The organism is Myxococcus sp. AB036A (assembly GCF_006547355.1).
Taxonomy (GTDB): domain Bacteria; phylum Myxococcota; class Myxococcia; order Myxococcales; family Myxococcaceae; genus Myxococcus; species Myxococcus virescens.
On sequence record NZ_VHLC01000018.1, the window covers coordinates 56,278 to 113,948 of the forward strand.

The 57,671-nt window shown below is 69.2% G+C and carries 21 protein-coding genes and 1 pseudogene (2 of these 22 only partly in view); 8 read left to right on the plus strand and 14 right to left on the minus strand.

Annotated features, from left to right (window positions below; all coding sequences use genetic code 11):
* The 3 genes in view from FL344_RS10240 to FL344_RS10250 are tightly spaced (at most 30 nt apart) and all read left to right on the plus strand, a layout consistent with a single transcriptional unit that may run on beyond the window.
* Positions 1 to 1,212 carry the 3' portion of a hypothetical protein gene (locus FL344_RS10240; RefSeq protein ID WP_228564927.1) on the plus strand. It extends 189 nt beyond the left edge of the window, so 1,212 of the gene's 1,401 nt are visible here — the last part of the coding sequence; its start codon lies beyond the left edge, outside the window; the stop codon is at positions 1,210 to 1,212.
* Positions 1,213 to 1,242: 30 nt separating this feature from the next.
* Positions 1,243 to 2,031, plus strand: coding sequence for a thioesterase II family protein (locus tag FL344_RS10245; RefSeq protein WP_141618384.1), 789 nt, complete (start codon positions 1,243 to 1,245; stop codon positions 2,029 to 2,031).
* Entirely contained in the window at positions 2,028 to 2,288 is a 261-nt protein-coding gene (locus FL344_RS10250) for an acyl carrier protein (RefSeq protein ID WP_090490716.1), read from the plus strand. Before FL344_RS10245 ends, FL344_RS10250 begins: the two co-directional genes overlap by 4 nt.
* A 4-nt stretch (positions 2,289 to 2,292) precedes the next feature.
* Here the strand turns inward: FL344_RS10250 and FL344_RS10255 are convergent, their stop codons facing one another.
* The 12 genes from FL344_RS10255 to FL344_RS10310 form a co-directional block, all read right to left on the minus strand.
* Positions 2,293 to 7,851, minus strand: a complete 5,559-nt coding sequence (locus FL344_RS10255; protein WP_194863067.1) for a type I polyketide synthase — start codon at positions 7,849 to 7,851, stop codon at positions 2,293 to 2,295.
* Between the two features lie 48 nt (positions 7,852 to 7,899).
* Positions 7,900 to 8,370 carry a hypothetical protein gene (locus FL344_RS10260; protein WP_228557866.1) on the minus strand — a complete coding sequence of 157 codons (471 nt, stop codon included), beginning with the start codon at positions 8,368 to 8,370 and terminating at the stop codon, positions 7,900 to 7,902.
* Positions 8,370 to 9,533 (minus strand): ArsA family ATPase, encoded by a 1,164-nt coding sequence (locus FL344_RS10265; protein ID WP_141618385.1) that lies wholly within the window; start codon positions 9,531 to 9,533, stop codon positions 8,370 to 8,372. The genes FL344_RS10260 and FL344_RS10265 overlap by 1 nt, the downstream gene beginning before the upstream one ends.
* A gap of 18 nt (positions 9,534 to 9,551) precedes the next feature.
* A complete protein-coding gene (locus tag FL344_RS10270) occupies positions 9,552 to 10,631 on the minus strand; it encodes a patatin-like phospholipase family protein (RefSeq protein ID WP_141618386.1) in 1,080 nt (359 codons plus the stop codon).
* Positions 10,631 to 14,938, minus strand: coding sequence for a non-ribosomal peptide synthetase (locus FL344_RS10275; RefSeq protein ID WP_141618387.1), 4,308 nt, complete (start codon positions 14,936 to 14,938; stop codon positions 10,631 to 10,633). Before FL344_RS10275 ends, FL344_RS10270 begins: the two co-directional genes overlap by 1 nt.
* Positions 14,935 to 20,424 (minus strand): type I polyketide synthase, encoded by a 5,490-nt coding sequence (locus tag FL344_RS10280; protein WP_141618388.1) that lies wholly within the window; start codon positions 20,422 to 20,424, stop codon positions 14,935 to 14,937. The genes FL344_RS10275 and FL344_RS10280 overlap by 4 nt, the downstream gene beginning before the upstream one ends.
* 7 nt (positions 20,425 to 20,431) lie before the next feature.
* Complete coding sequence (locus FL344_RS10285; protein ID WP_141618389.1) at positions 20,432 to 25,990, minus strand: type I polyketide synthase; 5,559 nt, start codon at positions 25,988 to 25,990, stop codon at positions 20,432 to 20,434.
* Between the two features lie 10 nt (positions 25,991 to 26,000).
* Entirely contained in the window at positions 26,001 to 34,922 is an 8,922-nt protein-coding gene (locus FL344_RS10290; RefSeq protein ID WP_141618390.1) for a non-ribosomal peptide synthetase/type I polyketide synthase, read from the minus strand.
* A complete protein-coding gene (locus FL344_RS10295; RefSeq protein ID WP_194863068.1) occupies positions 34,919 to 39,187 on the minus strand; it encodes an SDR family NAD(P)-dependent oxidoreductase in 4,269 nt (1,422 codons plus the stop codon). The genes FL344_RS10290 and FL344_RS10295 overlap by 4 nt, the downstream gene beginning before the upstream one ends.
* Positions 39,187 to 41,397: a beta-ketoacyl synthase N-terminal-like domain-containing protein gene (locus FL344_RS10300; protein WP_141618392.1), complete on the minus strand. Its 2,211-nt coding sequence runs from the start codon at positions 41,395 to 41,397 to the stop codon at positions 39,187 to 39,189. Before FL344_RS10300 ends, FL344_RS10295 begins: the two co-directional genes overlap by 1 nt.
* A gap of 78 nt (positions 41,398 to 41,475) precedes the next feature.
* Positions 41,476 to 44,019 carry an NAD(P)/FAD-dependent oxidoreductase gene (locus FL344_RS10305; RefSeq protein ID WP_141618393.1) on the minus strand — a complete coding sequence of 848 codons (2,544 nt, stop codon included), beginning with the start codon at positions 44,017 to 44,019 and terminating at the stop codon, positions 41,476 to 41,478.
* 52 nt (positions 44,020 to 44,071) lie between these two features.
* Positions 44,072 to 45,457, minus strand: a complete 1,386-nt coding sequence (locus tag FL344_RS10310; protein ID WP_141618394.1) for an alkaline phosphatase family protein — start codon at positions 45,455 to 45,457, stop codon at positions 44,072 to 44,074.
* Between the two features lie 599 nt (positions 45,458 to 46,056).
* On the opposite strand from FL344_RS10310, the gene FL344_RS10315 reads away from it, so the two are divergent.
* From FL344_RS10315 to FL344_RS10335, 5 genes are all read left to right on the plus strand, one after another.
* Entirely contained in the window at positions 46,057 to 47,196 is a 1,140-nt protein-coding gene (locus FL344_RS10315) for an acyl-CoA dehydrogenase family protein (protein ID WP_141618395.1), read from the plus strand.
* The gene (locus FL344_RS10320) at positions 47,193 to 48,707 is read left to right on the plus strand and encodes an amino acid adenylation domain-containing protein (protein WP_141618396.1); all 1,515 of its coding nucleotides are present in this window, start codon (positions 47,193 to 47,195) and stop codon (positions 48,705 to 48,707) included. Before FL344_RS10315 ends, FL344_RS10320 begins: the two co-directional genes overlap by 4 nt.
* A gap of 144 nt (positions 48,708 to 48,851) precedes the next feature.
* Positions 48,852 to 52,541 (plus strand): AsmA family protein, encoded by a 3,690-nt coding sequence (locus FL344_RS10325; RefSeq protein WP_141618397.1) that lies wholly within the window; start codon positions 48,852 to 48,854, stop codon positions 52,539 to 52,541.
* A complete protein-coding gene (locus FL344_RS10330; protein ID WP_141618398.1) occupies positions 52,538 to 53,077 on the plus strand; it encodes a DUF1318 domain-containing protein in 540 nt (179 codons plus the stop codon). The genes FL344_RS10325 and FL344_RS10330 overlap by 4 nt, the downstream gene beginning before the upstream one ends.
* Positions 53,071 to 56,517, plus strand: coding sequence for a hypothetical protein (locus tag FL344_RS10335; RefSeq protein WP_228564928.1), 3,447 nt, complete (start codon positions 53,071 to 53,073; stop codon positions 56,515 to 56,517). Before FL344_RS10330 ends, FL344_RS10335 begins: the two co-directional genes overlap by 7 nt.
* 40 nt (positions 56,518 to 56,557) lie before the next feature.
* Here the strand turns inward: FL344_RS10335 and FL344_RS10340 are convergent, their stop codons facing one another.
* Together FL344_RS10340 and FL344_RS10345 are read right to left on the minus strand one after the other, a co-directional pair.
* Positions 56,558 to 57,367 carry a sigma-70 family RNA polymerase sigma factor gene (locus tag FL344_RS10340; RefSeq protein ID WP_141589837.1) on the minus strand — a complete coding sequence of 270 codons (810 nt, stop codon included), beginning with the start codon at positions 57,365 to 57,367 and terminating at the stop codon, positions 56,558 to 56,560.
* A gap of 84 nt (positions 57,368 to 57,451) precedes the next feature.
* A pseudogene (locus FL344_RS10345) lies at positions 57,452 to 57,671 on the minus strand (hypothetical protein); its annotated part runs 358 nt beyond the window's last position; the annotation flags it as partial.

Sequence of the window (57,671 nt, forward strand, 5' to 3'; positions counted from 1 at the left end):
GGGTACGCGGCCCTCGACGACGCCACCCTCCTCACCGATGACCTGGACGCCATCGTGGCGCTGCGGGAGTTCATGGCCGCCGCGCCCCCGCTCATGGACGGCCGCCGGAGGCTCGTGGAGCAGCTTCGCGCCTTCGCCGCGGAACGGGACGCGCTGAACCAGGGCCGTCCGCTCACCGCGCACGAGCTGTTCTCCCTCTGGTACCTGAAGGCCGTGCCGGGCGCCTACATGGCGCAGCGGCTCCAGCTCGCGGACGTGGACGAAGCCACGGTGCGGCGCATCGCGAAGCTCTCCGCCGTGGGACTGCAGATGTTCGATGACGCCGTGGACCTCCAGGCGGATCTCGACCGGGGACGCTTGTGGCTGAGCGCGGAGGAGCTCGAGCTGCTGGGGCTGTCCACGACGCCGCCCGCGACGCTGGCCACCACCGCGGGGGAGCGCATCATCCGGCTGCGCAAGGCCATCTGCCTCGAGTACTTCCTCGCGGTGTATGACGAAGCCTCTCGCATCGCCTCGCCGGAGAGCCGCAAGCGCGCCCAGGCCTTCGCGGAGGGCTGGCTGAGCTTCCTCCAGCAGGGCTACCTCAAGCTCTACACGCCCGGAGGCCCCAAGCCCTGGGACTCCGTGCAGCGCGTCCTCAAGGCGCTGCCGGGCTCGGAAACCGTGAAGCTGCCCGTGCTGCACTCGCTGTTCTCCCTCATCTCCGCCCTGCCGCTTCCGCCCGTGGACGTGGAGGCCTGCCGGCGGGAGCTGCAACAGCTCGGGGGCTGCCCTCGGGCGCTGGCGCCAGAAGTGGCCCTGGACGCCATGGGTGTCTGCGAGGCGGAGGGAGACGCGGCGAACTTCGACGCGCCCGGGCCGGAGGCCTCCGCGCTGGAGCGCGTGCTGCTGGCCTCGCCCTCCAAGCACACCGCTGCGGACTTCGCGCGGCGCTGCCGCGAATCGACCGAGGGCTCTCCGTCCAACCTGCGCGACCCCAACCTGTCGGAGGTGCTCGCCAGCGGGATCAAGCTCGCGGAGCGCTCCGCGCGGAACTCCGTCACCGCCCGGGAGAACTTCCTCCAGCAGCTTCGCCCTGGCTCAAAGCGGGCCCCGGTGGTGGACGCAGAGCTGGCCGAGCGGTTCTCGCGCGACGGCGCGGACTGGCTCGCGTTGGGAATCGAGGCCCTCGCGGCGACGGCCCGCGGGGTCCGCGACGGCTGCCGGAAATAGAACCTCTGTCCATCACCTCATCCATCGTCAATGAATCCTGAATCCAGCATCGCGGCGGCCGAGTCCCCCTGGCTCGTCCGCCGCAAACCCCAGGCGTCGCCTCGTCTCCGGCTGTTCTGCTTCCCCTACGCGGGAGCAGGCAGCCTCCCCTACTTCCGTTGGGCGGACCTGCTCCCCGAGGCGGACATCGAGGTGTGCGCGGTGCAGCCTCCCGGCCGGGAGAATCGCCTGCATGAGCCGTCCGTGGAGGAACTCCCACAACTGCTGGACGCGCTCGTGCGGGAGCTGTCGCCCCTCTTCGATGGCCCCTTTGCCTTCTTCGGCCACAGCCTGGGCGCGCTCATCGCCTTCGAGCTGACGCGCGAGCTCCGCCGCCGGGGCCTTCCGCTGCCGGGCACCCTGCTCGTCTCCGGCTCCGAGGCGCCCTCCCGGCGGAGTGGACTTCCCCCACTGAGCGGCCTGCGGCGAGACGACTTCATCCGCGAGCTGTCCGCTCGCTACGACGGCATTCCGCAGCAGGTCCTGGCGCAGCCGGAGATCCTGGACCTCATCCTCCCCATCCTGCGCGCCGACCTGAAGATTTCAGAGCGCTACACCTACCAGGAGGAGCCTCCACTTCCGGTGCGGCTATGTGCCTTCGGTGGCACTCGCGACCCTCGCGTCTCGGAAGCCGCGCTCGACTCGTGGCGGCTGCAAACACAGCAGTCCTTCTCGATGAAGATGTTTCCCGGTGGCCACTTCTTTCTCAACGAGCTGACGGTCCAGGTGGTTCAGGCCGTCCATGCCGAACTCGCAGTCGGAGCAACCCCAGCACCATGAACAGAGACGACCTGCTCGATGTCCTGACCCGCTATGTCGCGGATGAGCTCCTGGACGGGGACGCGGAGGACCTCGACTCCTCCACGCCCCTCCTGGAGCTCGGCGTGCTGAACTCGCTGGAGACCGCCCGGATGATGGGCTTCGTCCAGAAGAAGTACGGCATCACCATCCCCTCGGAGTCGCTGAAGGTCGAAAACCTCCAGACGATCTCCGCCATCGCCGACCTCGTCTACGACGCGAGGCCCCGGCAGCCGTAGCCGCTCAGCGGCCTCTACGCAGCATGGCCTGGACGGTGTCATCGTCCAGGCTGTCCACGTCCGCCAGGAGCGACTCCAGCTCCGCGTCCTCGGGAGCCTCCTCCACGGGCGCGGGGGCCTCTTCCTTCAGGCCCAGGACCTCGGCCGCCAGGTAGTCCACCAGCCCGTTGACGGTGGGGTTGTCGAAGGCCACCGTCGCGGGCAGCGAGGTGCCCAGGCTCCGCTGCAGGACGTTGCGCAGCTCCACGGACATCAGCGAGTCCATGCCGAACTCGAAGAAGCCCTGGTTCGGGTCCAGTGGCTCCGTGGTGGGACGCCCCAGCACGCCGTTGACCAGCTCGCCCACGTGCGCACGCAAGGCACCGCGCCGCTCCTTGGGCTCGAGCCGCTCCAGCCGCTGACGAATCCCCTCGCTCGCCGCGGGGCTGGCCTTCTCGATGAAGGCCTCGAACAGCGGCGAACGTCCGCGCCGCCCGAGCACCGCCCAATCCACGGGAAGAACACCGAGCTGACCGCTCAGCCCCAGGGACTGCTCGAACACCTGAAGGCCCTCTTCCGGAGGAATCACGCCGAAGCCCAGCTGCTCCATGCGGCGGCGGATCTGCTCCTCCGCCGCCGCGCCCACCTCGGCCCAGGCGCCCCAGTTGAGGCTCAGGGCGGGCAGCCCGTCGGCCTGGCGGGAGCGGGCCAGCGCATCCAGGAAGGCATTCGCGGCCACATAGTTGGCCTGTCCCGCCGATCCGATGAGCGACGCCGCCGAGGAGAACACGACGAAGAAGTCCAGCGCCGTGCCTTGCAACGCACGGTGGAGGTTCCACCCACCGGAGACCTTGGGCGCGAAGGCCTTGGCCAGCCGCTCCGGCGTCATCTGCACGAAGAGGCCGTCATCGATGACGCCCGCGGAGTGGATGACGCCACGCAGGGGCGGCACGCGTCCCGAGAGCCCGGCGAGGACGCGCTCCACGTCAGCGGCCACGGCCACGTCACCCTGCACGCAGTGGATGGTGACGCCGCGCTGCTCCAGCGCATCCAGTCGAGTGCGCGCCTCGGGCCCCGGCTCACGCCGCCCCATCAGGACCAGGTGGCGCGCTCCGCGTTCCACCAGCCGCTCCGCCACGATGAGCCCCAGTCCACCAAGGCCACCCGTGACGAGATAGCTCGCGTCCGCCTTCAGTGCGGCCTCGCCGCTCGCCCCACGGAGCTTCCGGCTGCGCACCAGCCGGGGCACGCGGCGCGTCGTTCCTCTCAGCGCGAGTTCGTCCTCGCCGCTGCCACCGAGCAACTCCGCATGAAGCTGGGCGACTTCGTGCTCGGACGCGCTGGCATCCAGGTCCACACGCCGGCAATGGAGGTCCGGATGCTCGCGGGTGATGGACTTGCCCAGGCCCCAGAGGACCGAGCTCCCCAGGTGGGTGATGCGCTCCTTCTCCGAGGTCGCCTGGGCACCGCGAGTCACCAACCAGAGCGAGGTGCTCTTTCCCTTGGCCTCGACGAGCGCCTGGGCGAGCACGAGCACCCGCGTGCCGTGTCCAAGGGCCTGCGCGGGGACGTCGTCCCCACCACCGTCCAGGCTCCACAGGTCGATGACATGCAGGGGCCCTTGCAGCGCCTCCGGGCGCAACTGGCCCAGGAGCGCGAGCGCCGAATCGCGGTCATCGACCGTGGCTCGCGCTCCAGCAGGGACCGTCACCACGTGCCAGCCTTGCTTCGTCAGTCGCTCGGCCAGGCGCGCGCCCAGCCCCGCGGCGTCGGCGAGGATGAGGCACTGTGTCCCGGCGTGCGCCGCCTCCGCCCCTGCCGCTGGGGCTTCCAGCGGCCGGGCCTGCCACTCCAGCTCGTACAGCCAGTTCTGGTAGCGCTTGCTCTTCGCGCCCAGGAGTCCCTCCCGGGTGATGCGCCGAAGCAGCAGCTTCTCCACCGTGGCCACGCGCTCCCCATCCGCCGTGAGCAGTTGGATGTCGCACACATAGCCCGGGCCCTTCGGGTCATCGCTCCGCGCCAGGGTCGCATGGGCCCACACCTCACCCAGCCCGCCGCGCTGCACCTGCACCTTGCCGACCCCCACGGGGAGGTAGGCGGCATCCCCTTCCTCGTCGAGCACGGCGCCCACCATCTGGAAGCACGCATCCAGGAGCGCGGGCTGAAGCTGGTACTGCCCCGCGTCCGCCGCAGCGCTGCCTGAGAGGGCCAGGCGCCCCAGCACCGCGTTCTCACCCCGCCAGAGCGACTGGATGCCTCGGAAGCTGGGACCATACGCGAGCCCCGCCTGCCCCAGCTTCGCGTAGTAGCCCTCCACCGGCACCTCGCGAGTCAGCGAGGCCCGCAGACGCTCCACGTCGACGCGCTCGGCTGGCGCGGCCGTCGTCGCGGAGAGCTTTCCGTGGGCATGGAGGATCCACGCGGGCTCACCCTCTCCCGTGCGCTCCTCCTGGCTGTGGATTTCGAAGCGCCCGGCGCGCTCGCCTTCCGGCGAGTAGAGCAGGTGCACCCGGCGCGCCCCTTCCTCCGGAAGGAAGAGGGCCTGCGAGAAGGTGATTTCGTCCACCGTCCCGCCCGCCGCACCGAAGAGTGAGGCTCCCGCGGCGAGCCCCATCTCCACGTAGGCCGCTCCCGGCATCAGAATCTGTCCGTAGACGCCATGGTCCTTCAGGAAGGCAGGCTTCGCGGCGCCCACGGAGGACTCGAACTGCCGCACCTGTGAAGGCGACGCGTGCGGATGGCCCAAGAGGGGGTGCCCTCGCGTGGCCCCTGCCTCCTGCGCGGCGCTCACGCCCGGGATGTCCCAGGTGGAGCCGTTGAGGTCCATCCAGTGATTGCGCCGCTGGAAGGGATAGACGGGCAACGCGACCTTGTGGCGCTCGCGCCCCTGGTCCACTCCGCGCCAGTCCACCGGCACGCCCGCGACGTGAAGGGCCGCGAGCCCCTCCAGCATCTGCTGCCAGTCCGAGCGCTCCGGCCTCAAGCTGCCCACCCAGAGCGTGTCTTCCTGCGTGATGCAGGACTGGCCCATGGTCACCAGCGTGGGCTTCGGGCCGACCTCCAGGAAGGCCTTCACGCCGGCCTGCTCCAGCGTCTGCATGCCCCGGGCGAACATCACCGGCTCACGAAGATGCTGCACCCAGTACCGAGGCGTCAGGATTTCCTTCCCCGCCTCATGCCCGCTCAGGTTCGAAATCAGCGGGATGGATGGAGGCTGGAGCTTCACCTTCGCCACGGCCTTGGAGAACGCGTCGAGGATGGGGTCCATCAACGCGGAGTGGAACGCGTGCGAGACGCGCAGCATCGTGCCGCGCTTGCCCTTCCGCGTCAGCTCGGCCACGCATTCGTTGACGGCGGCCTCGCGCCCCGAAATCACCACGTTGCGGGGCCCGTTGAGGGCCGCGATGGACACCTGCCCGTCATACCGGGAGAGCAGCGCCTCCACCTCCGCGGCATCCGCGGACACGGCGGCCATCGTCCCGCCCGCAGGCAGGGACTGCATCAGCCGGGCACGCGTGGCGATGAGCTCCAATCCTTCTTCCAGGGTGAAGACGCCGGCCACGCAGGCCGCCACGAACTCACCCACGGAGTGCCCCATCACGAAGTCCGGGCGGAGGCCCCACTGCATCCACACCTGCGCCAGGGCGTACTCGAGCGCGAACAACGCGGGCTGGGTGAAGCCCGTCTCATCCAGCCGGGCTCGCGCCTGCGCGTCCCGCTCGGCGGGGTGCAGCAGGTCGATGAGCGACTGGCCCATCAACGGCTTCAGCACCGCGTCGCAACGCAGAAGCGTCTCGCGGAAGGTGGGCTCGGTGCGGAAGAGCTCCTCTCCCATGCCCAGCCATTGCGCGCCCTGCCCGGTGAACAGGAAGGCCAGCCGGGGCTCCCCGTCCGCCTTCCCGCGCAGCACCGACGATGACGTCTGCCCGGACAGGAAGGACGTCAGCTGCGCCTGCATGGCCTCCTGTGAGCTTCCCAGCACCGCGAGCCGGTGCCGGAAGGCGTCCCGCCCCGTGTTCGCAGTGAAGCAGATGTCCTCCAGCGACTGGGACGCGAGCCCCGGGCCGCCGAGCGCCTGCGCATGACGCTGCGCCAGCTCGTTCAGCGCCTGGGGGCTGCGCGCGGACAGCGTCAGGACGTGCACCGGCCGCGGCGTCGCATCCAGCGTCCGGGCAGGCGCGGGCGGAGCTTCCTCGATGAGGACATGCGCGTTGACGCCGCTGAGCCCGAAGCCGCTGACACCGGCCACGCGGGGCTTGTCGCCCTTGGGCCACGGCGTCACCTCCGTGGGGATGGCGATCTGCAACTGCTGCCAGTCCACGGCCGGGTTGGGCGTACGGAAATGCAGGTGCGGAGGAATCTCGTCCTGTCCCAGCGACAGCACGACCTTGATCATCCCCGCGGCACCAGCGGCGGACTCCAGGTGCCCGAGGTTCGTCTTCGCGGAGCCGACGAGCAACGGTGCGTCCGCGCCGCGCCCGTGCCGGAGCACCGCGTCCAGCGCCCGCAGCTCAATCGGGTCGCCCAGCGGCGTCCCCGTGCCATGGGCCTCGATGTAGTTCACGTCCGCAGGAGCCAGGCTCGCCGACTCCAGCGCCTTGCGTAGCAGCTTCTCCTGCGCGGGCCCGTTGGGGACCGTCAGGCCGCCGCTGAGCCCGTCATGATTCACCGCGGAGCCACGGATGACGGCGAGGATGCGGTCCTTGTCCCGCTGCGCATCCGAGAGCCGCTTGAGCACCAGGACCCCGCAGCCTTCGCCGCGCCCGTAGCCATTGGCGGACGCATCGAAGGTCTTCGAGCGCCCATCCGGCGCCAGCGCCCGCATCTTCGACAGGACGATGTTGTTGTCCGGCCGGAGAATCACGTTCACCCCGCCCGCGAGCGCCAGCGAACACTCCCCCTGCCGCAGCGCCTGGCAGGCCAGATGGGCGGAGACGAGCGCCGAGGAGCACGCGGTCGCGACCACCATGGACGGCCCCTGGAGGCCCAGCACGTAGGACACACGTCCCGCGGAGAAGCTCAGCTCGTTCCCGGTCCCCATGTACGGCAGGTCCCGTGTCTGCACCGCGTTGAAGGGAACGCGCCCGTAGTCACTGCTCAGGAAGCCGACATAGACGCCCGTGTCGCTGCCCACCAGGGAACCCGGGGCGATTCCGGCGTCCTCCAGGGCCTCCCACGACACCTCCAGCATCAAGCGCTGCTGCGGGTCGACGTAGTTCGCCTCGCGCGGCGACAGGCCGAAGAACTCACTGTCGAAGCCGGCGATGGGTTGGTTGAGGAACCCACCCTCACGGACCACCATCTTCCAGCCCGCATCCGGGTCCGCCGCGTAGTACGCGTCCACGTCCCAGCGGTCCGGTGGGACGGTGCTCACGGCATCGACGCCGCCGCGCAGCAGCTCCCAATAGGCGCGCGGGTCGTTCGCGCCGCCGGGGAACCTGCACCCCATGCCGATGACGGCGATGGGCTCCGAGCGCGCGCGCTCCAATCCATCCACGCGCGCCCGGAGGGTCTTGATGGCCAATGCCGCCCGTTGCAAGGGCGTCATCGACTCCATCGAGAGAGCATTCTCCTCGTTGGACATCCTCACTCGAATGGACTCATCCGACACTGCCCACCCCTTTCGCTTCGACTAGCTGATGGAGATCTTTTCCAGCGGTTCCGGTGCAGGGCTGGACGCAGCGGCCGAGCTGCTGGAATCCGGAGAAGTAGCGCTCTCCGGAGGCGCACGGCGGTCACTGGGCCGGGCGCCAGCCTCGGACCCCGTCGTCCCCTTCGGCCGCTTCGCGAGGATCAGGTCCCCCGCCTTCTGGAGCACGTCGCCAAACGACACGCCGGACCGGGGCGGCTGGCCCGCCGCCGGAGCCGTGTGCGCCTGCTTCGCCCGGTCCTCGATGGCCGCGTCGATGTGCTGCAGCTCGTGAATCTGCGCATCCAGGATGTGCGCGACGCCCTTGAGCGCCTCCTGCTTCGCGCGGAAGAGCTGCTGCACCAGGCCTCGCCCGCCCGGAATCAGGGCGTTGGTGAGCTCGGCGAACCGAGCGCCGTACTCCGGCGAAGCGCCAAAGGAACCCTGCGGATAACGATCATCTTGCGTGGACATCAAACACCTCTTTCTTTTTGGAAACTCACGATGAGCCGGTCACCCTCCATGCGGGCGCCCGACGTCGGGAGGAGTGCAATCATCCGAGGCAACACGACGTTGCGCCGGACGGCCCCGACCTGGATGACGAACTCCGCGCCGCGGCGGGAGAGCTCGACATCACTCTTCGCCACGAAGGGGAGCCGCACCTCCAGCGAGTACGCATCCACTGCGTCCTTGCGGATGCCCAGGGCAGGCTGCGGGGCCGTGAGACGGACGGGGTCCTCTCCCTGGTAGAGCTGCTCCGCGAAGACCTCCAGCGGCTTGTCCCCCACCACCTCGGTGGCCTGGTGCGGGACCTTCAACACGAGCAGCGACGAAAAGGCGCGCTGGAGCTTCTCGACGTGTGGCTGCTGCGTCCGCACCTGGTCGGAGCCGGCGTCGGCGGCTTCCGGTGCGAGTCGGTTGATGACGACGCAGTCCACCGCGAGGCCGAGCAGGCTGAAGTACGTGTACGCCCGCTGCGCCTCCTGTCCGGACACCGTGTCCGCGGTGGTCACCAGCCGGAGGGTCGTCACCTCCGGGTCGTGCAGCAGCGCGTCCACGGCGTTCAGCCGGTCGCGAACCTCCAGGCTCGCGTCCGCGCCGTGGAGGCTCGCCGCCAGCAGGCGTGCCCTGCGCCCCGGCTGCGTGGGGGTCTGCTGCTGGCGTGCGTACCAGCTCATCGCTGGCACGGTGTTGAGCAACTGCAGGGCCGTGCGGGTGGACGGGCAATCCACGATGACGAGGTCGTGCTGCTGCTCGCGGAGGTACTCGCCCAGCCGGAGGAGCATGACGACGTGGGCCGCCTCGGCCGTCATCGCCACCTCCTCCGCGTTCACGCGCTCCGGCCCGCCATCCACGAGCGCGGCCAGTCCGCCCTGGCCTCCGTTCCATCCCCGGCGGAGCTCCTCTCCAACGTCCACCTCGTGGAAGGACAGGTGGTCGTTGACGCCCACGGGAACGCCCCGGGGGCCAGCGAAGAGTGGACTCTCGACGCCCATGGCGGCGCTGAGGCCGCGAGACAGGTCGAATGAAAGCACGAGGGTCCGAAGCCCCCGGCGGGAAGCCGCGAGCCCCGTCGCGGCCGCCACCGTGGTCTTCCCGGAACCGCCGGTACCGGAGACAAGAATGATCCTGGCCATCTCAATCCACCTCTCGAGCTAGGCCGCCTTGGCCGCGTCAGACAGCCAGCCCGACTTCCCGAGCCACGTCTGCGCACGGTTGAGCTGCGAGACGGTGGACTGGGTGCTCAGCAGGCTCTGGACGGTGGACTCCACCTGCTTGAGGTTCGCCGCGGAGAGCGTCTGGTCCACCACGGGATTCAGCCGGAAGTACTTCTTCCGCAGAATCATGCGGCACTGGTAGTCCGCCGCGTCCGAGCCGGCCTCCAGCATCATCTTCACGAGCACCATGGGGTCGTGGAAGTCCAGCAGCCACTTGGAGAAGCCCCAGTTGGCCACGCCCTTGCAGAAGTGCGGCGTGAGGTAGGAAGACATGCAGCCGTTGCCCACCGACATCATCAGGATGTTCGTCAGGTCGGGCGGCTCCGTCTCCAGCGTCTCCACCTTCTCCGAGCGGCTCTTGCGGGTGATGTTGTTGATGATCTGCGCCAGCGCCACCAGCGACGGGTTGTTGGCGAAGATGCCGCCGTCGACGTAGCCGCTGCCCTGCTCCCGGATGCCCTGGTAGACGGGATAGGAGAGCGGAGGCGAACCGCTGCGCATCAGCACGTCCACCACCAGCTCGTTGTGGTCGGAGTCGTTGTCCGGACCGGTGTTGTGGAAGATCTTGGCCTTCCAGGTCCGCAGCGACTTGCGGTGACCGTCGAGCTGGAAGGACGGCAGCGCCACCTTCCGCTTCAGGTCTCCCAGGCGCAACGTGGCACCAAAGTAGCTGCAGAAGAAGTCGCGCATGTAGCTGGAGTCGAGCAGCGCGGCGTTGCCCGTCAGCGCCATGGCGGTCCGCCCCAGCGACACCGCCTTGCGGTTCATCTGGACGACCTCACCCCAGAAGTCGAGGATCTTGGGGAAGGCGTCATCGGGGTTCTCGTAGGTGGCGAAGAACGCGGCGTTGAAGGCCCCCGCGGACGTGCCGGAGAACAGCTCCACGTCGTTCAGCAGGCTCTGCCCGCCTCCGCGACTGGTCAGCGTCTCCTTCAACGACTTGAGCAAGCCCGCGGTGACATACCCCTCACCGCCGGAAATAGACGTACCATCCATTGCAAGGACTCGGTGCGGCATTACATGACCTCCATGGGGAGCTGCGCAGCCAGCCCCTTTGCTGGCATTTCCGCCCGAGACACTTCTGCGATTGGCGGGAGCGACAAAACCCTATCCAGACATTTCTGTATTTCAATTGCAAGCACGGCGACATTCCGTTCATCCATGATGAGCGTCATGTGATTGCCTGGAACCGGTATCACTTCCGTCCCCGCGAGCGCGAATCTGCGCACACTGTCGACGAGCGGATCGCCTCCAATCGTCACCGGACCCGTCCTGAAAAGTGTGGCGGAGCCTTTATACGAAGAGAACGTATAGAGTTGCTCCGAGCGGCGTGTTGCCAGGAAATTCCGGGCCGTCAGCGCGCTGTCTCGCAAGAAACGCCATAGGTATGAATACTGCCCATCTGTATCCCGACGAAGCAGGTCTGCCCATGCCTCGGGCAGGCTGATTCCCATCCATTCGCCTATCAATCTCAGGCTGGCGTAGTCCCGCGGCATCTGGGCCTCACCCAGCACCTTGATGAGCTGGGAGCCCGCGGGAATCTCCTGCGGGGTACCGTCGTGCGCGGACAGCCGGTCCAGCGCCGCGCCGTCAATCAGGCCGAGCAGCGCCACCTGTTCCCCGAGCGCTTCGAGCTGCCGCGCCATTTCACAGACGACGAGCCCTCCGTAGGACCAGCCGGCGATCCGGTACGGCCCGCTCGGCTGCACCTGCCGCAGGGCCGCCACATACAGCGCGGCGGTGTCCTCGATGGTCTCCGGTGGCAACTGGTCGTCCATGACGCCAGGCATCTGGAAGCCGAACACGGGCTGCTCCGCGTCCAGATGGCGGGCCAGGGCGACGTAGACGGCCGGGCTGCCAGCGGACGGCGGGGTGAGGAACAGCGGCGGTTTGTGTCCCAGGGGCTTCAGCGCCACCACACAGGCGGGCAGCTGGCGAATCAGCGCGGTGACCTTGCTGGAGTGTTCGTCAATCCAGTGCGCCAGGGCCTCCACGGAGGGCCGGTCGAACACCTCGTTGAGGGGCACCTCGATGTCCAGCTTCGCGGAGATGCGCGAGATGAGCGTGACGGCGAGGAGCGAGTGGCCTCCCAGTTCGAAGAAGCTGTCGGTGGGCGCCACGGAGCTCAGTCCCAGGAGTTCACCGAACAGCACCTGGAGTTGCCGCTCCGTCTCGGTCCGCGCTTCCGTGCGGGCCAGCGCGCTGGCGACGGGGGCCTCGGACTCCACGGGCGGGAGCGCCTTGCGGTCAATCTTCCCGCTGGGCGTCAGCGGCAGCTCCGGGAGGACCGCGATGGCCTCCGGCATCATGTACTCGGGCAACACCTCACGCAGGGATTTGCGCAGCTCGGCCCGCAGGTCACCGTTCTCCATCGACTGGGGCTGCACGTAGGCCACCAGGCGCGGCGCCCCGCTGGGGAGGCGCTGCAGGAGCACTGCGGCCTGGACGACGTCGGGATGGCGGCCCAGCGCGGCCTCCACCTCTCCCGCCTCGACGCGGTGACCGCGAATCTTGAGCTGGTCGTCCTGGCGGCCCAGGTATTCGATGCGGCCGTCGGAGAGGTACCGGGCGTGGTCCCCCGTGCGGTAGAGCCGCGAACCCTCGGGGCCCCCGTCGAAGGGGTTGGGGACGAAGCGCTCCGCCGTCAGGTCCGGCCGGCGCAGGTAGCCTCGGGCCAGTCCGACGCCGCCGATGTACAGCTCGCCGGGGACGCCCACGGGCACGGGCTGGAGGTACCGGTCCAGGATGTACAACCGCATGTGCGGGATGGGCCGGCCAATGGGAACCCGCTCCGGAGGGGGTGTTCCATCCGGCAGCAGCGTCTCGAAGCAGCACGCCACCGCGGCCTCGGTGGGGCCGTACTCGTTGATGACGCGCGTGGGGAGGCCCTGCTCCCGCCACGGGGCCAGGTCCACACCGTGCAGCCCTTCCCCGCCCAGCACCACCGCGTGGGTGCGGCCGAGCACCTCGCGCGTGCGCCCCAGGCCGTTGAAGGCCCGCAGGTGCGACGGCGTCATCTTGATGAAGCTGAAGCCCTGCTCGGGGTAGTCCCGGGACGTCAACTGGTCGATTTCGTGACCGCGTGGCACGAGGAACAGCGCGCGGCCCGCCAGGAGCGGCGCGAAGAGGCTCGTCAGCGTGCCGTCGAAGCTGACGGAGCCAATCACCGGGCTCCCCGTCCCTTCGCGGAGCCGGTAGGCGTCCACGCTCCAGCGCAGGTAGTTGACGATGCTCCGGTGCGTGATTTCCGTGCCCTTGGGCCGGCCCGTCGAGCCTGACGTGTAGAGGATGTAGGCCAGTTGGTCGGGGAGGACGTCACGGCGGAGCTGCTGGCCCGGCGCAGCGGGCACGCCCCGAAAGCCTTCGTCCACGTTGAGCGTGACGAAGCCCCCCATGCCCCAGAGGCGCTCGCACAGCTTCGTGGAAGAAATCACCACCCGGGGCCGCGCATCCGCGACGATGTGGCGGAGCCGGTCCACGGGCTCGTCTGCGTCGAGCGCGAGAAACGCGCCCCCTGCCTTCATCACCGCCAGCAGGCTCACGATGAGCTCCGCCGAACGGTCCAGGTAGACGCCGACCACCACCTCCGGTCCCACGTCCAAATCCTGGAGTGACGCTGCGACCCGGTCGCTGAGCTGGTCGAGCTCGCCGTAGGTCAGCTCCCAGTCGTCCACGACGACGGCCACCGCATCCGGCGTGCGCAGCGCCTGGGCTTCGATGAGCGCATGGAGGCACGCGCCTTCCGTCTCCTGCGTCCCCGTGTCGTTCCACTGCCGGAGCACGCGCTCGCGGACATCCGCGGGGAGCACGGGCAGCTCGCCTACCGGCCGCTGGGGCTCGGCCACGAGCCCTTCGAGCAGCACCTGGAAGCAGTCCACGTAGTGCTGGATGGTGCCCTGCTCGAAGAGGTCGCGGTTGAACACCATCCGCGCCGACAACCGGTCGCCGTGGTCATCCACGAAGAGGTTGAGGTCGAAGCGCGATGATTCCGCCTCGAACTCGATTGGCCGCATGCGGAGGCCCGTCTCGTCCTGGGCCTCGCCGGAAGCGCGGACCCAGGCGAACACGACCTGGAACAACGGGTTGAAGCCCAGGCTGCGCGCGGGCCTCAGCTCCTCCACGAGCAGGTCGAAGGGCAGGTCCTGATGAGCGAAGGCATCGAGCACCGTCTCACGCACGCGCTCCAGCACCGTGGCGAACCCCGGGCCGCCGCCAAGGTCCACCCGCATCACCAGGTTGTCCACGAAGAAGCCCACCAACGGCTCCAGCTCCGTGCGCGTCCGGTTGATGGAGTTCGCGCCCAGGACCAGGTCCTCACGCCCCGTGAGGCGGTGCAGGAGAACGAAGAATGCGCTCAGCATCCCCACGAAGGGCGTGGTGCGGGCCGTGTGGCTCTGCGCCTTCAGGGCGGCGGTGAGCTGGGGGCCCACTTCGAAGCGCACCTCGCCGCCGCGGTTCGACTGCACCTTGGGGCGCGGATGGTCCGTGGGAAGCTCGAGCAGCGGAGGCGCCCCCTCCAGCTTCCTGCGCCAGTAGTCCACCAGCTTCTGGCGAACCTCGCCCTGGAGGTACTCCCGCTGCCAGACAGCGAAGTCGGAGTACTGGAGCGTCAGGGGCGGCAACGGCGAAGGTTGGCCGCTGGCGAAGGCGCCATACAACGTCACGATTTCGCGGACGAGGATGGCCTGCGCCCACACGTCCGCCGCGATGTGGTGCAGGCAGAGCTGGAGGTACTGTCCCTGGGGCCCCCGCTCGATGATGAGCACGCGCATCACGGGGCCCGTGGACAGGTCGAAGGGCCGCTTGCCCTCACGCTGGAGGAAGGCCTCCACGCCCGCGGGCTCTGAGGCCAGCACCTCGCGCTCGTCGAGCACGCGGAAGTCGAACCGGGGCTCCGGGTCGACAATCTGGACTGGGACGCCCGCGTGCTCGGCATACCGCGTGCGCAGCACCTCGTGGCGACGGATGACCTCGGTGAAGCAGCGCTTCACGATGGCCACATCGAGGTGCCCTTCGACCTGCAACGCGAGCATCAGGTTGTAGGCGGTGCTCCCGGGCTCCAAACGGTCGAGGAACCACAGCCGCGTCTGCCCATAGGAGAGCGGCGCGGGCCCGGTGCGTTGAACCGGGACGATGGGCGCCTCCTCCTGCCCCCGGTCATGGGCACGCAGGAGTTCGAGCAGCTCGGGTTTGTGTTCCGCCAGTGACTGCCGAAGCTCCGGGGTGGCGGCGCCTTTCGGTCCGCGCAGCCTCAGCGCGTCGCCTTCCACCCGGACTTCCAGGCCCCGCCGATTCAGCTCGGCGAGCAGTTCCCCCAGGTTCATACCGTCAACTCCTCGATGTCGGCTGCGGCCTCCGCCGCGGGAGCACGCGCGAGCAGATCCTTGAGCTCGAGCTGGGTGCTCAGCGCATCCACAATCCCGTCGAGCGTGGTGCCGTCGATGAAACGCGCCATGAGCAGGTCGACTCCCAGCTCGCGGCCAATGCGGTTCTTCAGCTCGACCGCGCGCAGCGAGTCGAGCCCCATCTCGTTCAGGGAGATCTTCTTCTGGAGGACCTCGTGGTCCGGAGCGAAGCCCAGCAAGGGCCCCAGCCGGCTCTGCACGTACCGTGTCAGCAGCGCGCGCCGGCGCTCTCCGTCCGCCCGCTTCAGCTCTTCCATCAGCTCATGCATCCGCGAAGCCGCCGCGGACCGGGCCTGCTCACGGAGCATCAGCTCGGAGAACAAGGGACCATGGCCGGGCGAAGGCCCCGCCTCCAGCGAGGAGACGCTGAAGGGCACGACGCCCACCTGCACGGCCCCCTGCTCCAGCAGTTGTTCGAAGACCTGGAGCGCCACTTCGGGTGTGAGGCTGGCGGCATCCGACGCTTCCGGCCGGTCCGCGCTCTTGGCGGCCATGCCCGCGCCCGCCCACCGTCCCCAGTTGATACTGAGGGCTGGCAGGCCCAGGCGGTTCCGGTGGTGCGCCAGTGCGTCCAGGACGCTGTTCGCCGCTACGTAGTTCGACTGTCCCGCCACACCCACCAGCGAGGCCGCGGACGAGTACATGACGAAGAGGTCCAGCGGCATCCCAGCCGTGGCGCGGTGCAGGTTCAACGCGCCCTGCACCTTGGGCGCGAACACGCGCGAGAAGCGCTCCGCATCCTGGTGCAGGATGACGCCGTCCTCCAGCACGCCCGCCGTGTGGATGATGCCTCGCAGGGACTGGCCCCGCTCGGACACGCCCGCCACCAACCGCTGCACGTCCTCCTGTCGTGAGACATCCGCGCGCGCGACGGTGACGCCGACGCCCCGAGCGGTCAGCGCCGCGAGCCGAGCGTCCGCCGCGTCCGTGGGTGCACTCCGTCCCACCAGCAGCAGGTGCCGCGCCCCGGCCCCCACCAGCCACTCCGCCGTCGCGAGCCCCAGCGCCCCGAGGCCTCCCGTGACGAGGTAGACGCCATCCGGGTGGATACGCACGGGGGCCGCGCGTTCAGGTGGCTTGCCAGGACGCACGAGGCGCGCGCCCAGGATCCGGCCGCCGCGCAGGGCCAAGACGTTCTCCTGCGGCGGCTGCGCCATGAGGTGGAACAACCGCTCCAGCGCTTCGGAGCCCGGCTCCAAGTCCACCATGCGGCACATGAGTTCCGTGTGCTCGATGGCCACCGCGCGGCCGAAGCCCCAGAGGGAGGCCTGAGCAAAGCCCTCCACCGCATCCGTGGGCGTGGCGGCCACCGCGCGCTCCGTCACCATCCACAGGGCAGGCGGCTGCGCCCAGCTGGCACGCGCCATCGCTTTCACGAGGTGAAGCGCGCCCACGGTGCTCGACGTCACCGAGCCGGAGAGGGCCTCGGGAGAACGGTCGCCGAGCCCCCACAGGTAGGCCACTGCCGCTGGAGCGGAGGCGTCCTGGAGCAGCCGGTCAAAGCCCGCCGCGTCATGGGGGTTCAGCCGGTAGTGGGTCGCGTCGACGCGTTCGTAGGACGCACCGGGCGTGGCCACCACGCAGGTCCAAGCGCGTTGCCGCGCCAACGCCCTGACTTCGTCCGCGACGCGGTCCGAGTCCACCAGCAACAGCCAGGGCCCGGACTGCGAAGCCACCTGGTCACGGGCGGAGGGCACGGGCTGCTCCCGCCACGCCAGCTCGAAGAGGAGCTCCTGCATCGCCCCCGAGAAGGCCGCCTGGAACGCTCGGCGGTCGACCTGCTTCAGCAGCAGACCTTCCACCTCGGCGACGACGGCGCCGTCCTCGTCCAGGATGCGGAGGTCGGCGCTCGCCAGTCCCTCAGAGAGCGACGTGCGCGCCCCGGTTCGGGCGTGCACCCAGATGCTGCTCCCGGGCCGCTTGAACCAACGCAGCCGCTCGATGGCGACCGGAATGCGCCCCTGCCCTTCTCCTCCCACGTGCGCGCCGCCGTCCGTGAACGCCGCCGCCGCCGTCTGGAAGCATGCGTCGAGCAGCAACGGATGCAGCCAGTAGTCCCCCAAACCGATGACGAGCGCATCGGGCAGCCGCACGTGGGCGAGGCATCCCTCCCCGCCGAACCGCAGCGCATCGATGCCTCGGAACGAAGGGCCGTACTCCAACCCGCCGCGCGCCATCATGTCGTAGTGCGCGCTGACGGAGCCCTGCCGGGGGAACGCCTGCAACAGCTCCGACTCCAGGGCCACGTTCTCCGGGTGCGTGCGGCCCTCGGTGATGCGGCCCTGCGCCAGCCGGGCCCAACTCCGGTCCGCCGTCCCTGTCGCCTGCCCGAAGATTTCGAAGCGGGAGCCCTGCTCCTCGGGCGTCAGCACCGTCTGGACGTCCTGTGACTGTCCCTCGGCGAAGACCAACGCTCGCTCCAACTCGATGGCCGTGAGCTCCAGAGGCTTCCCGCCGGACGTCGCGTGGTGCGCGGCGCCGAGCGCCATCTCGACGTAGCAGGCGGCTGGCAGCACGGGGTTGCCCAGCACACGATGCTCCACGATGAAGGCGGGCTCGTTCCTGCTCAGCCGGGCCGCGAAGCGCGTTTCCTTCGCACCCGCGAGCGACAGCGGTGTCCCCGGCAGGGCGTGCGCCTCGCCTCGCGCGGCATCGTCACGCGCCGCATGGCCCCGGCGATTCTCGGGGCTTTGCAAGTCCATCCAGTAGCGCTCACGTTGGAAGGGATGCGTCGGCAAGCAGCGCGGGCGCCGCTCGAAAGGTGCATCGAACGCAGCCCAATCCACGTCGAAGCCACGCATGTACAGCTCCGCCACGCTGGAGAGCAGTTGCGCTGTCTCTCCGGTGGACGGACGCAGGCTGGGGAGCCAGCACAGGTCTTCCGACTGGAACGTCCTGCGGCCAATGCCAGCCAGGATGGGCGCGGGCCCCAGCTCCAGATAGGTCCGGTGCCCGTCCTCCCGCGACGCCTCCAGCGCCTTGGCGAAGGCGACGGGCTCTCGAATCTGGCGGCACCAGTAATCGGGCCGGGAGACTTCGTCGCCGACACGCCGGCCCTCCAGTGTGGACACCAGCGGGATGCGCGGTGCCGACAGCGTGAGCCCTTGGAAGGCCTCCGCGAACGGCTTCAGCACGGGCTCCATCTGCGTGGAGTGGAAGGCGTAGGACATCCGCAGACGCTTCGTCTGGATGCCCTGGCTCGACAGCGCCTGCTCCACCTCGGCGATGGCGTCGGGCGTCCCGGAGACGACCACGTCATCAGGGCCGTTGACCGCCGCCAGGGAGGCCGCGCCGGCGTGCGGCGCGATGGCCCGGTTCACCGTGTCGAGCGAAGCAGACACGGCCAGCATCGCGCCTGGGCCCAGCAGCTCGCCGATGAGCCGCGCGCGCGTCACGACCAGACGCAGCGCCTCCTCGATGCTGAACACCCCCGCGACAGCGGCCGCGGCATACTCTCCCAGGCTGTGCCCGATGAGGGCCGCTGGCGTGACGCCCCAGGCCCCCCACAGCTCCGCCAGCGCATACTCCAGGGCCACCAGCGCGGGCTGCGCATGGCGCGTGTCCTCCAGGAGCGTTGCGGAAGATTCACCGAAGAGGAGCGCCTCGAGGCTGCAATCGAGCAAGCCCTCCAGCGCCTTGGAGCACCGCTCCACCGCTGCCCGGAACACCGGCTGCGTCTCGAAGAGTTCCCGTCCCACTCCAGGGCGAAGCGCGCCCTGCCCCGTGAAGAGGAAGACAGGCCGGGGGCTCTCCGTTCCGCGCAGGGGTTCGCGCGCCGGGCGCAGCTTCTCTTCGCGCAGCCGTGTCAGGTTCGCGCGCAGCTCCGCGGCCGTGGCGCCCGAAACAGCGGCGCGGTGCTCGAACTGGGAGCGGCCCGTGTTCGCCGTGTAGCACCAGTCTCCCAGCGTCACCGGGTCGTCCGGCAATGCGCGTTCCTGCGCTTCCATCAACGCTTCGAGCGCGGCTTCACTCTTCGCCGACAGCGTCAGCACATGGGCCGGGCGCTCCGCGTCCACGCGGGGCCGCGCCAGCACGGGGGCTTCTTCCACGACCATGTGCACGTTGGTGCCGCTGAAGCCGAAGCTGCTGACGCCCGCGATGCGGCGCTTGTCACCGCGCAGCCAGGGCCGCGTGGCCGTGGGGATGGTGACGGGCAGGTCGTCCCAGCGGATGTTCGGATTGGGCCGCTCGAAGTTCAGGTGGGCGGGGATGGCCTCGTTCTGCAACGCGAGCAGGACCTTGATGAGCCCCGCGATGCCAGCGGCGGCCTCCAGGTGCCCGATGTTCGTCTTCACCGAGCCGACGTACAGCGGCTCACCGCGAGCGCCCTTGCGCCCGAAGACGGACCGCAGCGCCTCCATCTCGATGGGGTCGCCGAGCAGTGTCCCCGTCCCGTGGGCCTCGATGTAGCCCACCTGGTCCGGCTCCACGCCGCAGCTATCCAGGGCCGCCCGGATGACGCGCTCCTGCGAGCGTCCGTTCGGCACCATCATCCCGCTGCTGCGGCCGTCATGTGTGACCGCCGAGCCCCGGATGACGCCGAGGATGGCATCGCCCTGGGCCAGCGCGTCCGACAGGCGCTTGAGCACGACGACGCCGCAACCCTCGCCGCGCCCGAAGCCGTCCGCGGAGGCGTCGAACGTCTTGCAGCGGCCATCCGCCGCCAGCATGCGGTTCTGGCACTCCACCATCACCGTGACGGGAGAGAGGTTCAGGTTCGCGCCCGCGGCGAGCGCGAGGTCGCTCTCGTCGTTGCGGAGACTCTGACAGGCCAGGTGGATGGCCACCGCGGACGACGAGCACGCCGTGTCCACGGAGACCGCGGGCCCCTGAAGGCCCAACGTGTGGGAGATGCGTCCTGCGGCGACGGACGGGTAGTTGAGCGACGCCGAGTGGAACTCCATGTTCTCGGCGATGCCCAGCAGGTTGTAGTCGTTGTGCATCAGCCCCAGGAAGATGCCGGTGCGGCTCCCGGTGAGGCCGGCGGGCGGGATGCCGGCGCGCTCCAGGGCTCGCCAGCACTCCTCCAGCAACAAGCGCTGCTGTGGGTCCATGCCCTTGGCGTCCCGCGGCGTGATGCCGAAGAAGCCAGGGTCGAACAGGTCGACGCCGTCGATGAAGGCGCCTCGGCGCGTGTACATCTTTCCCGGGACACCGGGCGTGGGGTCGTAGAACGCGTCGACGTCCCAGCGTGAGGCAGGTACCTCCCGTGTCGCGTCGCGGCCCTCGGCGAGCAGCTCCCAGAACGTCTCTGGCAGGTCACCTCCGCCGGGGAAGCGACAGGACATGCCCACCACGGCGATGGGCTCGGCCGCCAGCAGCTCCTTCTTCGAGCGCAGCTGGCTCGCGAGGTACGCGAGCTTGACGACAGGCAATTCGGAAATGCGTGTAGATAGTTTCGCCATCAGGGTCTCATCTGGTGAGCGCGCTCTCCAGCTCCTGGTCGATGAGGGACGTCAGCTCCTGCTCCGACAGCCCTTGAATCTCCGCGGAGAGCGCGCCCTGCGCCTCCCGCGATGCTTCCTGCTTCTTCTGAACCTCTGTCCCCAGCTCCAGCTCCTCGGCCAGATGCGCGACGAGTCCGTTCACGGTGGGGAAGTCGAAAATCAGCGTTGAACGCAGGCTTCGCCCGAGACTGCTCGCGAGCCGGTTCTTGATTTCGATGGCCAGCAGCGAATCGACGCCCAGTTCGAACAGGCGCTCGTTTCCGGACAGCCGCTCCGACTCCGACATGCCCAACGTCGCGGACACCTGCCCCGCGACGTGCTGACGCAGCAGCTCCGCCTTGCGATTCGGCGGCGCCGCGTCCAACTGCGCGCGGAAGGCCGGTGCTTGCACCCGCTGTGGCACGCTCCCCAGCAAGCCCTGGACGAGCGCCTGCCGCGCGAGCCCTGGCAACTGCTCCGCCAGCCGCGTCCAATCCACGGGGAAGACGCCCCACTGGACTTGCGCGCTCCCGATGAGCCGCTCCAGGACGCTGAAGCCCTGCTGGACGGGAATGGCGCCGAAGCCCTGCGCCCCCGGCCGCGCGGAGGCTGCCCGCTCCAGCCGCGCCGCCATGCCCGTCTCCGCCCACGAGCCCCAGTTGAGCGTCAGCGCGGGCAGCCCCTCCGCGTGGCGCAGATGGACCAGCGCATCGAGGAAGGCATTCGCAGCGACGTAGTTCGACTGGCCCGGAGACCCGATGAGCGAGGCGGCGGACGAGAAGCAGACGAAGAAGTCCAGCGCCATGCCCTGGCTGAGCGCATGAAGGTTCCACGCGCCCTGAAGCTTGGGGGCCAACACCTCCCGGAACTGCTCGGACGTCTGGTTGGCGAGCGTTCCGTCGCGGAGGACGCCCGCCGAATGAATGATGCCGCGCACGGGCGGGGCTTCGCGCAGGCTCGCGAAGAGGTCCGCCATGGCGTCGTGAGACGCGATGTCCACCCGTGCGACCCGCACCTTCACGCCCTGGGCCTCGAGCGCATCGAGCTGGGCGCGGGATTCAGGCGACGGAGCACTGCGCCCCATCAGGACCAGATGCCGTGCGCCCTGCGCCGCCAACCAGTTGGCGGCACGCAGACCGAGTCCCCCCAGGCCTCCCGCGACGAGATAGGTGGCCTCCGCGACGATGGACACCTTCTTCGCCGCGACCGACCGTGAACGGGCCCGCTCGATCCGAGGGGTGTAGAGACCGCCGCCACGAATGGCAGCGCCAGACTCCCCATCCGGCAACGCGAGCGCCCGCACGAAGGTGCCCAGGTCTTCGGACCGGGGCTCCGCGGGCAGGTCGATGCGGAGGCACCGCAGTTCGGGCAACTCCGTCGCCACGGCCTGTCCGAAGCCCCACAGCGGCGCCTGCGCGACGCGGGCGCCGTGCGTATCGGAGGGCAGGCTTTGCGTGCCCCGCGTCACCAACACCAGCCGGGGCGACGCGCCCTGCCCATGCGCCAGGGCCTGCGCCAACCGCAGCGCGCCCAGGCACCCCGACTCCTGAGCCGCGTCGAGCCTGGCGCCCGTGTCACCCGCCTGGTCCCCCTCATCGAGGCCCCAGAGGTACAACAACCCCGTGGGAGGCTGATTCGCCCACGCAGTGACGAGCCGCGCATGGTCTTCCGGGTTGGCGGGATTGATGCGGAAGCCCTCGGGCGTGCTGCTGAACGACTCCCCCTTGCGAACCAACGTGCAGCGCTCGCCACGCTGCGAAAGCGCCTGCACCAGCTCCGAGGAGAAGTCGTCCTCGCTGGCGAAGACGGCCCAATGTTGATTCGCGGAGTGGGCTTCCTCCGTGACGGCACGCGACACCCAGTTGAGGCGGTACAGCCAGTCCTGGAAGTCGTTGTCGAGCCCACGCAGCAACACGTCGCGCTCGGCCTTGCGCACCGAGAACCCCGACACGACGGCCACCACGGCGCCATCGTCGTCACACAGGGTCAGGTCCGTCGCTGAGAAACCCTCCTGTCCCTCCCGGGGAGGCTGCGCCGCATACGTCCAGACCCGCTCCGGCAGCGGCCGGTACAGGTCCAGCGTCTGCAAGGCCACGGGGAGGTGCAGCGCGTCTTCCTCCGTGAGCTGCGACACCGCCGCCGCCGTGCGCAAGCAGCCGTCGAAGAGCGCCGGGTGGACGCGGTAGTGCCCGCTCCGGTCTTCCACCTGGCCCAACGACAGCGCGGCCCCAGTCCCCCGATGCAGCGACGTCAGCACGCGCAGGGACGGCCCATAGTCGAGCCCGTGGTGCGTGAAGACGGCGGAGAGTTCATCGATGGAGACAGGCGTCGAGCAGTCTCGGCCCCACGTCGCCCGGTCCACCGATGGGGCCACGGCGCTCAGTGCCGACACCCGGCACGTCACATGGGTGACCCAGGCCGAGCGCGCGCCGCCGCCCTCCTCCGAGCGCTCGTCCCCCCGGCTCACCACCTTGCACGCAAGGCCCGCCTCGCCCTGGTCCTCCAGCAACGTCTGGACGACCCGCGTCTGCTGTTCGGGGAGCACCAGCGGCTGAAGCAGGGAGATGTCCTCCAGCCGCAGCGACTCCGTGCCGAGCACCTGCGCCGCCGCCGAGGCCAGCATCTCCACGTAGGCCGCCGCGGGAACCACCGCCTTGCCGTACACCCGATGGTCCGCCACGAAAGGCACGGTTCCCGCCGACAGCTCACTGGAGAAGACGGTCGTCCCCTCCTTCAAAGCGGCGGACTCCAGACGCGTCCCCAGCAACGGGTGGGTCGACACACGGTGTGACGTGCGCGTCCACGGCGCGGGCACGTCCAGCCAGTACCGCTGCCGCTCGAAGGGATAGGTCGGCAGGGCCTTGCGGGTCCGCCCATAGCCGGAATCGAAGCGCTCCCAGTCCAGCCTGGCGCCGCGCACATACAGCTCGGACATCGCCCGGAGCAGGCCGGCCCAGTCGGAGCGGCGCGGGTGAAGCGTCTCCAGCCACAGCGCCTCTTCCCCCGCCACCACGTCCCGCGCGAGGTTGGACAGCGAGGGCTTGGGGCCCACCTCCAGGAACACACGCACCCCGCGTTGGAGGAGCGTCAGGATGCCATCCTCGAAGCGCACGGGCTGGAGGACATGCCGGGACCAGTAGGCAGGCTGGGTGATGGCCTCGCCTGCTTCGCGTCCGTCGAGGTTCGAGATGAGGGGAAGGCGCGGCTTCTGGAAGGAGGCGCGGCTCGCGGCCCGCTCGAACTCCGCCAGCATGGGCTGCATCAGCGGAGAGTGGAACGCGTGTGACACCTTCAGCCGCCGGCTCTCGATGCCCGCCTCCACGAGCGCCTGGACCACGGTTTCGATGGCCGTGCTGTCCCCCGAGATGACGGTATTCCGCGGCCCGTTGATGGCCGCCAGCGTCACCCGGGGATGCCCGGCGATGAGCGGCAGCACGCGCGCAGGCTCGGCGAACACGGCCAGCATCGCGCCGCGCTCGGGCAGCGCCTGCATCAGCCGAGCGCGCTCAGCCACCAGGGGCAAGCCGACCTCGGGCTCCAGGACACCCGCGAACATGGCCGCCGCGTACTCGCCCACGCTGTGGCCCAGGACCGCGTCGGCGCGCACTCCCCACGCTCGCAGCAGGTGCGCCAACGCCAGCTCCAGCGCCACCAGCGCCGGCTGGGTGTATCGCGTCTCGTCCAGCGCCCCTTCCGTGTCCTGGAAGAGCACCTCGGTCAGCGGCCGTTCCAGGTGCGGCTTCAGGATGCCCTCGAAGCGCAGGAGTTCCCGGCGGAACTCGGGCTGCGTGTCGAACAACTCCCGGCCCATGCCCGCGTACTGGGAACCCTGGCCCGTGAAGATGAACGCGACGCGCGGTGCCTCGGCGTCGCGGCGGCCTTCCACGCAGGTCTCGGGGACGGTGGGCGCTCCACGGCTGAACGCGCGCAGCGCCTCGGTCAGTTCCTCGGAGGTCGAAGCCGTGAAGGCCGCGCGCTCCTCCATGGCGCTCCGGCCGGTGTTCGCCGTGTGGCAGATATCCGCGAGCCCTTCCGCGGGGCCCTGCGACAGCTCCTCCGCGATGGACCCGGCCAGCCTGCGAATACTGGCGTTCGAGCGTGCGGAGAGCGCCAGGACGTGACGCGGGCGTTCCACATCCCGGACCGGAGACTTCGGCCGGGGCGCGGACTCCAGGACGACGTGCGCGTTCGTCCCCGAGAAGCCGAACGAGCTCACCGCCGCGAAGCGCGACTCCGTCCCCTGCCACGGACGGCGCGCGGTCGGCACTTCGATGGCCAACTGCTTCCAGTCCACATGCGGCGTGGGCGTGCGCAGGTGGAGATGCGGCGGGACCTCCTCGTTCGCCAGGCACAGCGCGGATTTGATCAACCCCGCGATACCGGACGCACCTTCGAGGTGCCCCATGTTCGTCTTCACCGAGCCGGCCATCAGCGGCTGCTGCCGTCCCGTCCTGGCGCAGTAGACGGACGCGAGGGCCTCCAGCTCGATGGGGTCACCCAGCGACGTCCCCGTCCCGTGAGCCTCGACGTAGCCCACCTTCGCGGGCTCCACCTGTCCGTCCCTCAGGGCATCCCGGATGACGCGCTGCTGGGCAAGCCCGTTGGGCACGGTGAGTCCGCTGGTCCGCCCATCCTGGTTCACCGCCGAGCCGCGAATCACCGCGACGATGGGGTCCCCATCCGCGATCGCGTCCGACAGGCGCCGCAGGAAGACGAGCCCACAGCCCTCCCCTCGCCCGATGCCGTTCGCCGAGGCGTCGAAAGTCTTGCACCGGCCATCGGCCGACAGCATGTGCGTGCGCGACTCAATCAGTGTCGCGACGGGAGAGAGGACCAGGTTCACCCCGCCCGCCAGCGCGAAGTCGCACTCCCGCTGACGCAGGCTGCGGATGGCCAGGTGCACCGCGACCAGTGACGAGGAGCACGCGGTATCAACCGTGAGGCTGGGCCCTTCGAGTCCGAAGGAATATGACAGGCGTCCCGCGGCGACGCTCGCGCCATTTCCCGCGCCGGTGTGGGCGTCGATGAGCTCCGGGGACTGGGTGGCAATCTGCGTGTAGTCCTGCCCCATCAGCCCGACGAACACGCCAGTCCGCGTCCCGCTCAGGCTCGTCGGATTCCGGCCGGCACGCTCCACGGCCTCCCAGGCGACCTCCAGCAACAGCCGGTGCTGCGGGTCCATCCGCGCCGCCTCACGCGGGGAGATGCCGAAGAAGCGCGGCTCGAACTGGTCGATGTCCCTCAGGAAGCTCCCGTGGCGCGTGTAGATGCCACCGGGATGGTCCGGGTCGGGGTGGAAGAAGCTGTCCGCGTTCCACCGGTCGGATGGAATCTCGGTGACGGTGTCCACGCCCTCGGAGAGCAGGCGCCAGTATTCGCCAGGGCTGGTAACGCCCCCTGGGAAACGGCAGCCGATGCCGACAATGGCAATGGCCCCGTGCTTTTCCTGCTCATGGGCATCGAGCTTCGACTGCGTCTCCTGCAACTTCAGGAGTGCGCGCTTCATCAGCTCGCCGTAGCTCGTATCGCTTCCTTGCGCTGACATCGTTCCGTCCCTAGTTCATCTTCGACAACTGCTCGGAGAGCAGGTGCGCGAGGTTCGCTTCAGCCAGCCCTTCCAGCGGGCTCTCGACCGGGGCGTCTGACTTCGACGTGACGCGCGCTTCCTCCGTGAACTCCAGAGGGATGAACGCGTCCATGAGCTGCGTCGCGAGCTTCTCTGCCGTCGGGTAGTTGAAGACGAGCGTCGCCGGCAGCGACACGCCGAGCCCGCTCTGAAGCCGGTTCTTGAGCTGGAGCGCCGCCAGCGAATCGATGCCCAGCTCGTGGAACCCGCGCGCCGGGTCGATGGACTCGCTGGAACCCACGCCTCGCATCCACGCCACTTGCTCGCGCACGTAGTCCATCAGCAACTGCCGACGCATCTCGATGGGCGCCGCCGTGAGTGTGTCCAGGAACGACGCGCGCTCCACAGGGCGCTCGCCCCCTGCCCGCTCGCGCAACTCCGCGACGTAGGGCGTGGACCGGCCGATTCCGAAGACAGCCCAGTCGATGGCGGCCACGCCTACCTGAGGAACGCTCGACGTGAGGAGCAGCTCCAGCGCGCGCAGGCCCTGCGCCTTCGGAATGACGCCGAAGCCCGGCGTCCGAGCCTCCTCGCTCACCGACACCTGGGCGCCCGCGTCGCCGGCCCAGATGCCCCAGTTGATGCTCAGGGCAGGCAGACCCAGGGCACGGCGGTGGTGCGCCAGCGCATCCTCGAAGGCGTTCGCCGCGCAGTGATTCGACTGTCCCGCCGAGCCGACGAGCGATGCGACGGAGGAGAACATCACGAAGTAGTCCAGCGGCAGGCCCGCGGTCAGACGATGCAGGTTCCATGCGCCACGCAACTTCGGCCGCAGCACGGTCTCGAAGCGCTCCCAGCGCTGCTGCCGCAGCACGCCGTCATCCAGCACACCGGCCGAATGGAACACGCCGCCCAGAGGGGCCATGTCCCGCGCCACCTCGTTCAGCAGCGCGGCCAGCGGCTCCGCATCCGCGATGTCGACTTGCCGGTACTCGACACGGACACCCTGCTGGCGCAAGTGCTCCAGACGTTCCACCGCCTGCGGCCCCGGAGCGCCCCGGCCTGTCAGCACCAGGTTGCGTGCCCCCCGGCTCGCCAGCAACTCCGCCGTCAGCAAGCCCAGGCGTCCGAGCCCGCCCGCCACGAGATAGCTGCGGTCCGCCCGGAAGGCTTCGACGCGCTCCGCGGAAGCTTCAACGAGCTTCCGTGACTCGACCCTCCGGAGTCGCGCGACGTAGCGGCCATCGCGATAGGCCACCTGGTCCTCCGCCACCTCCGAGCGACGGCGAATCTCCTGCGCGAGCAGCTCCACCTGGGCGCTCGATTCGCCCTGGGCATCGAGGTCGACACACCGGCAATCCAGCTCCGACGCCTCGATGGCCAGAGGCCGCGCCATGCCCCACAGCAACGACTGGGCGAGCCCTGGCAACGGAACGCCCGTCTTCACGGGCTGCGCGCCACGCGACACCAGCCACACCGTGCCGGAGTACCCACGGTCCAGCAGGAACTGAAGCAGTCCCAGCGCGCCACCACCCGTCACCCGAGCCGCCTGCCCCAGCGCATCCGCATCCAGCGTCTCCGCTTCCTCGGTGTGGGAGCCCCACATCAGGATGACGTCGGACAGTGCCGCCGGTAGCGGCAGTTCGCGCAAGGCCTCCACGAGCGCTTCGGGCGAGTCAGGGACCTCGAAGGTCGTCTCATCGATACGGTGCGGCCGTGCGCCACGGATGGCGACGAAGCAGGCGCGGCCATCGCGCGTCAGCTCCTGTGCGAGCTGCTGCCCCATGCCGTCGCGCTCCGAGAGAATCAGGCACGCGCCGCTCGCGGGCACCAGCGTCTCCGGACGACTCCCATCCAACGCGAGCGACTCCCACCGCCGCTCGTAGAGCCACTCATCCAGCGAAGTGGAGAGCGCGGCACGCAGCGCCTCCTGGCTCGTGCGCTGAAGCTCCAGGCCGCGCACCGAGGCGCGCAGCGCTCCGTCTCTTCCGAAGATGCGGACATCCGCACGCAACCGCTTCCCAGCCTCATCCACCGGCCGCACCACGGCATGGCTCCACACGCCGTCTTCGATGCTGCCCAGCACGTGAAGCCGCTCGATGTGCACCGGCACGTACAGCTCGGTGCCATCCATGTCCGGATAGGCGCCGCCCACCACCTGAAGGCAGGCATCCATCAGGGCGGGATGCGCGAGGTAGCCACCGCCGCTCCCGAGGCCCGCCGGGCGCTCGATGCGCGCCAGGACCTGCTCGCCTTCCCGGCGCAGCTCCGTGATGCCCTGGAACTCCGGGCCGAAGTCGACGCCCGCGTTCCGTGCCCGCTGGTAGTAGTCCTCGACAGGAAGCGGGGTCTGCAGGTCCCTCAACACGCTGTCGAGGTCGTGCGCCTCGGGGGCCGATGCATCATCACCGAGGACGGCGAGCGTGCCCGTCGCGTGAAGGCTCCACGCGCGCTCCGAGCCCTCCCCCGTCCGGCTGAAGATGCGCACAGCGGCCTTGCCCTCTCCGTCGCGGCGCACGGCGCACTGCACCTTCCGCTCGGCATCCTTCGGGAAGGTCATCGCGTTGAGGATGGCCAGGTCCGTCAACTCCAGCGCGGTCGTGCCCAACAGCCGGGCCCCGGCGGCCAATGCCATCTCGACGTAGCCCGTCGCGGGCAGTGTGGGCGTCCCGAAGACGCGGTGCTGTCCCAGGAACGCCTGCGAGGCAGGCCCCAGCGTGGCCTCGAACAGCAGCTCACCGGCCTCCAGGACGGCCAGGGGCACGCGCTCGCCAATCAGCGGGTGCTCGGCGCGGGAAACGCTTCGCCCGTTGGGACGCTGGAGGCCCGCGCCCTCCTCCCAGTAGCGTTGACGCTGGAAGGCATACGTCGGGACTTCCACCTTGCGCCGTGGGTAGCCGGCATCCACCGCCGCCCAGTCCACCGCAACGCCGCGCACGTACAGCGCCGCCAGGCTCTCCAGCATCTGCCGCCAGCCCCCGTCATCGGCGCGCAGGCTCGGCAGCCAGGTGCCCGCGCCCTCGGGCACCGAGCGCGCCGCCATGCCGAGCAGGGTCGCCTTCGGGCCGACCTCGACGAAGACGCGCATGCCGTCGCGGTACAGCGCCTCCACGCCCCGGCCGAACTGCACCGGGTTGCGAAGCTGGCTGCACCAGTAGTCCGGCGTGCAGAGCCCGTCCGTGATGAGCTCGCCGGTCATCCCGGAGACCATCGGAATCGACGGCGGCGAATAACGCAGCGACGCGGCGACGGCCCGGAACTCCGGGAGGATGGCCTCCATCATCACCGAGTGGGCCGCGCGCGGGATGTTCAGCCGCTTGACCTTGTAGCCCTTCGCGTCCAGCGCCCGGCCTATCTCCACAATCTCCGCGGGGATGCCGGAGATGACGACGTTGTCCGGCCCGTTGACGGCCGCGATGGAGCTGGCCCAACCGCCCTGGGAGAGGAACTCGCGCAGCTCCGGCTCCGCGGCGGAGACCGCGATGTTGCTGCCCTCCGGAAGCTGCTGAATCAACCGTCCGCGGTGAACGGCCAGCTTCAGGCCATCCTCCACGCTGAACACGCCCGCGATGCAGGCCGCCGCCAGCTCGCCCGTGCTGTGTCCCAGCAAGACGTCCGGCTGGATGCCCCACGACATCCACAGCTCGGCCAGCGCGTACTCCAACACGAAGACCACCGGCTGGGCGTAGTCGAGCTGGTCGATGGGCGATGGCGTGCCCGGCTCCGCGTAGAGGACGGAGATCAGCGAACGGTCCCAATACTCACGGAGCATCTGGTCGAACGAGTCGATGCGCCGGCGGAAGCCCGGATGCGTCTGGTACAGCTCGCGCGCGGCTCCGACGTACTGCGAGCCCTGACCGGAGAACAGGAACGCGACCTTCACCGCCTGCTTCGTGTCGGCCTCTGCCTGGATGACTCCCGGGTGCTCGTCCTTCCGCTCCGCCGCGCCCAGGACGGCGGCCACCTGCGCGGCGTCCGCCCCCACCACCGCGAGCCGGTGGTCGAAGGCGACACGCCCGGTGTTCGCGGAGAAGCACACGTCCGCGAGCGATGCGCCCGGTGCTTCGAGCGCCGCCCGGTAGCGACCCGCGAGCTGCCGCAGCGCCTCCGGGCTCCGCGCCGAGAGCGCCAGGAGGTGCCGCGAGCGGTCCAACTGCTGCACGTCCGGCGCTGGCGTCGCCTGCGGCGGCGCCTCTTCGACGACCACGTGGACGTTGGTGCCGCCGATGCCGAACGAACTGAGCCCCGCCCGCAGGACACCCTGCGTCGCGGTCCAAGGCCGGGCCTTGTCCACCACGTAGAAGGGCGTCTTGTGGAGCTCCAGCCGCGGGTTCGGCGACTGATAGTGGAGCGTGGGCGGCAGGGTGCGGTGCTGAAGCGCGAGCACGACCTTGATGAGCCCAGCGATGCCCGCCGCGCTGTCGAGGTGGCCGATGTTGCCCTTCACCGAGCCCAGGCCGCACGACTGCGCCTGGACCTGTCCGCCAAACGCCTCCGTCAGCGCGGAGACTTCAATGGGGTCGCCAATGGCCGTTCCGGTGCCATGGGCTTCGACATAGGAGATGGTCCGCGGGTCCACCTTCGCGTGCTGATGCGCGCGGCGTACCACGTCCGTCTGGCCCTCGACACCGGGCGCCATGAAGCCCACCTTGCGGTGCCCGTCGTTGTTGATGGCGGAGCCCTTGATGACGGCGAGCACCCGGTCCCCATCCGCCAGCGCCTGGCTCAGGCGCTTGAGGACCACGATGCCAGCGCCGCTTCCTGGGATGGTTCCGTTGGCCCCGGCGTCGAAGGGACGGCAGTGGCCGTCGCGCGAGAAGACGCTGCCTTCCTCGTACAGGTAGCCCACGCGGTGGGGGACCTTGATGGCCACGCCGCCCGCGAGCGCCAGGTCGCAGCTGCCCTCATTCAGCGCCGCGCACGCCTCGGACACCGCGACCAGGGACGTGGAGCACGCCGTCTGGACGTTGATGCTGGGCCCGCGCAGGTCGAGCTTGTAGGACACCTGCGTGGCCAGGAAGTCCTTGTCCTGGGCCATCAGGTCCTGGAAGAAGCCGATGGGGCGCGTCAGGTCCGGGTAGGGATAGCGATAGTGGCTGACGCTCTTCCCGGCATACACGCCGACGAGCCCGTTGCGCCCCGACGGCGGATAGCCCGCGTGCTCCAGCGCCTCCCAGGCGCACTCCAGGAACACCCGCTGCTGCGGATCCAACGCGCGCGCCTCACGAGGCGTCAGCGAGAAGAACTCCGCGTCGAAGGTGTCGAAGTCCTCCATCACCGCCGACGAGCGGACGTACCCGGGATTCCGGAACGCCTCCGGACTGACGCCCGCGGCCAGCAGCTCGTCATCGGTGAAGGTGCCCACCGACTCCACGCCCTGCATCAGGTTCTGCCAGAACTGCTCGGGCGTCGAAGCCCCGGGGAAGCGGCAGCTCAAGCCGATGATGGCGATGTCCCGCGCATCCTGCGTCCGTGGCGTCTCCTCGCGCGGCGCGAGTGCCACCTCTGGCTTCGCCTCACCGCCCGCCGCCGCGAGCCTGGCCGCGAGCACCTTGACGGTGGGCCTGCCGAACAGGTCCGTGACGGGAACCGACAGCCCCAGCTTTTCCTTGAGCTCTAGGTGGAGCTTGATGAGGTGTACCGAGTTGGCGCCCAGCTCGAAGAAGTTCCGGTCCGGGTGGACCTCTGGAACACCCAGCACCTCCGCCACGGCCTTCGCGATGGACTGCTGAAGCGCCTGGGCCTCACGGCCTGGGCGGGCGGCGACGGCGGGCTTGCTCTCCTCGCGCTGCGTGGGCCGGGCGACGTGGTCCGGATGCGGCAGCGCCTTGCGGTCCACCTTCGCGTTGCGGGTCAGCGGCAGCGCCTCCAGCACGACGTAGGTCGCTGGGACCAGGTGCTCGGGCAGCTTGCGGGACAGGAACTCGCGGACGTGCCGGGTATCCACACCGCGCTTCGTGTCCGAGGCGACGACGTAGGCGACCAGGCGCTTCTCGTGGTGCTCGCCGACCGCCCCGACCACCGCCGCGCTGATGCTCGGCTCCTGGAGCAACGCGGCCTCGATTTCACCCGGCTCGATGCGCTGTCCACGGATGGAGAGCTGGAAGTCGACGCGGCCCAGGAACTCGATGGTGCCATCCGGCAGGTACCGCCCGAGGTCGCCGGTGCGGTAGAGGCGCTCGCCCGTCCGTGGGTGCACGGTGAACTTCTTCGAGCCCGCTCCCGCGCCCACGTAGCCCAGCGCCACGCCCACGCCCGCGCAGCACAGCTCGCCGGGCACCCAGATGGGGCGCTCGTCCAGGTGCTCGTCCAGCACGTAGTACTTCGTGTTCGAGATGGGCTTGCCGTACGGGATGCTGCGGCGCCGCTCGTCGGCCTCGACGACCGGATGGGAGATGTTCCACAGGGACGTCTCCGTCGGGCCGCCGACGCTCATCAGCTTCACGTCGCCGAACTTCGCCCGCAGGCGCGCGGGCATGGTGACGGGGAGCCAATCTCCGCCGAGCATCACCAGACGCAGCGGGCAGGTCAGCCGGGCGTTGCTGCCTTCGAGATACGTCAGCAGCATCTCCATCATCGCCGGCACGGTGCTCCAGATGGAGACGCCATGACGGGACATCAGCTCGGCCCAGTGGGAGGGGTCCCTGCGCGAGGACGCATCCGGCATGACCAGGGCCGCGCCCGCGCTCAGGGTTCCGAAGACGTCGTAGACGGAGAAGTCGTGGTGGAGCGCGCTGAGCGCGATGACGCGGTCATCCGGCCCGACGCCGAACTTCCGGTTCGTCCACTCCACGCCATTGACCATTCCGGCGTGGGTGAGCATGGCCCCGTTGGGCTGGCCCGTGGAGCCAGAGGTGTAGAGGATGTGCGCCAGGTCCTCGGGCTTCTGCACGGGCGCCAGTGGCGCCTCGCTGTACTCGCTGAAGGCGTCCGGCGTGACGACCAGCACCTGCACCCCTTCGGGCCAGGACTCCTGGGCGAACTTCGGCTGCGTCACCGCCAGCTCGGCCCCGCCGTTTCGCATCATGTAGACGCGCCGCTCGTGCGGCAGCCCCGCGTCGATGGGCAGGTACGCCGCTCCCGAGCTGAGAACCCCCAGCGCGGCCACGACCTGCTCCCACCCCTTCTCCATCACAATCGCGACGATGCGGTTGGGCGCGGCGCCACGCTCGCGCAGCGCATGTCCGAGCCGGCTGGAGCGCCGGGCGAGCTCGCCATAGCTCAGGCTGACGCTCGACGAGGCCAGCGCCAGGGCGTCCGGGCGCGCCGCGGCGTGACGGTAGAAGCCGGTGTGGAGCAGCTCCCCGCTCCGCGGGCGCGCCGTGTCGTTGACGCGGGCCAGCAGCTCCACCTGCCGGACCGGACGGGTGTCCAGGCCCTGCTGGTCCCACGCCGCGTCGTCCTCCGCCAGGCGCCGTAGCAGCGCGCAGAAGCTGGAGAACATGTCTTCAATCATGCCGGCCGGGAACAGCTCCTCCGCCACGTCCCAGTTCAGGAAGACGCCGCCCCGCTGGTAGACAATCTGCAGGTCGATCCACACCTGGGGCGTCTGCGTCAGCGCCTCGATGAGCTCGCCGAACTCCTCCGCCAGGAAGTCGACCCAGTGCGAGTCCTTGCTCTTGGAGTGAGACGCGAAGCTCGTCATCACCACCGGCATGATGGCGCCCGCGATACGGCCCTGAGCCCTGAACAGCTCCCGCAGCAGCTCGACGCCGCTGACCTCACGGTGCTCCAGCGCCAGGAAGAGCTGGTCCCGGATGGCAAGGGCCCGCTCCGTGAACGTCCGCTCCGGCCGGTGGTCCACCTCGATCAGCGTGAAGCTGGCGAAGGTGCCGACAATCTCGTTGACCTGGGGATGAAGGGGCAGCCGGTTGAAGTGCGGGACGTTGAGCGTGAAGCGGGGGCTGCGGCTCCAGCGCGCCATGACCTCCGCGTACGCCGCCAGCAGCAACTCCGGCTCCGTCAGCTTGCGCGCGCGGGCTCGCTGCTTGAGCGGCTGCCAGATATCCGGCCCCAGTCGTTCGAACACGCGCCCGAAACGAGGACGTCGGAGCGAACCCGGGTCCTTGTCGAGCGGGAGGTCCGGCGCGGGCGGGAGGTTCGGGAGGCGGGAGCGCCAGTACTCGAGCGAACGCGCATAACGAGCACCGCGCGCGTGCTGCACCGCCAGCGCGTAGTCCCGGAAGGACAGGTCCAGTTGCGGAAGCGCGGGCGCCCCACCCAGGTGTTTGTAGAGGTGGACGAGCTCCCGGTAGAGAACCTGGAAGCTGAAACCATCGATGAAGGTCCCATCGATGCTCATGAAGAGGCGCGAGCGGCCCCCGTCGAGCTGGCACACGCGGAACTCGAACAACGGCCACTGGTCGAGCGCCAGCACCTGCTGCGACAGCCGCTCACGGATGGCCTGGAAGCGAGCCTCCGTCTCCTCCTGTTCGCGTCCGCGCAGGTCCTCCACGGGCAGGACGTAGCGCGGCACGTCGGGGAGGATGCGCTGCTGGAAGCCGGGGAGCGCCACCACCCGCAGCATCTCATGGCGGGCGATGAGCAGGTTCCAGGCGTCCTCGAAGCGGGCCAGGTCGAGCGCGTGGCAGTCAATCTCGTTGTACGCGTGCATCGCCGCGTTCATCTCGAGCTCGGCCTGCCGGCCCACGCTGTAGGCCTGCTGGATCTCCGTCATCGGGAACGGCGCGTGCCGCTCCTCGGGCCGGGGCGTGATTTGCGGCAGCGTCTCCGCCTGGGGCATGCGCTGCTCCGACAGCAGTGTCAGCAACGCGGCCTTGTTCGCCACGAGCTGCTCACGCAGCGCCCCCGGAATCTCGCCCGTGGGCGAATCGACCGCCAGGCGGTCCCCTTCCACCGACAGCTTGATGCCGTGCCCAGCGAGGGCCTGAAGAAGCTCATTCAATGTCATAGCAGGACCCGCTTCGATTCATCGCGCTCCGAGGAGGCAGCGCCGAGCACACTGGCCACAGCGAGCTTTCCGAGAAGCTCAGCCGTCACCTGCTCAATGGAACTTTCATCAACGAAACTCTTGAGAGGCATGCTCACGTCGAGTTCGCCCAGCACCATGTCCCGCAACTCGAGCGCCATGATGGAGTCGAACCCCAGCGCGTCGAACGAGTCCGTGGACGAGAGCTTCGTCGTCGGAATCTTTCCAACCTCGCTGATCATCTCCTTGAGCCGCGCCTCCAGGACGCCGCGGCGAGCGGAGCCTTCCAACGCGAGCAACACCTCGCGCAGCTTGCGCGGCGCCTCCACGACATCAGGCACGGCATCGGTGACGGATGCGGCCCGGAACAGCGACGAAGCCACGATGGAAGGATGGCTGGCAGTCCATCGCGTCACATCGAAGCGCGCGATGCCCCGGGTGACGCGGTTCTCCGCGAGCACCAGCGCCATGGCCGCCAGGGCTTCATCCACGGATATGGGCGACATGCCCCGCTCCGCCAGCCGGTCGCCACGCCGAGCATCCGCGACGGCCATGCCGACCTCGCCCCAGCTCCCCCAGTTGAGGCTGATGGCCGGCAGCCCCCGTGCACGACGGAAGTGCGCCAGCGCGTCGAGGAACGCGTTGGCCGCGGCGTAGCTGGCCTGCCCCGGCGAGCCAATCAGCGACGCCGTCGAGGAGAACAGGACGAAGTGCTCGAGAGTGGTGTCGGTGGCCAGCGCATGGAGGTTCCAGGCACCGTCGACCTTGGGGCCCATGACCGTCTCGAAGTCCTGGGGCTCCCACTGCAACAACGAGCTGTCCGCCAGCACACCCGCGCTGTGGAAGATGCCCCCCAGCGGCGCTCCGCCTCTGCGGACGGCAGCCAGCATCTCCGCCACCGACTCCGGGCGGCTCACATCGACGCGGAAGGTCTCCACCCGCGCGCCCGCCGCACGCAGCGGCGCCAGGGCCTTCCGGGCCTCGTCGGTCTCACCTTTTCTTCCACAGAGGGCAAGGTGCCGCGCGCCGCGCTCCACCAGCCAGGAGGCGAGCCGCAGTCCGATTCCGCCGAGCCCCCCCGTAATCAGATAGGTGCGGTCTTGCCGGGGACGAAACGCTCCCGCGCCTTCCGGAATCGTTTGGCTCTGCGTGAGCGAGGGCACCAGCCGCTGCTCGCCGCGCAGCACGACCTCGTCGTCGTCAGCGCCAGCAGGGACCTTGCGCGCCAGCTCCGTCACCAGCGCACCGAAGGCCGCGGGTTCGATGTCGATGCGCTTGCAGGCAAGCTCCGGGTGCTCGTAGGCGACAACCCGTCCCAGGCCCCACAGTGGCGCGCCAGCAATCGCCGTGGGTCCAGCCGCTCCGCCAGCGGCTTGCGAGCCCTGGGTGACGAGGAACAACCGAGGCAGCGTAGGCGCCGACTGCCGTGCCAGGGTCTGCACGAGCGACGCCGCCGCGTGGACCTCACGCTGAACCGATGTGCGCAGCCCTTCCAGTGATTCGGGGTGCTCCGAACCCGACAGGTAGATGACGCCTCGGGGCGCCGGGCTCTCGGACAGCCACTCCCGCAGCACCGACGCCTGCTCGGAGCCCCCGATGGCCACGCGCACCGTGCCTCCGGCGGTGGACAGGGCTTGCCGAAGCGACTCCGATGCCGCCGGCTGCGTGCTCACGATGAGCCAGCGCCCCTCCGCGTCCACGGGCCCCTGCCCCACCGTGCGCGTATGCCACATGAGTTCGCAGAAGAGGTCCCGGGGGGATGCATCCCGGACGGGCTGCACGCTGCTCGGCGCTGGAGCGACCGCTCCGTCCCACCAGTAGCGCTCACGCTGCCACGGGTACGTCGGAACCACCGTCTTGCGCGCCCCTGTGAAGAGGCCCTCGAAGCGAATGGAGCCTCCGGAGGAGTACCCTCCCGCGATGACGTCCAGGACACCCGTCCAGGCATCATCACCGGGCTTGCTGGCACGCAGGATGACGGCCTTGCTTCCACGGCTTCGTGCAGTGGCCTCCAACGCCTCCCCAACGGAAGCCTCACAAGAGACCTGGATGAATGCCGAGGCGTTCCGCGCACACAGGTGCGCCACGGACGACGCCGGGTCGCTCACCTCAGCGCGCTGTCTCTCCCAGTACGCCCCCGGCACCGTGGCGCCCGCTTCGACCCAGGTGCCATCGACGGTGGAGAAGAATGGGTACTTCACGGGTTGAGGACGCACGGGCTGCGCTGGCGTCAGTTGCAGGGCGAGCCGCACGGCGTCTTCCACGCTGAGTGCTCCCGCGACCACTCCCGCGGAGAGCGCTCCCACGCCGAATCCGGAAACAGCGACGGGGGTCAGACCGCACGCGCGCCAGAGCTCCGCCAACGCGAGCTGGAGCACGAGGAGCGCGCCCACCGGGTGTCCTTCGCCCGCCTGCTCTCCCGCCACCTGTTCGATGACGGACCCACCCGCCACCTGCCGGAAGACTGCGTCCACCTTCTCCGCGTGGGCGCGGAAGACGTCCCGGCCCAGCAGCTCACGCATCAGGCGGTTGGCCTCGGGCTCCGTGCCACCGAAGACGAAGACGGGCCCGCCCTCACCTGAACCTCGAGTGACACCCGGCGCATCGCGTCCCTCCGTGACAGCGTGAAGGGCCGCTCGAAGCGCGTCGGGCGTCTTCGCCACGAGCACCGCACGGTGCGCATGGTGGGAGCGCCCAGCGCCCGCCATGAAGCACGCATCCTGGAGCCGCGTTCCTGGACCGGCCTCCTCCGACACGTACCGGAGCCATGACGCCGCCAGTGTGCGCAACGCGGGCTCCGAGCGCGCGGAGAGGGGCAACACATACGGCCCTGCGTCCACGGCGGCATGGGGGGCCTCCGCGTACGCCTCGACGAGCGCATGCGCGTTCACACCGCTCATCCCAAACGAGCTCACGGCGACGCGATGAGGGCCGTCCTTCGCCGCCAGGGCCGTGCGCGCTCGAGGCACCGCGAGCCCTGAGCCCTCCCACGTGAACTCCGGGGTCGGGTGCTCGAAATTGATGGAGGGAGGCACCTCGCCCGCCTGGAGCACCAGGACGGCCTTGATGAGTCCCGCGATGCCGGCCGCGGCTTCCGTGTGACCGATGTTCGGCTTGACGGAGCCAATCCACAGCGGGCGCTCCGAAGTCCGCGCTGCGCCGTAGACGCGCGACACGCCGTCCAGCTCGATGGGATCTCCCAGCCGCGTTCCCGTCCCGTGCGCTTCCAGGTAGTCCACCTGGCCGGGCTCGATGCCCGCGCGCTGCAACACGCGCCGGTACAGCGCTTCCTGCGCCCCGACGTTCGGCACCGTGAGGCCACCGCTGGCGCCGTCGTGGTTCATGCCCGTGCCACGCAGGGTCGCGAGGATGCGGTCGCCATCCCGGACGGCGTCCCGCAACCGCTTCAGGACGACCACGCCACAGCCTTCCCCCTGCACCATGCCGTCCGCGTCCCGGTCGAACGTGCGGCAATGACCGCTGGGGGAGAGGGCTCCCGCCTTGGACAGGAACACGCTGAGTTGCGGCGCCAGGATGAGCTTCACGCCTCCGGCGATGGCGAGCGTCGACTCCTCCGTTCGCAGGCTCTGACACGCCAGGTGCACGGCGGACAAAGAGGACGAGCACGCGGTGTCCACCGCCATGCTCGGCCCTTCGAGCCCGAGGAGGTACGACAGCCGGCCCGCGACATAGCTGGCGTCCACACCCGTGGAGTAGTGGGCGCTCACCTTCTCCAGCCCGCCCCCCGTGACGAACGCGTAGTCCTTCGCGTGGACGCCTGCGAAGACACCGGTCCGCGTCCCCTGGAGCTGATGCGGGGGAATGCCAGCGTCCTCCAGGGCCTCCCAGCTCACCTCCAGGAAGAAGCGCTGCTGTGGGTCCATGCCCTCGGCTTCGCGCCGGGAGATGTGGAAGAACTCCGCGTCGAACCGGTCCACCTCGTCGACGAAGCCGGCGCGGCGCATGGACAGCTTTCCGGGCCTGGAGGGGTCCGGGTCATAGAGCCCCTGGAGCGCCTGCCGGTCGCTGGGAATCTCCGTCAGCGCCTCCCGTGCCCCCCACAGCAGGTCACGGAACTTCGCGGGGCTGGTGGCGCCCCCCGGAAAGCGGCAGGCCATGCCGATGATGGCAATCGGCTCCCGCTCACCATTCGAGGCCGTCGCCAGCTTCTTCTGCAGCTTCTCGATGGTCAGCAACGCCTGCTGGAGTGGCGACAACTCCGCCATGAATCCGTCCTTGCGGTTCATCACGCGACCTCGAGGCTGAGTTCGGCCAACGTCCGGGCGATCTGCTCGCGCGCTTCGTCCTCGGACAGCCCGGCAATGCGCTCCATCAGGCCCTGCTCCTCCTGCTCGGGCGTGCTCACCTCGCCCAAGTCCGACGGCAGGCGGCCACGCCGCGCCTCCAACAGGGACAGCAGCCGCTTCGCCAGCGACTCCAGCCGGGGCAGCTCGAAGAAGAGCGTCGTCGACAACGGGAGCTCGAGCGCCCGCGAGATGCGCTCCTTCAACAACGTGGCCCCGATGGAGTTCAGGCCCAGTTCGAAGAAGGTCCGTCCCTGCACATCGAGCGTCGCGGGCTCGACCTCCAGCACGTCCGCGAGGTGCCCCCGCAGGAACGCCCGCATCTGGGCCTCCCCATGCACATCGGGAACGCGGGAGGCATCCCCGGCGGCCACCGCGGCGGCCTGAAGCAGGGCGGCGGCGTCCGGCCGCGCGTCCTTGGGTGAGCGGCAGACTTCATCGGGTGAAAGCCACTCGGGCCACAGGCGTTGACGCTGGAACGGGTAGACCGGCAGGCTCACGCAGCGCCCTGCACGCACCGGGAACACCTCGGGCGGCACCGCCCCATCCGCGACGAAGACACGCCCGGCCTCCACCTGCTCCAGCGGCATGCCCTCCTGAACCAGGAGCGTCGTCCCACTCGACGTCGCAAGCGAATCGAGGAGCGCCACGAGCCCAGCCCGGTCGCCCGCAATCACCACGGCACGGTGCCGGTGGTGCTGACGCTTGAGCGCCGCCGTGAAGCAGACGTCCTCCAGCGTCGCCACCGAGTCCGGCGTCGTGGCGAGGAATTCCCGAAGCTGGAGCGCCCGCTGACGGAGCGCGTCCTGAGAGAGCGCCGAGAGCGCCAGGAAATGGACCGGCGCTGGCGTCCGCTCCAGCACCTCAGCCGGAGCCGCCTCCAGGACCACGAAGCCGTTGGCACCGCCCAGGGACGTGGACACGATGCCCGCTCGCAGCGGCACGCCATGCTCCCGCGCGGCCCAGGGCTCCAGCTCCGTCTGGATGCTCAACCCGAGCGCGTCGAACGAAACCAACGGGTTGGGCGCGTCCACGTGAATCGTCGGCGCCAGCGTGCGGTGGTGCAGCGACAGGCACACCTTGATGAACTGCGCGATGCCCGCCGCGGCGCCCAGGTAGCCCACGTTGTTGCTGATGGCGCCGAGCCTGCAGGGCAACGGCCGCTGCGTCCCGAGCGCCTCCCCGATGGCCTCCGCCTCGGCCGCGTCGCCCTTGAGGAAGGACGAACCGTGCAGCTCGATGTAATCGATGCTCGCCGGAGCCACCCCGCCCTGCTCACACGCCTGCCGGATGACGTCCGCCTGCGCCGAGGCGCTGGGCGCCATGATCCACTCGTTTCGGCCGTTGTGATTGACGGCGCTGCCCCGAATCACCGCGTACACGCGGTCACCGGGCTCAACCCTGGACAGGCGCTTGAGGACGACGACACCAGCGCCCTCCCCGCGCACGTAGCCGTCCGCCTGGGCATCCAGGGTCCGGCACTGCCCCCGCTCGGAGAACACGCCGGCCTGGGACAGCATGATGCTGCTGTCCGGGGACAGCATCAGTTCGACGCCCCCGGCGAGGGCCATCTCCACCTCGCCCAGCGCCAGGCTGCGGCACGCCTCATGGAGGGCCACCGTCGAGGAGGCACACCCCACGCTCGACACGGTGCTGGGTCCCCGGAAATCAAAGGCGTAGGAGAGCCGGTTGGCCGCGAAGGACGCCGTCGTTCCCAGGACGGAATAGCCATCCAGCGCGGACCAGTCCCGCGCCAGCATCCGCTGGAAGTCGCTGAAGTTGATGCCCATGAAGACGCCCGTGCGGCTCCCTCGCACGGCGTCGAAGGGCAGGCCCGCATCCTCCAGCGCATGCCATGCACACTCGAAGAGGAGACGGTGCTGTGGATCCATCTGCCGCAGCTCCCGCTTCGACAGCCGGAACGCCGCGGGGTCGGCCAGCTCCACGCCTTCAATCAGTCCGGCCTTGCGGTTGCGAATCGTGCCGGGGCGATCAGGTGCCGCATCAAAGAGCGCGGCCGAAGGCCAGCGCCCGGACGGGATGTCCCCCGTTGCATCAATCCCATCACATAGCATTTGCCAGAGCGTACGCGGGCAGTCCGACATGGGGAAACGCAGCCCCAGTCCAATCACAGCAATGGGTTCACACCACATCAGAGCACGGCTCCGCTGGCGACTCGAAAGCCGCTCAGACTCATCACCTGTTTGAACTTCATTCTCGACCAACAAGAATCAATAAAGACATACGTCCGGAACGTCTCTCACCGCGGCCGGCGTGGCATCACGCGGCCCGAGGCCTCCGTCCTCCACCACGGACAGATCGCCAAAATCAAAAAGGGCGTGCTTGTACAGCTTGAGGCGCGGACTCAATCCTTCGGGCCCCACCCGCACCGCGATGAACTTCGCGCGATCGGTCTGCATCATCCGCTCGAAGTCCCGAACGGCTTGCTTCGAGGAGTTGGGATACCCGAAACGGGAGATGGCTTCCAGAACCGCAGAGGTCTGGATCCCGCTGTAGATGAGGTTGATGCGCTTGGGCTGGGATTGGGACTCGGAGGCCTCGATGGCGACCTGGGTCATCTTGTCCGCGGAGTGCTCCCAGAGCAGCGCGTTCAGCTGGCGAACCCGCTCCAGCTCCGGGGCGGACACGCCCATTTCCTGGAGGAAGCGCCACAGCTCCGAGCCAGGCTGGAATGGAGGCCGCTGCTCGTCGAAGCGCACCAGGTACATCTTGGATTCGAGCGTTCCGTCCTCCAGGAAGCTCAGTCCCAGGAACAGCGGGTAGTACTCGGTCCGCAGCGCGTCAGCGTAGGTCTTCACCCGCTCCGCGAAGGGCCCTGCCCGGAAGCGCTCCGGCAAGCGGCTCATCGCCTCATCGAAGCCGGAGTGCCCACGCATGGAATCGAAATGCCAGCTGGCGGCAATGGAATACCGGGTAGGCCCCCCGGGCTTGAACTCCGCGCGCACCAGCCCCAGGTCCGAAGGCCGGAATGTCTCGCAGATGGCCACGGACCGCTCGATGCCCTCGTTGGAGATGCCGAGCAGACGCGTGTACTCCCGGAAGGCCTGCGTGACCGTCCCATTGTCGCTGTAGAGCATGAAGCCCAATCCGGGCTCGTCCACGTTGTAGGAGAACTCAATCAACGCCTTCTTCGCGATGCCCAGGCCCTGCACCGGGAGCCAGTAGTCCAGGAACCGCCGCACCTCGGCGGCCTCGCTCAGCAGACCTTGGGCGCGCAGGGCATCCCGGACGAACCACCCCAGCGTCTTGTCCGGCTTCCACAGCACTTCCGTGTCGAAGTGGCAGATGCGATCACGCGGGCCGACCCGTTGAGGCACCACCAGGTTGGCCAGCATCCGTCCCGCATAGCGCGCTCCCAGCGCCACCCGGCTGGCGGGCCACAGTGCCTCGGCGCCCAAGCCCTTCTCGGACTTCTGCTGCCAGGCGCGCTTCGCGAGCCGCAAGGCGATGTCCGGGCGCAGGAGGAACTCCGGCCCCGCCTGGACGTGCATCAGCTTGAGGAACTCCTGGTAGATCTCCGGATGCTCGTGGTTCAGCGCGTAGAGCTCCTCCACGTACCACTGGGCCAGCTTGATGAGCCGCGTCCGCTCACCGGGGACGTGGGGATGCCGCATGGCCTCCGCCGTCACGAAGAACCAGAGGCCCTGGAGCCACTGCGCGCCCGTGCGCAGGTAGGACGCCGTCCAGGCCTGGGTCACCGCCTCCAGGCTGTCGAGCTGGTGCAGCGCCTCGTTGAGGAGGTTCGCCTCCAGCATCGCCACCGACATGCCCTGGCCGAAGACGGGGTCGAAGTAGCACCACGCATCCCCCAGGACGAGCAACCCCGCGGGGAAGTCCCGGATGCGCTCGAAGTGGCGCCATTTCACGTCCGGCACCCGGTACACCCCGACGTCCGAGACGGGCTTCGCGTCCTTGATGGCTTCGTAGATGTCCGGCTCGCGGAGGCTGCGGGCGAACTCCACGAATCCGTCCTCGTCGCGGGGCGGGTGGTGTCCTTCGTAGCCGAACAAGGACACAATCCAGCGATTGCCTTCCACGCCCAGCATCGCCCCGCCGCGCGGTTTGTCGGGCGGCAGCGGGGTGATCCACAGCCCGCGCCAGTCCCTGGCTGTCTCCGGCTGCTCGAAGAGGCGTGACACGTAGCAGAGGTTGATGGGCAGCCGGCTCTCCTCCGGCGGGCTGAACCCCAACTCCGACAACCACTTGCCCAACTGCGATCCGCGCCCGCTCGCGTCGACCACGATGTTGGCGAGCCGGTTCGTCACGCCGCCGCCGTCCTCGTGGCGGTCATGCGTCTGGACACCGAGAATCCGCCGTCCATCCGGCGAGGCCAGCAGCGCCCGCACGGAGGTCGACTCCAGGATCTCCACGTTGGAATAGGCGCGAAGCCGCGCTCTCAGGTAGCGCTCCAGGGAGCAGCGCGTCTGCGGGTACAGGACGATGCCGCTGCGGTGGCGCGGCATCCAGTCACCAAACTGCAGCCACCGGAGGTCCTGGGTGAAGTCGAAGGGCTCGATGCCGTCCGCCTTCATCTGCTCGACGAGGCCGGGGAAGTACTGCTCCAACAGGTCCACACCCTTTCGCAGCAGGACATGGATGTGATTGCCCTGGGGCGCGCCCTGACGCGGACCATCCTGGAGCACGTCCCGTTCAATGACGGTGACGCGCTCGAAATGGTCCGCCAGCACGCGCGCGGCGCTGAGCCCACCGATACTGGCGCCAATGACAATGGCGCTCCCTGGAAGTTTGTTCATGCCGTGTCCCGCCTCTTGCAGCGACAACGCTCAGGTTGCTCGCGGAAGCCGTTCAGGCCGCCGCCTGCTGTCTGGTCAGGTGCGCCAGGATGAGGTCGTGGACTTGCGTGGCGTGGAGTGTCTCTGCCTCGATCAGTTCGCCGTGTCGTGTGAGCAGCACCGGCCCATCCTCCGGGCCGGTGGGCAGGCCATGCGCCCCTTTGAGGAGGGAACCGTCCATCGAGACGACCTCCAGTCGGGAGCGTACGCCCAGCTTCTCCTTCACGACACTGCCCCCCAGTTCCAACATGCGCAGACCCAGCTTCGGGTCCACGAACATCTCCAACGGGTCGTAGCCTGGCTTGCGGTAGATATCGACGGTGCGCGCGTAGTCCGGCGCACGCGTGTCATCGAGCCAGTAGAAGTACGTGAACCAGGCATCCGGTTCCGCCAGGGCCACCAGCTCGCCTGAGCGTGGGTGGTCCAGATGGTGGGCGCGCTTGCCCTCGGCATCGAGCACCTGGGCCACTCCGGGCTCCGCCTCGACCAGCGCCTTGACCTCGTCCAGGAGCGCCGGGTTCCGGACATAGATGTGCGCGATCTGCATGTCCGCGACGGCGAACGCCTCACTGCCGCTGGGATAGACGACGTCACGGCCGCCCTCGTCCCGGATCGCCAGCCACCCTCGGCGGCGGAAGAGGCGGTTCAGGTGGACGGCCCGGGACACGGGGACCGCGCCGAACTCCGAGAGGATGATGACGCGCACGCCGCGCGACTCGTAGAAGCCAATCAGCTTCCCGACGACGTCGTCGATCTCCCGGAGGCTCTTGTGGATCTCCTTCGCGTCCGGTCCAAACGTGTGCGGCGTGTAGTCCAGGTGCGGAAGGAAGACGAGCGAGAGCGTGGGGCCGTGCCGCTGCTCCAGCCACATGGCGACGTCGGCGATCCACTCCGAGGAGCGGATGCTGTAGCGGGGCCCCCAGTAGTCATACGCGGGGAAGTTCCCCAGCGCCTCCACGAGCGGCTTGCGCAGGTGGAGCGGCTCCGTGAACACGTCAGGCACCACCCGCCCGTCCGCGGTGAACGACGGCTGCGGCGTGATGGCGTAGTCCGCCTTCGAATACATGTTCATGAACCAGCACACGCGGGCGCAAGTGAAGCTGGGGTCGAGCTTGCGGGCGGCGTCCCAGAGCTGCGGCGTCTGCACCAGCCCATCGGACTGGGGCCAGAAGCGGACCTCTCCCAGCTCCCGATGGAGCCATCCATCTCCGACGATTCCGTGCTCGCTGGGGTATCTTCCGGTCAGGAACGTCGCCTGCATGGTGCAGTTCAGCGCCGGCAGGATGGGCTGGAGCCGCACCATGCGCCCCCGCTCCACGAATGCCTGCATGTTTGGCGTCGAGGGGCCGACATACCTCGCGCTCAATCCAGGCAAATCCAAAACGACGCAACGTTCCATGTCCGAAGCAAACTGCCCACGAGCAAACCAGTCAATCACCGACCAGGTTGTCCCATACCCTGGTCTGAGATGCGTGCTCAGCCACTTCAACCAGGTCAGCCGCGTGTAGAATTTTACCGCGGCCATAGGCTGGGAATCACTCACGCGAGCGATCGCAGCGGGAATGAGTGACACCGTACCCAGTGCAATGGGTAGTGAAACGAAACGGAATACATGGTCTGGAGGGGCGGGTCATGGGCCTCATTTCAGCCCATTTCCGTGCTGTTCGACGGTGCGCGGCCGGCCCTCGAGACCAGGTCCTCCGCGGCAGCGGAAGATCGCGTCCCCGCCCATTTGTAACTCATTGAGTCCACCTCGGACCAGACCCATCAGATAGGAATTACCAAACCCCGCACTTCAATCCCATCCAGCATCACCTCAAAAGACACACTTTTCGACCACCATCCCCGAGGTTCTTGACGACGCGTTCCCGCGCACGCGAGACTTCGCCTGACTCCTCTCACGTCTCACCATCCATCTCCGAGGGCCATGCAGCGCGAGCGCAAGGCGTTCGAAGCGCGCCCCCTCGTTGCTGTCACCCGTTGGAACGTCAGGAAAACATGGACTTCAGTTGGACTCACGAGCAGGTGGAGCTCTATGACCGTGCCCTCGCCTTCGCGCGGGCGCAGTTGCCCGAGGCCGCAAGGCCCAGCAAGGAAGCCCTGCCACGCGATTTGTGGCAACGCTGTGGTGAGTTCGGCTTCCTGGGGCTGCCCGTGCCAGCGGCGCATGGCGGACTGGGGCTGGACACACTGACCACCGCGCGGGTGATGGAGGCGCTGGGGCGTGGCTGCGTGGACACCGGACTGGTGTTCTCCGTGGGAGCGCACCTCTTCGCCTGCGTGATGCCCATCCTGGAGAGCGGGGATGACGCGCAGAAGTCCCGGTACCTGCCCCGCCTGTGCTCGGGGGAATGGGTGGGCGCCAACGCCATCTCCGAACCGGAAGCGGGCTCGGATGTGTTTGCCCTGAAGACGCGCGCGGTGCGGGACGGCGACAGCTACGTGCTCGATGGTGGCAAGAGCTACGTCACCAATGGCCCTTCCGCGGACGTCTTCCTCGTCTACGCCGCCACGCAGCCGGCTCACGGGTACATGGGCCTGAGCGCCTTCCTCGTCGAGAAGGACACGCCGGGACTGTCCGTCGGGCGCGCCTTCGAGAAGATGGGGCTGTCCACGTCGCCCATCGCCCCCATCTATCTGGAGGGGTGCCGTGTCCCGGAGTCCGCGCGGCTGGGTGCGGAGGGCCAGGGCGCGGCGATGTTCAAGCGCTCCATGCAGTGGGAGCGCGCGTGCCTCTTCGCCGCCTACGTGGGCGTGATGGAGCGGGTGCTCGAACAGACGGCGGACTTCGCCCGGACCCGCAAGCAGTTCAAGAAGGCCCTGGGGAAGAACCAGGCCATCTCCCACAAGCTGGCGGACATGAAGCAGCGGCTGGAGGCGTCCCGGCTCCTGCTGTACCAGGCCTGCTGGAAGATGGACCGGGGCCAGGACGCCGTCATGGAGGTGTCCCTGGCCAAGCTGGCCATCAGCGAGGCCGCCATCCAGAGCGGCCTGGACGCCATCCAGATTCACGGCGGCATGGGTTACGTGGCCGAAACGGGCATCGAGCGCGTGCTGCGTGACGCCATTCCCAGCGCCATCTTCTCCGGTACCTCTGAAATCCAACGCGACATCATCGCCAATCAGCTCGGCCTATGACACTCGACCAAATCGTCATCCGTGCAGCGGCGAAGGCTCCCGAGTCCATCGCCCTCAAGGGTCCCGACGGGACCCTCACCTACGGCCAGTTGGACGCGCTCGCCAACCGCATCGCCCGCGCGCTCCAGGAGCTGGGCGTGAAGCAGGGAGACCGCGTGGGGCTGTGGACGGAGAAGTCCGTGCGCGCCGTCGCCGCGATGCAGGGCATTGCCCGGCTGGGCGCCGCCTACGTCCCCCTGGACCCGCTGAACCCCGCGACGCGGACGCGGCTCATCCTCGACGACTGCGGCATTGACGTGATGGTGACCACCACCACGCGCGCGTCCGAGCTCCACAACGCCGGCGTGAGCCGGCTGCGCTACCTGCTGGTGGACGACAAGGGGCCCGAGATCTGCTGGAACCGGCTGTGCAGCTTCTCGTCTGAGCCGCTGCCGCCGCACGGCTCGGGCGACCACGACCTGGCGTACATCCTCTACACGTCAGGCTCCACGGGAACGCCCAAGGGCGTGTGCATCAGCCAGCGGAACGCGATGGCCTTCATCGAGTGGTGCCATGCGCTGCTGGGCACCACGCCGGAGGACCGCTTCAGCAACCACGCGCCGTTCTTCTTCGACCTCTCGGTGCTGGACCTGTACGCGGCCTTCATGGGTGGCGCGTCCGTCACGCTCATCCCGGAGGCGCTGGCCTTCGCGCCGGAGAAGTTGGTGGAGCTGGTCCTCCGCGAGCGGTTCACCTGTTGGTACTCGGTGCCGTCGGCGCTGATGCTGATGATGCAGGAAGGCGGGCTGCTGAAGCATGGGGCGCTGCCCTTCCGCGCCGTGCTCTTCGCAGGCGAGCCGTTCCCCATCCGGCACCTGCGCCCGCTTCGTGAGCACCTGCGGCAGGCGCGGTTCTTCAACCTCTATGGACCCACGGAGACCAACGTCTGCACCTTCCATGAGGTGACGGACATTTCGCCCCACCGCACCGAGCCGGTGCCCATTGGCCGAGCGAGCTGTGGCAACCGCGTGTGGCTGGCCCGGCCGCCGCCGGACTCAGAGGAAGCGCGGGAGGAAGGCGACGGCGTGGGCGAGCTGATGGTGGAAGGCCCCACGGTGATGCTGGGCTACTGGGGCCAGCCTCGCCACGGGAGCGGGCCGTATGCCACGGGGGACCGCTGCCGCGAGCTGCCGGACGGCACGTTCGAATACCTGGGCCGCCGCGACAACATGCTGAAGGTGCGCGGGCGCCGCATCGAAGCGGGCGAAATCGAAGCGGCGCTGCTCACGCACCCGGACATCCGCGAGGCGGGCGTGATTGCCACCGGCTCCGGCCTGGAAGCGCGGCTGGTGGCCTTCGTGGTCAGCGGCGCCAGCAAGCCCCCTTCCCTGCTCAAGGTGAAGAAGCACTGCGCGGAGCGGTTGCCTCGCTACATGATTGTCGACGAGGTCCGCGTGCTGCCCGAGCTGCCCCGGACTCCCAACGGCAAGCTCAACCGGCGCGCGCTGAGGGAACTGACGCAGGCGCCTTGAGCCGGTGACGGGCCGCCAGGGAGCCCTGGCGGCCTGCCCCACACCGTCCGTGCAGCCGCCCCGCGCCTGCCCGCCTGCCCACAACGTCTCCTCGACTTCGTACAGGCCCCCGACCATGATGGCCGCGCGCGTCAACCGGGCCACATGGATTCCACCACAGCTGAACGGCCTCGCCGGCGGTGGGCTCGAATCATCGCGGGCGTGGTCTTTACAATCCTGGTCGTGCTCCCCGCGCTGGCACTGGTCGCTGCCGTGGTGGTGTTGCGCAACCTCGACAGTCCCTGGCTGAAGCAGCCCATTGTCTCCGAGGTGGAGACGGCCACCGGGCTCCAGGTGGACTATCAGGTCGCCCAGGTCGAGCTCCTCTCGGGGTTGAAGCTGGGTGGGCTGGTGGTGCGGACACCCGCTCCGTTCCATACCGCCGCGCCGGAGCTGCTGCGCATCGGCACGTTGGAGGCGCACTGGTCGCCCCGTGCGCTGGTGACCGGTCCCATCCGGATTGAGCGGGTGGTGGTGCGGGACGTGGCGCTCGCCCTGGTCGCTGACGATTCAGGCGCCACCTCCCTCACGGGACTAACGGGAACTGAAGCCCCAGAGCCGCCGCCCGTTGAAGCGCCGGTGAGTGCCTCCCAGCAGGTCGCCGACCTCCTGGGAGCGCCGCTTCCTGTCGGGCACGTCGACGTGTCGGGCGTGTCGCTGAGCTACGTCCGCGTCCAGCATGGCGAAGTCGCCGAGCGCTGGTCCCTGGGCGGGCTCGCGGCGCGGGTCGAAGCGAAGCAACACGACGGGGAATGGAAGGTCTTCGCGAACCTGGGCCAGGCGGGTGCTCCGCTGCCGCTGGAGCTGCGCCACGAAGGCGCCGCCACGCCCCCGGCCCTAGCGGAGCTGGCGTTCGCCCTTTCGATGGAGGCTGGCGCTTCGGCCGCTCGGGCGCAGGTGGACCTCGATGTCAGCCGGCAGACCTTCGACCCACGCTTCTCGGTCCGGTCGCTGCTTCACGGCGCGGTGGCCGCGCGGTTCGATGTCGAGAAGCGCCACATCGCCGTGGAGCTGGAGCGCACCCAACTGACGGACAGCGCGGAACTCGAGGCCCAGGCCGTGCTCCCGGATGCCGCGGACGCGCCCCCGGTCGTGACACGCGCCCTGGCGGACATCGACCTCGGAAGGCTGCTGGCGGCAATCCCTTCCGAATGGCGTCCGTTCACGCTCGAGCGCGGCAAGGTCAAGCTGGACGCACAAGACGTCACCCTGAGCGCGATGCCTCAACTGGGGCCTCGCGGCAGACTGGGCCTGGACGTGGACGTCGCGTCGCTCCGCATGGCCAGTGAGCCGGTCCGGCTGGCGCTCGGCGGAGGACGCGTCACCCTGGTGGCGACACCTGATCCGCGGCAGGGGCTCTCCGCGCAACTGACGTTCGGAATCGATGGGCTCGACGTGGGAGGCCCCACGGCCCTGCGGATTCCAAAGGCTCACGGTGAAGTGAAGGGACATCAGCTCCGCCCAGAGCCCTCCTCCCCGCTCCAGGTCGCCGGGAACGCGAGCCTGTCGGGCATGGTGGAGTCCCTGGACCTCCGGACTCCGGACCTCCGAGCGCAGGCCGAACGGATGGGCTTCCAGCTCAGCGCGCCGCTGGCGGCAGCGCCTCCCCTCGCACTGAGCGCGAACGTGCCCGTCGGGGCGCTCCATGTGTCGTTGCCGGATGGGCGCACGCTGCTGAAGGGCCCCGTGCGCGTGAAGCTCGATGCGTCGGACGCGTTCCCGCAGCTCGACGAGCCCCAGCTCAGCCGAGGCCGCGCGCAGCTCGTGCTCGACGTCGGCGACATGCAGGCGTCCCTGGATGCCACCAAGGACACCGACGCGGTGTCTTACACCCTGGCCGCGCGGACACCGGACCTCGCCGCCGCCCGCCCCTTCATTCCCGACTCGGTCGCGGCGCGCATTCCGTGGCGGCACCTGGGCGTGAGCCTGGACTCCAAGGGCAGCGTGAAGGCGCTCTTCTCATCCGCGCCACGGCTGGAGCACCGCACGGAGCTGAAGCTGCAACGGCCCGCGTGGGACAACGTGACGGCCAGCGACGTCACCCTAGTGATGCGCTCGCGGGGTGACGCCTGGCGCCACCAGGGCGACGTGGACCTGCGAATCGAAGGGCTCCGGGCGGGTGAGAAGGACATGGGGCTCCAGCATCAGACGCTGACCCTGGACCTCAATCGCCGGAAGCCCGCCTTCCGGTTGGGCCTCACCAGTCATGAAGGGCCGAAGGTGATGCTGGACGCCGCGGCGGCGTTCGACCGGAAGGCCCGCGCCCTTCGCATCGACGTGAAGGGCGACATTCCCCCACTGGGCCCCCTGGCGCCCTTGCTGGCCATGGCGCAGGTGCCCCCGGAGCTGAATGCCGGGCGGCTCGCGGTGGGCATCGAGGTGCACGGCACGCTTCGCGGCGTGCTCACGGGTGTCACAGCCGATGGCACGCCGCGGCTCGCCCCGGACCCGGCGCGTACCGCCAGCTTCGATGGAACGGCGGTGTTGAGCGCGCGGGGCCTGCGATGGAGGCAGGACGCCCTGTCGCTCAACGTTCCCGCGCTGCATTGGCAGCTGGCGTCTCGCGTCGAAGGTCCCAAGCGAACCGTTCACAGTGACCTGCGCGTGGAGAAGCTCACGGTCGGAATGAGCGATCGGCGGCTGTCCTTCTCGGAGCTGACCAGCGACACCACCGCCAGCTTCACCGAGGCGCTGGAAGCGGACGACATCGAGCTGAAGCAACACTTGAAGCTTCGCGCGCTGGAACAGAACCCGGCGCTGCCCTATCCGGTCCAGGACGTGGAAGCGACGTTCTCCGCGCGGCGCAAGCCCACGGGCGTCATCCACGTTCCCCAGCTCCAACTGACCAACGCGGGGACCAGCACCCATTTGAAGGTCCGGGGGCGGCTCGACCTCAGCGAGGATCGGCGCCGCCTGGGGCTCCGGGGCGAACTGTCGCAGGACATGGCCAGGCTCGCGCGCCCTGGGATTCTGGAGGGAAGCGGCAAGGTCACCGTCGACTTCCGCGTGGGCTCACCCGACCTCGCTGTCTTCCGGACCGTCTCCAACCTGCTCCTCCAGGACTTGAACCTGCGCCTGCCCGAGCAGGGGTTCGAGATTGAAGGAATGGACGGCAACGTCCCGCTCACCGAGAACCTCGAGCTCAGCGAGGGACAGCTGCGGCTGCTGAGCGACATCGACGTGAACCCGTACCCGATGCTTCGTTTCGCCGACCAGCATCCCCTGCTCTCCCGCAGCGGGTATGTGTCCGCCAAACGCATCAGCACGCCGCTCGTCGCCGTCGCGCCCCTGGCGGGGAATCTGTCCATCGACCAGCACGTCGTCTCCATGACGCAGTTGGAGATGGGGGTTCGCGGTGGGCGCATCACTGGACAGTGGCTCCTGGACTGGCAAGGCAAGCACTCCACCCTGGAGGCTCGCGTGCGAGCCACCGGGGTCCAGTCATCCCGAGGCGAGCCCTTCGACGGCAATGCCGCCGTGGTCATCTCCGCGAAGGACCGCAGCATCAATGGCCGCGCGGAGATTCTGCGCATTGGCAATCGCCACCTGCTGGACCTGCTCGACATCGAAGACCCCCGCCATGTCAATCCCGCCACCAACCGGGTCCGCTATGCCTTGCGGCTGGGCTACCCGGAGCACGTGCGGGTGAGCTTCAACCACGGCTTCGGCAGCCTGCGCATCACCATGGGCGGCCTGGCGAAGCTGCTCAGCATCGACGAAATCCGGGGCATCCCCATGGGCCCCATCGTCGACCAGCTCATCAAATCCATGACTCCTCCGGAGACCACGCCATGAAACACCGTGGGTTGCTGCTGTGGGCCGCCCTCGCCACGTCCGGGTGCATCAGCGCGCCGGAGATTGTCATGGTGGACCGCGCGACGGCGCTCGAGGAACAAGCCTCGGGTTCGTTCAAGGACGTGGAGCAGCGGCTGGCTCGCGCGGGCATGAATCCCACGCCGGTGCCATTCACCCCCAATCAGTTGGAAGAGCTGGGCATCCAGCCCACGCCGTTGGTGGAGAACATCGGCAGGACGCCCGCGGACCGCGTTGACGACCTGCTCCGTCGCCACTGCGTGGGCGAAGGGCGGGACGGGCTGCTGGTGACATCCCGGCGCCGCTGCCAGGCCGGGCGCATGACCACCGACGACGTGGCCCTGGTCGAGCGGGTGAATCGCTCCCGTCAGCTACTCTGGAAGTGGATGCGGTCGGCCCGCCCCGACGTCCCGGAAGAGACGCTGCGCCGGAACTGGCACAAGGTGCACGCGGAGGGTGTCGTCTGCGGCGGTTGGATCGAGGCCGAGGATGGGACCTGGGGAGAGAAGCAGTGCTGACGCGGCGGAGACGGGGCGTCGTGGCCCTGGTGACGCTGATCGCGGGGAGCGTCTGGGCGCAGGACGATGAGAACGATGGTGGACTGCGCACGCCCACCCGGCTCACCGTGGGCGTGGGCGACCAGTTCCTGGGGCAACTGGCGCCTGACGGGAACACGTTGATCTTCGCGTCCAACCGCAGCATCGCGACCGAAATCTTCACGCAGGACTTGGAGCGCGGACGCGAGCGCCGGCTGTTCGACGAAGGCGCGGATGTCACCTGGCCGCGCATCAGTCCCGACGGCAAGCACCTGCTCTACATCTCGTTCCGCAACCAGGCCGGTGGCCAGCTGTGCGTGCGCGAGCTGCCCACCGCGAAAGAGCGCCGGTGCCTCGAAGGAGACGCCAACGCCCTCCAGGCGGAGTGGATGGACGCCTCGCGCATCGCGCTGGTGAGCCGGACCACCATCCAGGGCGACCTCCACCTGTCGCGCGTCGAGCTGGGCGACGAGTGGCGCGTGACGCCCCTGCTCGAGCGGAACCTGACCAGCCCGACCCTGTCCCCCGATGGGCGCTGGCTGGTGTACGTCCCCATCGAGCGCTCCGTGCGGCAGGTGGGACCCGGCTTCGCCGCGCGCGCCGCGCCCCATCTGGAGGCGCTGCGCCTGGATACCCCCGGCGCGAAGCCCGTCCCGCTGTCGCTCGACATCCCGGGGCAGACCGGACAGCCGACGTTCTCCCGGGATGGGCGCTACCTGTACGTGGTGCAGTTCTTCACGGACTCGAATGCGGATGGCGTCATCGATGCCAGCGACAGCGGCGTGCTGTTCCGGGTGCCCTTCGCGACGGAACGTGACGACGCCGCCGAGCAAGCCGCCGCCGCCAATCCGGACCAGCTCACCAGTGCGTCCTGGAACTGCCAGTACCCGGCGCCCTCGGCCACGTCGCTGGCGGCGACCTGTTCACGCGCGCAGTCCCTGGACGTGTACCAGATGCCGCTGGATGGCCAGGTCCCCAGTGCCTGGGATGCGCGCCGGCTCAGTGAGGAGCTGAGGATGGTGGGCCGGCGCGCTGATGAGCTGCTGCTCTATCGCCACCGGCTGCTGCTCGAGACGCGGCCCAGGCTTCGCCGCCTGCTGATGATGCGCATGAGCATGCTGCACCTGGCCTACGAGGACTTCAGCGCGGCGGAGTTCTACGCCCGCCACCTGGGCTCGGTGAGCGACCCCGCCACCGCGGGCCTGGAGGAACCGCTCCGCGTCCTCATCGACCACCGGCGCGCCATGAAGGAGCGCGAGCGGGGCCGCATGGTGGAGGAGCTGAGTGTCGCGGAGCAGAAGCGCATGGCCGCGCTGGATCTCGCGAACGCGCTCAGCCCCGCGGCCGCTGTCTTCCAGCGCGTGGTGCGCAGTGAGCTGGCGGATGACGTGGGTGACTTCACGCGGGCCCGGAAGGAGCTGGAGGCGGCCGAAATCGCCGACACCACGCCGCGCGCGGTGCTGGAGGCGTACCACGCGCGAGCGGACGCGCTGTACCGGAAGCTCGATGAGCGCGAGCCCTTGATTGAAGCGGGCCGGCGGCTCTCCGAGCACCGCATCTTCCCGGCCGACGACCAGCTCGACTTCGCTCGCGCCGCGGTCCGCGCCCTGTACCGGGGACGCCCCTACGACGAGGCGGACGCGGCGATGGCGCAGGCACTCACGACAGCGCCCGCCGGTTCGGCCTACGCGTACGCGCTGGAGCTGGGCCGCCACATCAATGCGCTCCGAAGCGAGCGGCCTCCTCGTGCCGTGCGGGAGGCGCTGCTCGGATTCTACCGGCAGCAGAAGGACCCGCTGCGCAGACGGGTCCTGGTCCAGGACGCCGTGGAGCGAGCGGCGGGGCTCGGCGCCGATGGCATCATGGAATCGCTGGCGATGGTCTACGTCGACGACACGCCACCGGGGAGCGAGGAGCGACGCCGCGCCGAGCGGCTCTTTCGCCGCGCAATGATGGGCCGCGCGTACCGGCGGCTGGCGCGGCAACGCCAGGACATGGCGCGTGCGGACTTCGACCTGGTGACGCAGCGGACCGGTTCGCTGGAGAGCGCCGTCGAAGCCATGAACCTGCGCTTGCGAGCCGGCGTCAGTCCGGATGTGGTGGAGAAGGAAGTCACCACCACTGCTCCGAACATGGCGAAGCCGCTCGCGCACTTCGTGAAGGCCTACGTCACCGCGCGCCAGCTCCCCAAGTTGGAGGGGGATGCCCATGCGCAGGCCGTGACCTCGGCGGTGAGGGAGCTGCGTGCCGCGTGGCCGGAGCTGAAGAACCAGCGCGTGGTGCAGGCACTCCTGGGCGCCATCCATCACGAGGACTTCCTGCGCAACCGCGCCCCCGCCGCCGCCGAGCGCGCCAACCGCTATTACATGGTGGCCCTGGACCTGATGCGGAACAACGTCCGCTACCGGGCCATGATTCTCGGCGCGCTGGGGCTGCTGCACACGCAGGTGGGCAACTTCCACATCGCCCTGGGCTACCTCGAACAGCGAGACAAGCTGCCGTACGTGGACAATTGGGCGGGGCTGGCGGTGTCCATGGCGCGGGCCCACGCGCTGCTCCACGTCGACCGGGAAGCCGACGCGGCCCAGGCGGCGGACAAGGCCCTGGCCATGGTGGAGACCACGCAGCGGCTGTCCAGGTTCCTCCCGCTGGCCCTGGACCGCGCCGCGCTCTACAACCTCGCCGCGGGCCGCTTCGAACGGGCGCTGACGCTCTATGACCGGGAGCTGCCGCTCGTGGAAGCGAGCCCCCAGGACGAAGAGGGCCTGCGCAACCGGATGGTGGTGCGGCTGGCGCGCGGCGCCGCGGCGCTGGGTGCTGGTCAGCCGCAGCGGACCTTGGAGGACCTGGAGCAGGTCGAGCGAGATTTGGCGACGCCCGGTGTTCGGAGCGCGTTGAAGTGGGCCCACTCCACGCCGGAGCATGTCCTGCGCTCCTATCGCCTCATCGCCTCGGGCCTGCGCGCGAACGCGGAGACCCGGCTGGGACGCCTGGACGCCGCGGCGCGGGCGCTCGAAACGCGGCGCAAGCTGTACCTGGATCAGTTCGACCAGTTGAACCGCGATGAGGACATCCGCGCCGTGACGCTGGCGGAGCTACGGCTGGCGGAGAACGCGGTGGACCAGCAGGACCCGGCACGGGCGGCGCGCTGGCTGGGCGAGGCGTTGAAGCACTCCGACTCGCTGGTCGCGCGGACGCACGCGAACGTCGATCCGGGGCAACTGGACGTGCTCTGGTTCGCGGCCCAGTTGAATGTGAAGGGCGACGGAGGCTTGCCCTTCGACGAGCCTCAGCGACTGGGCAAGGCGCGCCGCACCCTGGTCGAGCTGCGTGACCCGGCCTGGCGTTCGTACCTGGCGTGGTTCGACATCTACGCTGCGCTCGCGGCGCCTGCCGCCGAGGAGGCCTGTTCGGCCCCGTAGGTCGCGCCCCAGGGCTCCCGGTGCGCCAAGGCGAGCGGGCTCAGGCGGGCAGCGCGCGTGACAGCGCCTGCCGTACCGCCGCGCGCACGGGCGCGGGGACCTCATCCCCGGGGATGCGCCGGCACAGGGACACCGTGCGCTTGAGCGCGTCGCACGCGTCGCTGCAACGGGGGCAGCGGGACAGATGGTCCTCCAGGCGCACACAGGCGGCCTGGTCGACCTCCTCCGCGGCGAACTCCGACAGCTCCTGCGCCAGCTCCGGACACCCCGCGCCCTGTCCGTGGGCGCCCTCCCCCAGGAGGGTGGCGAGGTGCTCGCGCATCTGGAGCCGCGCGCGGTGCAGCCGGCTCTTGAGCGCCCGCACCTCGATGCCCACCACGCTGGCTGCCTCCTCGGCCGTGAGCCCCTCCACGTCCCGGAGGATGAGCACCTCTCGATGCGCCTCCGGCAGCGCGAGGATGGCCGCCTGCAACACCTCACCCATCTGCCGCGCGTGGGAGACCATGTCTGGCGTCGCCTCCTCCGCCGCGACGTTCGTGGCCGCGGGCGAGTCGAGCGGCTGGAAGTCCTCGGGCGCGCCGACACGACGGCGGCGCAGGCGGAAGCAGTGCGTGCGAGCCACCTGGTACAGCCAGGTGGACAGCGCCGCGTCCCCCCGGAACGCGTGGATGCCCCGGAAGGCGGAGAACAGCGTCTCCTGGAGGACCTCCATGGCGTCCTCCTCGGAGCCGCACATGCGCAGGCCAAAGCGGTACACCTGCTTCTCGTGGCGGGCGAGGACCTCGTCCAGGGCCTTGTCGTCGCCAGCGCGCGCGGCCTCCATCAACTGCTCATCGGTTCGCGTCGACATCCGCCCTTCGCCTCCTCATCGGAAGAACGCCCAGTCACCAGGATGCCTTCCTGGATGGCGCCAGGAGGTTACATCGCGCCAAACCTAGCGCCGGTGCTGAAGCGACAGGCCGAGTTGACCGCCGGACGCGCCGTGCCCGGGAGGCCGCCAGCTCCCGCCCAGCGTGGCGCGAAGCGCCTGCCGACGGAGATACCAGCTAAGCCCGGCATCCAGCCGCGCCCCGCCCGGAGCGTCCGCCAGGGCGCCGCCCGTGACTCGCGCCACCAGCGCCCACGGCTCGAGCACCGTGGCCCCTGGCCCCGGC

What these genes read in the sequence shown, in the direction of transcription:
- FL344_RS10245 (WP_141618384.1), top strand. Translation starts at nt 1,243, where the DNA reads ATGAATCCTGAATCCAGCATCGCGGCGGCCGAGTCCCCCTGGCTCGTC.
- FL344_RS10250 (WP_090490716.1), top strand. Translation starts at nt 2,028, where the DNA reads ATGAACAGAGACGACCTGCTCGATGTCCTGACCCGCTATGTCGCGGAT.
- FL344_RS10255 (WP_194863067.1), bottom strand. Translation starts at nt 7,851, where the DNA reads ATGTCCAACGAGGAGAATGCTCTCTCGATGGAGTCGATGACGCCCTTG.
- FL344_RS10260 (WP_228557866.1), bottom strand. Translation starts at nt 8,370, where the DNA reads ATGTCCACGCAAGATGATCGTTATCCGCAGGGTTCCTTTGGCGCTTCG.
- FL344_RS10265 (WP_141618385.1), bottom strand. Translation starts at nt 9,533, where the DNA reads ATGGCCAGGATCATTCTTGTCTCCGGTACCGGCGGTTCCGGGAAGACC.
- FL344_RS10270 (WP_141618386.1), bottom strand. Translation starts at nt 10,631, where the DNA reads ATGCCGCACCGAGTCCTTGCAATGGATGGTACGTCTATTTCCGGCGGT.
- FL344_RS10275 (WP_141618387.1), bottom strand. Translation starts at nt 14,938, where the DNA reads ATGAACCTGGGGGAACTGCTCGCCGAGCTGAATCGGCGGGGCCTGGAA.
- FL344_RS10280 (WP_141618388.1), bottom strand. Translation starts at nt 20,424, where the DNA reads ATGGCGAAACTATCTACACGCATTTCCGAATTGCCTGTCGTCAAGCTC.
- FL344_RS10285 (WP_141618389.1), bottom strand. Translation starts at nt 25,990, where the DNA reads ATGTCAGCGCAAGGAAGCGATACGAGCTACGGCGAGCTGATGAAGCGC.
- FL344_RS10290 (WP_141618390.1), bottom strand. Translation starts at nt 34,922, where the DNA reads ATGACATTGAATGAGCTTCTTCAGGCCCTCGCTGGGCACGGCATCAAG.
- FL344_RS10295 (WP_194863068.1), bottom strand. Translation starts at nt 39,187, where the DNA reads ATGAACCGCAAGGACGGATTCATGGCGGAGTTGTCGCCACTCCAGCAG.
- FL344_RS10300 (WP_141618392.1), bottom strand. Translation starts at nt 41,397, where the DNA reads ATGTGGTGTGAACCCATTGCTGTGATTGGACTGGGGCTGCGTTTCCCC.
- FL344_RS10305 (WP_141618393.1), bottom strand. Translation starts at nt 44,019, where the DNA reads ATGAACAAACTTCCAGGGAGCGCCATTGTCATTGGCGCCAGTATCGGT.
- FL344_RS10310 (WP_141618394.1), bottom strand. Translation starts at nt 45,457, where the DNA reads ATGGAACGTTGCGTCGTTTTGGATTTGCCTGGATTGAGCGCGAGGTAT.
- FL344_RS10315 (WP_141618395.1), top strand. Translation starts at nt 46,057, where the DNA reads ATGGACTTCAGTTGGACTCACGAGCAGGTGGAGCTCTATGACCGTGCC.
- FL344_RS10320 (WP_141618396.1), top strand. Translation starts at nt 47,193, where the DNA reads ATGACACTCGACCAAATCGTCATCCGTGCAGCGGCGAAGGCTCCCGAG.
- FL344_RS10325 (WP_141618397.1), top strand. Translation starts at nt 48,852, where the DNA reads ATGGATTCCACCACAGCTGAACGGCCTCGCCGGCGGTGGGCTCGAATC.
- FL344_RS10330 (WP_141618398.1), top strand. Translation starts at nt 52,538, where the DNA reads ATGAAACACCGTGGGTTGCTGCTGTGGGCCGCCCTCGCCACGTCCGGG.
- FL344_RS10340 (WP_141589837.1), bottom strand. Translation starts at nt 57,367, where the DNA reads ATGTCGACGCGAACCGATGAGCAGTTGATGGAGGCCGCGCGCGCTGGC.